Raw genomic sequence first — 57,671 nt, 5'->3', positions numbered from 1 at the left:
AAATAAGCATCGATCACCAAACCGGTTTTAGAGCGGATCAGGTCGGTGTAGCCATCCTGTTTTAACTTATCGCAAAAAGGAGCTGTGCGGCGATCTTGCCAAACAATGGCATTATAAACAGGCTCTCCGCTAACACGATCCCACACAATGGTTGTTTCGCGCTGATTGGTAATGCCTATAGCTTTCAGATTGGTTCCGTTTATACCCATCTTAACGGTTGCCTCTGCTGCCACGCTTGCCTGTGTAGACCAGATCTCATTAGGATCGTGCTCTACCCATCCCGATTGCGGAAAGATCTGCTTAAATTCCTTTTGAGCAACAGATTTGATTCGCCCTTTGTGATCAAATACAATGGCCCTGGAGCTGGTAGTACCTTGGTCTAAAGCTAAAATGTAATCTTCCATAATGTATGTTTTTCCTTGGTTTTGGTTATTTAATTGGTTGTATATTGTATTTATTTGGCCTGATAAGGTTCAAGCAGATAGCCATTGGCTAAGCGGGTAAAAACCTCCACCTGTTCTTTTTCCCAGGCAGCATCCTTATTAAGCTCTTTTGCTATTAAACCGGCAACAATTGGGGCCATAGCAATGGCGGCGCGCGCGTTAAGAAACAAGGCCCTTACCCGGCGTGCCAAAATATCTTCCACATTACGGGCCATTTCATGCCTTACCCCCCATATCACCTCGGCCTGAATGTAAGGCATGTCCGGATGCAGCTTTTTGCCCCATTCGGCATTTTCATTAATTAGGGCAAGTAAAGCATATTCATCGCTGCCATAAACATATAAATGATCGTTACGGTTTACATTGAGCTTACTACCATGAATTGGCAAATTCCGGGTAGTGCTTGGTTTCGCGGTTAAATTACCAATTTCAATGGCTTTATCAATGGTATCCTCCCCCATGCGGCGATAAGTTGTCCATTTGCCGCCGGTTATGGTGATCAGCCCCGATTCAGAAACAAGCAATTTATGACTGCGTGATATTTCTTTTGTTTTTGATGAGCCGCTTTCCGGAGCGGCTAATGGGCGAAGGCCTGCGAATACGCTGAGCACATCTTTACGGGTTGGCGCTTTGGTCAGGTATTTCTCGGTGGTACGGATGATAAAATCTATCTCTTCTTCTAACGCTCTTGGCTCCAGGCTATGCCCATCAAGCGGAGTATCGGTAGTACCAACTACCAGCTTATCATGCCAGGGAACAGCAAAAAGCACCCGACCATCTTCTGTTTTAGGGATCATCAGCGCATCTTCTCCGGGCATAAATGATCTGTCGAGTACCAAATGCACACCCTGGCTCGGCCTAACCAATGGCTTTTTACCCGGCTTATCCATCTGTAACAGATCGTCGACAAATACGCCGGTCGCGTTAATTACTGTTTTTCCTTTTAGCTTATATGTTTGCCCGGTTTCGACATCTGTGGCAATAACACCCGCGATTTTCTGCTGATCGTTTTTGATCAAACTCACTACACGAAAATAGTTAAGTATAGTAGCTCCCTGCTCCAAAGAAGTTTGGGCAAGGTTAATGGCAAGCCTGGAATCATCAAACTGTCCGTCATGATATACCACCCCGCCGTACAAACCTTTTTGGTTAATGGTAGGCAGTTTATTGATCACTTCTTTTTTGGAGATATGCTTTGCGCGGCCAAAACCCAATTTGCCGGCCAGCAGGTCATACAGGGTTAAACCGATGGTATAAAAAGCGCCGCCCCACCATTCATAATTAGGGATGATAAACGATTCGTTTTTTACCAGGTGCGGTGCATTTTTAAGCAGCAATCCCCGCTCATGTAAGGCCTCACGCACCAAACCGATATCGCCTTGTGCCAGGTAACGCACACCACCATGCACCAGTTTAGTACTGCGACTGGATGTTCCTTTAGCAAAATCGGCCTGCTCCAGTAATAAAGTCCGATAGCCCCGTGAAGCAGCATCAAGGGCAGCTCCTAAACCGGTGGCCCCGCCCCCTACTATAATGACATCCCAAATTTTTTCAGGATCGGATATAGGTTTTATAATATCATTTCGATTAGTTCCAATCATGTTTTTGTTTCAATTTCAGCACAGAAATACATTTCGATTTTCATATCAAATTTATGAAATAATAATAATTCGAAACAAAACAAAATATAAAAAAGCTTAACTTTTATCAAAAATGTGTAAATTAGTTTTATAAATAATGATATATTCATTTAAACAGGCTTCAGAATTAAACAATCGAAACGAAACGGAACATCATACTAATTCAGCAAATTAAATGATTTAGCAATTGACGTTGTATAACATAAAGATTACTTTATTCACAATGGTGACGTGTTTGGCTATATAATTGCTATTTTTGAGAACTACATTAATTAAACATGAAGAGTATAACAGAAAGGCACCAGTTGATTCTGAAGAAATTACAGGATACAGGGCATGTTAATGTACAGGAACTAAGTACTCAAATGAAAGTATCGGAGGTAACTATCCGAAAGGATTTGAAACTCCTGGAAGATAAGAACTTGCTTTTCAGGACCCATGGTGGTGCATCAAAAACAAACCCCTATACCAGTGATAAACCGGTATCTGAAAAAGAAAAACTAAACGCCGAAGAAAAAAACAAGATAGCCAAAGTTGCCGCAAGTATGATAGGCAATAACGATTCCATTATTATTGCTTCGGGCACAACCATGGTTGCCCTGGCCAGGTCAATTAATCCGCAGAAACATTTAACGGTAATTACTTCGGCCCTTAATGTGGCTATGGAATTGTCAAGTCATCAAAACGTAGATGTTTTACAACTGGGCGGACAACTGCGTCAAAATTCATCATCAGTAATGGGCCCTTATGCCGAACAAATTTTACAGGATGTATCATGCAGCATTTTATTTTTAGGTGTTGACGGTATTGATCTGGAGATGGGCCTGACCACTACAAGCCTGATGGAAGCCCGTCTGAATCAAAAAATGATTGAAGCGGCTCAGATCACCATTGTTTTGGCCGACAGTTCAAAGTTTGGGAAGCGTGGGCTGGGTAAAATTTGCGCCCTCGACCAAATTCAGCATATTATAACAGACAATGGCATAGCGCCAGCCCTGGTAAAGTTATTGGAAGACAGGGGCATTAATGTTACTATAGTTTGATAAAAGGGAAAGTTATATAACAGGTATCTTCGGTAATTATCCATGTTACCCGCATTTTTTTACGCTCCCCGGTTATATCCCCGTTTAAATAGCTGTTAAACATGTTTTAGCAAAATTCACAACGCTCGCTATAGCCTTTTAAACTACAATATCATATATTTTACTTTTTGATTAAAATATTCATTTATATTTAATAAAATAAAGTAACTTTTCAGTACATCTTTCGTAGAAATTAATAGCTGGCCGGCTAATCACTTAAAAAAGTGATTTATCAGTACTATTTTACAACAAAACAAACACTAAACCGACAAATGAAAAAAAACCTTTTAACAAAAATTGGAATATGCATGGTATGTGCAGCTTCAATATTCTCTGCATGTACCAAAAGCGAACAATCAGCAGCGAAAAAAACCGATCCGGCTGCAGAAGTTTCAGCAGATGTACTTAAAAATATTACCGCCCTGGGTTTTAGCACAGATGATGTGCGCAAACAGGGAGATAATTACCTGGTAGAAGGTGATATTTTACTAACCCCGGCAAATCTTTCAGAGGTGAGTACCAGCCCTAATTTAAAAATTGCCGAAGTTGAGCAATACCGGACAACCAACCTGGTAAAAAACCTTCCCAGAACAATTACGGTATCTGTTTCAAATTTACCAACAGTTTATGCAACAGCAACAGCTAATGCGGTTGCCCGCTACAACGCACTTGGCCTGACTATTCAGTTCCAGGTAGTTAGCAGCGGTGGCAATATCCAGATCATTGGCTTTAACGAAGGCCCAAGCGGCGGTTACATCACTTTAGGTTCTTCGGGTTTCCCAACTTCATCGGGCAATCCTTATAACCAGATCCAGATGAACACTAATACTGCAGCGTACGGAACCAATCCTGATTTAGGATACGTTACTTCGGTTATTCAGCATGAAATTGGGCATTGTATCGGTTTCCGTCATACAGATTACTTTAACCGCGCTTTCAGCTGTGGCGGTAGAAGATCAAATGAAGGCTCTGCGGGTATTGGAGCTATCAATATCCCGGGCACGCCTACAAAAGCTGATGCCGGATCATGGATGCTGGCCTGCTCAAGCGGAACCGACCGTACATTTAATGCAAACGATCAAATAGCACTAAACTATTTGTATTAAAAATTTATACCATATTGCTTCTTATTGATCAACTAAGTAGTTTTACAAATAAAGGGGAGCGTACTGACTCCCCTTTATTTTTTTGGGCCTATCATGATTAAAAAATTACTTTGTTTTATACTGATATTTTTATGTTTTAAGTGCTCATGGGCTCAAAAAATCATTAGCGATAAGGCTATCAGCGCACTATACAAGGCTACATCCCCTATCCAGGCAACAAAAAACAATACAATTAATTATTATTTGGTTAAGTTTAAAAAGCCCGAAACGGCAGATGCTAAAAAATTCCATTTTGTAAAAAGGATCTCCTATAACTTTTATGTGGTTGCATCGCCATCACCTATTTTGCCTGATGCAAACATACAGGATACCGCCCCTGTAAATTCATTATGGAAGGCTACGGATAATTTATTGCTGTTTTGGCAAAAGCACCCAAATAGCAAGCAATCTATTGAACTGGTAATCACGTCCAGCAGTGATTCAGTTATTGCTAATGTTAAAAAATATGGTGTAATAACAGCCCAATCAGCCAATGCAATTACCCTCAATACCTCTTTACAACAACTACCCGAATTATTACAACAACCCTATATTATTTTTGCAAATATCACGCGCAAACCCCACGAAGAACTGGCTATTAATGATATTGATCTGGGTGCAAACAATATCTCGGCAATAACAGCCAATTATGCCGATATTGATGGCAACGGCATTAACGTTGGCATAAAAGAAGACCGTTATGATGATGACCTGGACCTGCTTGGGCGGTCATTCAATTCATTTCAAACATCTAAAATCACCTCTGGCCACGCTACCATTATGGCCACATTGATAGGCGGTAATGGAAATTCATTTATCAAAGGGACTGGGGCAGCCCTAAAAGCAAGGTTCACCTCGTCAGACTTTGCACAATTAATGCCCGATAGCACAGCTATTTTTAAAGCATTTAATATCAGCGTTCAAAATCACTCCTATGGCACGGGGATCGAGAACTATTATGGCACCGAAGCTGCAGCTTATGATAAACAAGTGGCCGAAAATGATTCCATTGTCCATGTGTTTTCATCCGGCAATATCGGCACATCAGCCCCCCCAGCAGGTATATACAATGGTATTACGGGCGTTGCCAATCTTTCGGGCACCTTTAAACAGGCAAAAAATGTATTGGTAATAGGCGGCACGGGCCGCACCAATCAGCCGGAGGATCTGAGCTCTGCCGGCCCGGCATATGATGGCAGGATTAAACCCGAACTGGTAGCTAATGGCGAAGACGGCACATCGGGCGCAGCGGCGCTGGTTTCAGGCGCTGTGGTGTTGTTGCAGCAAGCATACAAAAAACAATTTCATCAATTACCATCAGCCGCGCTTATAAAAAGTGTGCTCATCAATTCGGCCGATGATATTGGCTTACCTGCGGTTGATCACAAAACAGGTTATGGGAAATTAAACGCGCTGGAAGCCTTACGCACCATTAACGAAAACCGTTTAAAAAAGAGTACAGTTGCCAACCAGCAACAGGTAGACTATCAGATATCCGTGCCGGCAGGTTGCAGAGAATTTAAAGTATCATTAGCATGGAACGACCCACCCGCGGCACTAAATGCCCCTACGACCCTTATTAACGACCTGGACCTGTATATAACAACACCCGCCAACCAAAATGTATTGCCATGGAGCCTGAGCTCATATCCCTCGGCAGATTCCTTATCAATGCCTGCAAAACGACAAAGAGATACATTAAACAACATGGAGCAGGTAACACTGCAAAACCCCGCTGCCGGTAGTTATATTATTCATGTAAAGGGCAATAAAGTACCACAGGGCTCACAGACTTTTTATATAGCATATCAGGCTATTATAGCTAATCAGTTTGAATGGATCTACCCATCGGGGCATGACCAGCTTTTTGCTGCGGATGAAAATTATCTTCGCTGGCAGAGTTCATTTAATACAGCATCGGGTAAGCTAAGTGTAAGCTACGATCATGGGGTTACCTGGAAAGCTATTAATAACATCACCCTAAAAAACAATTACTACGACTGGACCGCTCCTGATACTTTTACAACCGCCATACTTAAAATGGACATTAACGGCCAGGAACATATCAGTAAAGAATTTAACCTATCAAAACCACCCAACCTTGAAGTGGGCTATAACTGTGCTGATGGTACCCTGCTGCATTGGAAAGCTCAACCAGGCAGTAAGGGTTATAATATTTATACTGTAAAAGATAATTTATTACAAAAACTTACTTCTGCTACCGATACCACCATCATTGTACCTGCTCAACAGCAATCATCACCTTATTTCGCGGTAAGTGCACAGGGCGATGGCTTTGAGGGCTTAAAAAGCTATACTATTAATGTGGCTAACCAGGGCGTGGGGTGTTATATTAAAACGTTGCTGGCCAACGTAGCTGGTAATACCATATTACTTAATTTGCAGGTGGGTAGTGTGGTTAATTTAAAATCAATAACCTGGGAGAAACTAACAGGTTCAAATGTTTATACCAAGTTAGGTACAACTATAATTGGCCCTTCCCTTGCCTATCAATTCACCGATGTTAACCCTAAAAAAGGGATTCAATATTACAGAGCAAAACTGACCCGTGACGATGGTCAAATTACATACTCAGACCTGGCAAACGCTACATTTTTACAGAACGGCCAGTTTACCATTTATCCCAATCCCGTAAGCACACAATTAAACATACTAAGTGGCGACATTAACGATTATGAATTTAAACTATATGATGCCGGTGGCAGGTTAAGTTTGGATAAAAACATTAGTGAATTGCAGAACACCATTCAGATAAATCTTAATCCGGGAGTATATGTTTATGTAATTATGTTAAAAGGCAAGATTATTTATCAGGGCAAATTGATAAAGGTTTAAGGCAATTGTTAAAGCTAATGTTATATTTATCTGATAAATCCTCAAACCAATGGACCTGATCATCAAAATACTTATTGGCCTTATTGCCATTATTCATTGTTACATACTATGGCTGGAGATGTTTGCCTGGACAACCCGGGGGCCCAAAGCGTTTAATAAATCGCTTGAGGAGTTAAAAAACAGCAAAACGCTGGCAGCAAACCAGGGGCTATATAATGGCTTTTTAGCAGCAGGCTTATTCTGGACATTTTTTATTAGCGATAAGCTTTGGCACAATAACGTTGCTTTATTCTTTTTGATCTGCGTAGCTATAGCCGGACTGTATGGTTCATTTACCGTAACCAAAAAAATATTTTACATACAAGCTCTTCCTGCCCTGCTGGCCATTGCGCTTATTTTGGTTAACAGGCAAGGAGGGCATTAGTCTTAGACTACAAACCTGTTCATTTGAGCCCCCTTAATTTCGGTATTCAGATAAAACAAAGAACCACTAAGCGGATATTTTTGCAATTGCTCCTCATTTAACCCCTTGCGTGCAGTGGTGATAAACAATTGTTTCATGCCTGCTCCACCAAAAGCGCATGCAGTAACGTTTAACGCGGGTACTTCCACTTTTCCGATCAGGCTTCCACTAAGAGGATCGTACCTATTCACACAGGCTCCGCCCCACATGGCTACCCATAGCATCCCCTCTTCATCTATGGTCATCCCATCGGGACCATAGCCGGGTTCTTTTACGCTCACAGCTATTCGTTCATTAGAAATATTACCGGTAAGCACTTCAAAATCATAAGCTTTGATATTATAATCCAGGGTATCAATGTAATACATCACCGTATTGTCGGCCGACCAGCAAATACCGTTCGATATACTTATTCTATCTAATTTTCTTTGTAAAGAGTTATCAAGACAGTATAAAGCTCCTTTGTGAAGCTCTTCCTTCATATCCATGGTACCTATCCATAAACGGCCGGCAGCATCGCATTTACCATCATTGCACCTGTTACCTGGTTTATCTACTTCGATCTTTACGATTTCCTCCTTTATGCCCGTTTCAAAATCTAATGCTTCTATAGAGTTTTCCAAAGCAATAATGAGTTTGCCATGGGTGGTTGGCACTACTGTTCCTACTCTTTCTCCAACTGCTCTTTCTTCAATAATTTTCGTTACCGGATCAATGCGGCCAACCTTCTTTCCTTCAATATCTACATATAAAAACTTTTTCCATTCTGCATACCAATGTGCGCCTTCACCAAGTATCAGTTCGGTTTTATACAGTAACTCCGCATTCCAATTTTGAATGACAATTTGCTTATTCATGTATATAGATAAATTATGAATAACAAAGTAAGTGTTTTTTAGTACTTAGCAACATTTACATGATTATTCATATCCCTTTTTAAAACAAAAACAACTCCATATTTACCTGTTAAATTTACTGTATCAAAGCCAATTAATGTAGATAATTAACTGTATACCCACCAAAACCAACAGATCCAACTCGTAAAACACAACACATTCCGCCTTTTTATTCCTTTAATTTAAAAAATTGCCAAATACTGTAACAATTATTTGATAATCAGATTAAAAACACAATTAAATATAAATGATTATTAAGTTTACCATACACAAATTAAAAATACAACACACCTTACACGTAAAACCCAGGAAAAACACCCGTATGAAACCACTCTTATTACTTTTTTACATTGTTTTAGCTTCTTTATCAACTGCAAATGCGCAAAATCGGCAAGCTACAGGCGAAGGACGGACAAGTTCTAACCAGGTGCCAACTATTTCGTCCATGACGCAGAACCTAAAAAAGTTTGAAGGCTATTTTAATTTTTATTACGACGAGAAAAGTGGTAAGATATACCTGGAAATAGACAAATTCAATACCGAATTTTTGTATTTCAGTTCATTAATTGATGGCGTTGGCAATGGCGGGCCAGAACGTGGCCAGGCGTCATCTGTAATTACCAAATTCATTAAAGTTGCGGCAAAAGTATTTTTGGTTGAGCCCAATTATAATTATCGTGCTGTAAATGGCAATGCCGATGAAAAAAAAGATGTAGAAAATGCCTTTGCAAAGTCAGTGATCTTTGGCTTTACGCCGGCAGCTATTGAAGGTGATAAGATATTGATTGACTTTACTCCCTTTCTGATCCGCGACAGTCAGCATATTGGTGAGGCACTGGGTAGTGGCCGGGGCAATCCGGGCAGCGCACAGGCAGCATCAACAGCAGGTCGCAGCGGAACAGCAGGCGGTGGCTATCACATTGATGAAACACGCTCGGCTGTTTATTTAGAAAACACCAAAAATTTTCCGAAAAACAGCGAGTTTGAGGCCATGATCACCTTTACGGGAGGTAATTCAGGAGGCGGTGGTGGCCGGGGAAGTTGGGGCATAGCCCCTGATCCCTCCGCCGTTACCGTAAATCTGCACCAGGCTTTTATTGAACTGCCGGATAATAATTATGAGCCCCGTAAGTTTGATCCCCGTTCGGGCTTTTTTGCTTTCCAGTACATGGATTTTGCAGCTCCCATGTCAGAGCCTATTGTTAAAAAATTCATCGGGCGACACAGGCTCCGGAAGAAAAATCCATCTGCTGCTATCAGCGAACCTGTAGAACCTATTGTTTATTATATTGACCGCGGCGCGCAGCCTATTATAAAAAAGGCGCTGATTGAGGGTGGTTCATGGTGGAACCAGGCTTTTGAGGCTGCTGGTTATAAAAACGCATTTATTGTAAAAGAGCTGCCGGAAGGAGCCGATCCGATGGATATACGTTATAATATGGTTAACTGGGTAAATCGCTCGGGTAGTCCGCAACGTGCGTTTTCATACGGATCATCCTATATTGACCCACGCACTGGTGAGATCATTAAAGGAGTAGTAACCCTTGGTTCCGACCGTCATCGCGAGGATTACCTCATAGCCGAAGGTTTGTTGCAGCCGTATGAAGATGGCAAACCAGTATCCAAAAAAATGGAAGAAATGGCACTCGCCCGTATCAGACAGCTATCGGCACATGAAATAGGCCACACACTTGGATTAACACACAATTTTGCCGCCAGCCCCAATGACCGGGCATCAGTAATGGACTATCCTTTCCCCAGATTTACCATGAAATCGGATGGCACTATTGACCTTTCTGAAGCTTATGCCAAAGGAATAGGTACATGGGACAAACGTTCTATTATATGGGGTTATTCTGATTTCGCAAAGGGAACCGACGAGAATACTGCTCTTGACAAAATCATGAAAGAAACCTTGAAGGAGGGATTTAAGTATATACCAGATGTAGGCGGAGGCGCGCATCCGGCTTCTAATCAGTGGGATGATGGTGTAAACCCAATTGATCAGTTTAGTAAGCTTATGCTGGTCAGAAGACATGTACTGGATAATTTCTCTGAAAAAGCTATCCGCCAGGATGCGCCCATGGCCACTCTTGAAGAAGTGCTTGTACCGATGTACCTGTTACACCGCTATCAGCTGGAAGCAGTTGCCAAATCTATAGGCGGTTTGTACTTTACACATGCCCTGAAAAATGACGGACAAGAACCCACTAAAATGGTTGATCCGGCAGAACAATGGCGTGCTTTTGATGCCATGATGAGCTCTATCACTCCTGATGCACTGGCTTTGCCCGAAGCGCTAATAAAAAAAATACCGCCGCGCCCAACGGGCTACCCGGCAAGTGTTGAAACTTTTGGCGGACATACCGGGCCAACATTTGACCCAATAGCCGCAGCCGAAACGGCAGCCGGAACCACTCTTGGTTATTTGCTTGACGAAGAACGTGCTGCGCGCCTGATTGAATACCAGGCACGCGATAGCAGCCAACCTGGCCTGTTTGCTGTATTGGATAAGCTGATTGATAAAACCTGGAAAGCGCCTGTTGTAGCTGGCTATAAAGGCGAACTGCAAATACTGGTTAACAACCTAACACTTAAATATTTACTGCAACTGGCCGCAGACACACATACCGCCGAAAACGTTCGTGGTGAAACACTTTTAAAAATACACGAGCTGAAAGACTGGATGAATAATAAACTTGCCAGTGCAGATATCAGGCAAAAAGCCTCCCTTTATTTTGGATTATTAAAGATTGAAGAATTTGAAAAATCACCAGATAAGTTCCAATCAGAGCCTGCACTGGAGATGCCACCGGGAGCACCTATTGGCATGCCGGACAAAACCTTTGAAATCATTAATAATTTTTAGAAATCCCTTTCCTTAAACAGTATTCCCAATTCGTAAATGGGAGGCAAGTAAAAAGGGTTGCTCTACTTTGAGCAACCCTTTTTTTGCGAATCTTCTCCGCTATGTTTATAATCAAATGTGTTTAAACAGCGTCTGATAAGGAGCTAAAGGTAAAGTCCCTGATTTTCATGGGCGGTATCAGGTAACTACGATAGCTTTCAACACTGATACTGCGCTCCTGTTTACCGAGGGCTTCCAGGTTGTTCAGCATAATCACCGGACTTTCGTTAAAGCGGAAGTTTTTAACCGGGAATTTGATCTTACCGTTTTCTATATAAAACGTACCATCGCGGGTAAGGCCGGTAAGTAATAATGATTGCGGATCAACCATACGGATATACCAAAGACGTGATACCAGGATACCCCTTTCGGTACTTTTTATCAGGTCTTCAATGCTGGCATCGCCGCCTTCCATTATGATGTTACCGGGGATGGGCATTGGTTTTACACCCTTTTTATCGGCCCAGTAACGGCTGTAGCTTAAATTTTTCACCACACCCTTGTCTATCCACATGGTTTTTTCGCGCGGCAGTCCATCACCGCTCCAGGTTGATGAAGGCAGGTCTGGATTAAACGGATCTGAGTAAATGGTAACTTTAGGGTCCATTAATTGCTCGCCCAAACGGGTGCCTCCACCTTTTTTACTCAAAAAGCTGCGTCCCTCCTCCGCAGTGCGGGCATCAAAACGAAACATATTCTCCATCATATAGGTTGCCGCTACCGGCTCCAGTATTACGGTATACTTGCCGGGCTCAATGGCTTTAGCTCCTGACGAGCTAAGGCATTTACCTGCCGCTATTTTAGTTGCAGTAAAAGTATCCATCTTATTTACATCAGTAAAGCCTCTTGCGGCATAACCCGAAGCGGTACCGGCCTCGTTACGGGTGGTTACGGAAAAGGTAACATCATTACCCTTATTGTAGGCAAACAACCCTTTTGAATTCATCATGGCATTAAAGCTTGTTGAATTTTCAAGGAAACCGGCGGCGGTTAGTTTGGCTTCCTTGGTAACCGATAAGCTTTTAGCTATCATTTCGGCCCGGCTGTCGGGCGTCATACCGGCTGTATTCGCATTATAGGTAATCGAATCAGGAAAATTCTGCGGACCTAACATCGGCATGTATTCGGGATTGGCAGGTGCTAATTGAGCCAACTCTTCAGAACGGCGCACTACCCTTTCCAGGGCCGCATCATCAAATTCATCGATGGTGGCAGTCCCTGCTTTTTTACCAAAAACAGAGGTAACAGCCAAACTCATGATACTTATATCGCCTGCTGTTGATACCGCGTTTAAAGCAGTCCTGATGTTGCCACCCTCGCTGCCATTAACACTTACCTCGCACTCTTCGGCTTTTGAATAGGCAAGCACTTTCTTTAATAAAGCCTGTGCTCCTTCTTTATTTAATATAGGCATAATTCTGTTATCCGATCTTTCTTTTAGTGTTGATTACATTAACTCCCTTAAACAATGCTGTTGATGCACCATGCGACACCGCGCTCGATTGGCTTGGCTGACCCTTACCATCATTAAAGGCCCCGCCTAAACGATAATCACGTTCATCACAAACCTGCGCGCATGAGTTCCAAAACTCCTGTGTATTGGCCTGGTACGCCACATCATTGAGCATGCCCACAATTTTCCCTTCTTTTATCTCATAAAAAAGCTGACCGCCAAACTGGAAATTATAACGCTGCTGATCAATAGAGAAAGAACCATCGCCAATAATGTAAACGCCTTTTTCAACATTTTTTATCATATCGTCAACGGCTAATGGCGTTTTACCCGGTTGCAGGGAAACATTTGGCATACGCTGAAACTGTACATCCTGCCAGCTCTGCGAGTAGCAGCAGCCCTGTGATTCATTTAGGCCGATGATGTGCGCCTGATCACGAATGGCCTGGTAATTAACCAGGATGCCATCTTTAATGATATCCCATTTTTTACATTGCACACCTTCATCATCATAACCCACAGCGCCCAATGAGCCAACTTGAGTTTTATCGCCCACAATATTTACAGCCTTACTGCCAAAGTTAAACTTGCCCGATTTCCATTTATCTAAAGTGAGGAAGCTGGTACCGGCAAAATTTGCCTCATAGCCCAACACACGATCCAACTCAGTAGGGTGACCAACAGATTCATGGATAGTTAACCATAAATGCGAAGGATCAAGAACAAGATCATACTTACCCGGCTCTACCGATTTTGCTTTTAATTTATCGCCTGCCTGCTGGGTGGCATATTTAATATCCTCCAGCATATCATAGCGTTTTTTGTAGCGGGTAGTTACACCCAAAACTTTTTCAATTGCCAATGGGTCAAGGTATTCATAACCCATACCAACCGGCGAGCTTAACGAGCGACGGGTTTCAAATGAACCAGCCGTTGGATCAATTTTAGTAACCGTAAAACTTGGGTAAATACGATGAACATCCTGATCTATATAAGATCCATCTGTCGATGCAAAATACTTTTGCTCGTTAACCGCAAACATCATGGAGTTTACAAAATTTGCGCCGCCTGTCATGGCTATACCATTGGCATTCAGCAAAAGATCTACCTTTTCTTTTATAGGCACCTCAAATGCGTTTTTAGTCAAAGGTGTTTTCCAGCTTACTTCGCCATATCCTTTTTGTGGAGCAAGCTCTACCGGCGCGCCGCCAATTTTAGCATTGGCCTTTGCTACCGCCACCGCTTTTAAGGCGGTTTTGGCCATACCTTCTTGAGTTACATCATTGGTAGCTGCAAATCCCCAGCAACCATTGGCAATAACCCTGATCCCAATGCCGTACGATTCGGTATTGGCTACGTTTATCACCTTGTTTTCGCGGGTTATTACAAACTGGTTAAGGTAACGGCCAATCCTTACATCGGCATAAGTAGCGCCGTTTGATTTGGCGGTGTTCAAAGCCACATCTGCCAGTTCTTTTTTAATTTTTACATCAACGCCTTCAAGCGCCTGTAAGGGGTCAATCGTTTTACCAAGTGCACTCAAATCGGGCAGCATTAATGCCCCGGCACCGATACCGGTCAAATAAATAAAGTCTCGTCTTCTCAAAGTTTGTTCCTCCTTTTTTATGCTGTTATATTTCTCTGCTATTTGCAGAAGTTGTGAAAATGCATTCTATAAAAACTTAGCCTCGACCCACAGAAACACACACGCCATTAGTAGCAAAACATAAAAATATATTTTAGGTACAGCAATTGTGCTTTTTTCATGTATCTGTTTCGTTACATTATTCACAATTACATTTTTCGCAATATAAGCTTTGGTATCAGTTTGCTTTTTTTGAGTGCGGATACCACTCCACTCATCATCTTTATACACATACCACCAGTTTAGTATGCCATTGTTTTGCTTTACCATTTGCCAGCCTGTGCTTTGAGGCAGATAGCCGACTTTCCATTCAAAGGGGATCAAACTATTTTGTTGTGGAGGTATAATAATGTCGTTTGCTTTGATTGCTGACGGGGCAGCGGCACTTTCAAGTTGCAATTGAACCGGGTTTGATACAGATGGCACTGCTGATAGTACGTTCCAGTTTTCTGCTACCTGTACTTTGCGGGATGCCTTGCTAATCAATAAAGACCACAGGTTGGAATAATCCTGCTTATTACCGCTCAGCATCCAGCTAAAGGTATTATTTAGGTGGGTAAATATGATCTTGCCTGCACCAGCCAATGTACTGCCGGCTAATAGGTGCCCACGTTCATCACTCACTAATGGTTGGGTGCCGTTTTGACTATCAATGTACGCCAATCCGGCATTTAATTTGGCCGTCCTTCCTGTTTTGCCCTGCAGCAGGAGCGATACCGGGGCGGGCTCTTTTACAGCTATGCTATTTGACGAAAAATCACGTTGTAACCAGGAGGTTGATCTTAATGTGCTATCGGCCCGAACAATTATCCCTAATCCTTTTTGGGTTACTTCCTGCTGCAACGCGGCTGCCTCTGCCCCTCTTAATGACTTCAACACAACCAGATCGCCAATTAATACATCAAATTTACCCAATACAGGAGCAGTAAGATGATCAAGCGGGAATTGTTCCAGGTTTATAAACTCTTTACTGTATTTCTCTTTACTAATGGCTGAGCGTATAGCAACGGCATACCCATTAGCCGAAAGCCAGTTTTTCAAAAACCTGCCCTCAAAATCGGGAGATGCAGTAAGCATCAACACTTTCAAAGGTTTTACAGGATCTATTTGTACAGGGAGGCTTTCCTTTTCAAGAGTATCGGACTCAACCATCGCCACTAAGCTGTAAACAATTTTACCTGAGCTTTTAGGGGTAGTAGCTAACTGAAAGTCTGTAGTACTTGCAGAACCGATAACAACAGAATCCAAAACTGTACTTAACCCCTTAAGCAAAAGCTTTACCTTTTTTGCGGATGAATTTTTAAACCTGCCCTGAATAGTTAATTCATCCCCGGTATTAATTTTTTCATTCCAACTGATTGCAGTAATACCATTTTTTGGTGCCTGGGGATAAAATATCACCGGTAAATGGTTTAACTCGCGTAGATTTTCTTGATCAAGGCCATCACCCAAAATACGCAATTGCGTAATGGTGGAATCAGCAGCAAGTTCATCCAGGTTATGTAGAGCAACGGCTTTAGGGACAATGTTTTTTATTTTCCTGTCTAACGTAAATAGCTTTTTGGCAGCATAATGATTCAAACTATCTTTATTAAAACCGCTGGTTATTAGTACAGCTTCATTTTTATCCTGTTTTGTAATATCGGCATGGTAAGATAACGGTAAAGCAATACAAGCCAGCGCAATTACTACTGCTATAACCGCGATGATGCGCAAACCTAAGCGCGACTTGTTGCTACGGCTATACTCCTTCCACACGGCAAATGCTGCGACTAAGATGCAAATGATGATAACAATGCTATTCCAGTTCATCTGCAGTTATCTGTTTAAATGGTTAAGGTTTTTGTAATAATCGTTCGACAAACCCATATCTGCCGGGGCTTGTGTGGCCGTTGGTATTTTTTTAACCGGCACCAGTGTTTTTTGGATGGCCTTTTCAACCAGGGCTATATCATTCAGTTTGATATTGTTTTGGTTTGACAAGATCCTGCGCATGGCGCTTAAAGCCGGTAAGTAAATACCCGGCTGAACCGATGCTTGCAGACTGAGTTGCTGGTTAGCTAGTGAAAGTACATGCAGATCAGCATTGTTTGCTTGAGGCTTAACCTTTAATTGCTCTAAAACACCTGCCGCTTTTTTAAGATTTTCAAACTGATCCGTACCCGGTTTTATATCCTGTTTATTCACCGGCTGGCTGATCTTTGACAGGTCTCCGCTCAACCGTTTATCTAATTTTAAAGGCGGTGGATTATAGGAGGTTTTAGCCACATACATCCTTGATTTTTGCTGTAGATCTTTTAATAGTCGCAACGCCTTATATTCAAATGGTAAAGCATCCTGTGGTTTATATAGCCTCAATTGCAGCTCAGCTTTCCACATTTCGGTCAGCGTAGCTTTAAGCTGTGCCTTTAAAGCCGGATCAAAAAATTCTGCATCTTCGGCATTATCGTGTTTGTCGGTGTATTTATCCAGGATCACGTTCGCGTTGCCATAGTTTTTAATATCACCAACCGGATCGTCCTGTCCATCGGCCGGGTTAATATCTGATTCGGATTCCTCGCCTAAAAACTTACCATAACGCAAACGCAGCAGTTTTTGATCAACCCCAAGGTCGTTACTTCTGCTTTTAAATTTATCTGTACTAATGCTATCCTTTTCTTTTAACAATTTTTCGGTATCCAGGATGATCTGCCGCTCGCTCCTGAAAAATTCAGGTTTTTGATTTACCCCGCTGAGCATACCGTCCATACTTAACAGTTGGGCAGTATCCTGTATAGAAACAGTATAAACATCGGTACGGCTTTGCTGCTCGTGGGTATCCGTAGCCTGTATATAAAAGTAAAGCTCATCGCCCGGCTCCATATTTAAAGCGGGCAGACTAATCATTTTTTGTAAATTGTATTGAGCTTGATGCCCGCTGAATGACGCAGAAAAATCAAGTTTGTACTCCTTAAACTTAACCGCTTCGCCACTACCCTTGGCTACAGTTGCAAAAATAAGGGCATTACTAACGCCATAATCATCATTGGCAGTTGCACTGATATTTACCTTTTGTGCCTCGCCGGCATCAATATAGGTGTATTGCCTGGGCGTTTTAATATGGATCACAGGCGGCTGATCTTTGATAACCTGCACCTGGTACAAGTCCGAAAGTTTGCCATCCACACTCACCTGATAAAAGCCGGTTTGAGTAATTGCCTTTTGGGTTTGCCATCTGGTTTTATCAACGTTCAAACTCTTTAATGCCACAGATGCTTTATCATTGAACAACAGGGATACCCGGTTAACAGCAATATTGGTTGATATTTTCCAGGTTACAGTGGATCCATCTTCCACATTCAAGGTAAATTTATCTTGCTCTCTCTTCGCTTTGCCCGTATAGCCAGGCGGACTGATCGTGATATCAACAGCGGCTATTTGTGGTAATACCTTTTCAGGTATTGTGGTTTTAATGATTGATGCACCCGTAGTTTTATCGGCATGACTTTGTAAAACATACTTGCCGGCTGCCCAATTTATGCCTAAAGCAATGATCAATAATAGTAAAGCCAGTTTTATACGCCTAAAAAAAGAACTGTGCCAAAGCGGTATCTGATGCAACTGTTCTTCTACTTTTGCTACCTGCAGTGTTTCAAGCAGGTTCAGTTCACCGGCTGATTTTAACACTAATCCGCTGCTTTCTTCCAGTTGGGGATAGTGCTGGTCGAGGAAACCTGAAATGGATAGATAACTAACTGTCCATACCTTGCGAATAAGCAATAAAACCAACAAGTTTATCACAAATACAAGCACCATCCAAAGCTTTGAAAACGAAAACAGGTAAAACAACACACCTCCTGCCGCAATAGAAATCGCTGCAGCAAAAAGTACATCTGCAGCTAACTGGCAACCAATATACCATTGGTGTATAGCGCTTATTTTACATACCCCTCCCTGCTTAGCCATGTTTTGGAACCAGTTTATTTTTATGGGCCAGCCATCGTTCTACAAAAAATACAAAAATCAATGCCAGCCAGAAATAATGTGTCAGATCTGTTTGAATAGTGATTTTATGACCATCTGTGTTTTTTACAGCCGGAATAATATAAGGCATCAATTGTTGCTGATCCATTACCCGGCGATCATGCCGTGCCATTTGGTCATTATTATTTTCACCGGCCATCAGCTTTAACAACAGCTTCGGAAACCCATCACTCCAAACCAGCTCATTCCAGGCGGGGTTAAAGCGGGAATAAAAATGATAGCTGGTGGTATGCTGGTTTTGCTGTATATCTAAAACAGTATTGCCATAACCATCAAGCCAAACGGGTTGCGAGCTGATGGCTTCTGTCTTAACCAGTTTATACAGCGCCGGAAAACGTTGTTGCCCTGCTACCGAAAACGCGCCATTTGTTTTTATCCATGATGCCGTATTGTTTACCTGACCCGGCTCATAGTTCAGGATATTTATAGTCTTTTTTAAACTGTTAACATCAACCGGTTTTTCTGACAACCAAAAGATCCAGTTTTGCCCGGCAGGTATCTGACCGGCATCACTGTATTGTTTAATAACTGTTTTATGTCCGGTAAAATTACTGACTGCCACCAGGGCTGCTTTCAGATAAGCAGCATCAACGCTGTGCTTATCGGTAAAAATAGCAATGCGCTGGCTGTTGGTATCAATAAGTATAGCTTTCTGATCGCCGTTCTTTAAACTTATTTCGGGCTTGCCGTTGTTTATATTTACGGTAAAAACGGCATTAGCCCCGCCCCCCGACTGGATATTATAATTGGCAAAATAAGTTCCAGACGGTTTGCTGTTACCTTCAACAACCTTGATGGCATTAGTATTGGTGAACCGCGCGCTTTCAATCCAGGTATTTACAGAATCAGCAGGTGTATAGGTTTGCCAATTTAGATTGGATGCGATAGATGGCCTATTACCGGTAAAATATTTTGTTTGATTTGATGTAAATAAATATACAGGCACAGCAGCCGGAAGCTGGTCGTTTAACTGTACTATTAAGCTCCAGTAATTTGCGGGTTCGGGTTGGGTTTGCGCGGTAGAATCGGTCAATACCTGTTTTAAATCGGCCTTGGTAAAACCCTTATTAAAATAATGAAATTCATAACCAACCTTGGTGAGGGAGTCAATGGTGGGTTTAAATTTATTATAACCCTCCTTAATGCTTTCTTTGGGAATGAGCAGCCAGCCTTTTGTTTTGGCTGCCGAAAGATATTGCCGCCATACCGGCATGGCCAATAAAAATGCCAGCAAAGTAAGCAGCAGGCAGCGCAGCAGGAACAAAGGCACATCATTCAACTTAAAACTACGACTGCTTTTTTGAGCCGCCGATGTCATGAGTGAAATGCTGCCTACTTTTAAAGTTTTACCCGGTTTTATATTCCACAGGTGTATAATTACCGGGATGCTTAACGCGGCAATTGCAAACAACCATATGGGATTTAAAAACTGCATTCTTTGAGTTATGGTTAAAACTTACCTTTATTTCTCTGTACCAAAAAATCGCGTAAGGCCTCGTCCAGTGGCTGGGATGTGCTTATCATCCGATAAAAAACATGCTTCCCTAATAGCTGCATTCTGATGTTCTCCAGGTGATCCTTTAGTTTTTGGTTATATGTGGCAGCCTCATTGGTATTAACTTCCATAGTTTCGCCGGTTTCAAGATCTTCCAGTGTTGAATAGTCACCAAAATCAAAATCAAGTTCGTTTTTACCCATCAGATGAAAAACTACTACTTCATGTTTTAAGGCTGATAATGAATCAAGCAACCTGTTGATCTCCCCTTCGGCCTGATACATATCTGTTATAAATACCAAAAGCTCCTTGCGGCCAGTACCTGCAAACAATTCTTTATAGTGCACAGGTTTAGTAAAAGTACCTGCCGGATTTATCTGCTGTAAATGGTATAAGAGTCGTTGTAAATGCTGCGGATCGGGTTTGGATGCCAGCGAAAATAAACCACCATCCTGAAAAACATATAATCCCACAGAATCGCCCTGCAAATTGGATAGCCAGGCCAGTGACGCGGCAAGAAAACGGGCATAATCTATCTTTTTAATACCGTTATCATCATGATTCATGGAAGCGCTTGCATCAACCAGAAACCTTACTGAAATACTCGTCTCAATTTCTGATTCACGGATATAATACCTGTCAGATCGGGCAAACATGCGCCAATCCAACCACCTGAGATCATCGCCAGGCTGATAACTTCGGTACTGACTAAATTCAAGACCCGGTCCTTTTACCTTACTTTTATTAAAACCATTCATAAAACCATCAATCACCGTTTTGGCGAGTAAAGGCAAATCTTTAATGGTCATTAATACTTTAGGGTCAAGCATATTTTTGATGTCGGATTTGGGAATTGGGATTTCGGATTTATTTATTTGTCTGAACCGGGATTTATGGGATTACCTTGACTTTTTAAAGTTGCAGATAAAAGAAATCCTATTAATCCCTTAATCCCATAAATCCCGGTTCAGACATTATTCAGACAAGAGCTTTCGTTCGCTCTACTACCTTTATTAATTCGGCGGTCACCTTGTCCGATGTTATGCCTTCTGCCTCGGCCTTAAAGTTCATCAGTATGCGGTGCCTTAAAACCGCGGGGGCCATAGCATGTATATCTTCTGTTAAAACCGAATACCTGCCTTTCAGTAAAGCACGGGCCTTGGCTGTTAATATCAGGGCCTGCCCTGCCCGCGGTCCTGCGCCCCAGCGTACCCATTCTTTAATATAACTCACCGAAGTAGTATCCGGACGGGTGGCTCTGATCAGCTGGCTTACATATTTTACCAGATCCTCGCTTATAGTTACCTGCCGAACCAGTGCCTGGGCTTGTATAATTTCATCGGCGGTAATTACAGGCTTAACATCAGCTTTTTTTATGCCGGTTGTACGGTTTAACACTTCAAATTCTTCCTGCTCGGTTGGGTACCCTATTTTTATCAGCAGTAAAAACCTGTCTAACTGGGCCTCAGGCAAGGGATATGTACCGGCCTGTTCAATGGGATTTTGTGTTGCCAGGATAAAAAACGGCTTATCCAAAGGATATGTTTGTCCACCGTAGGTTACCTCAAACTCCTGCATGGCTTCCAGTAAGGCAGCCTGGGTTTTTGGAGGTGTACGGTTAATTTCATCGGCCAGTATAATATTGGCAAACAAGGGCCCTTTATTAAATTTAAAGAAACGCTTTCCTGTAGCATGGTCTTCCTCCAGTATTTCGGTGCCTATAATATCAGTTGGCATCAGGTCGGGGGTAAACTGTATGCGCCTGAACGATAAATGCAGGGCTTGCGACATTGTTTTAACGATCAGTGTTTTGGCCAATCCCGGCACCCCCTCCAGTAAACAGTGCCCACCAGCCAAAAAAGCAACCAGCAATTCGTCCAAAATGGCATCCTGACCTACAATTACTTTTTGTATCTCGCTTTTTAACTGCGGTAATTTGCCCAGCAAGGCTTTTACGTTATTTTCGGTAAGTTCCAATTTTTAATAATTTAATTTGACCATAACATTCAAGCAACAAAGAGTAAACTTATTACTTAATTATGTACACTCACAATATATTACCCTTTTAACTAAATACCATAGTTTTTTATTAAAAATTAAATAAAGTATCCAAAAAATTACAAGCTGCGCAAACAAAAGTGATTTCAGCATAAAATATTGTACTACTTTTAAGGTTTTTAAACAAGGATGGCTTTTAACGGAAAATTTACATTTACCAGGTTAAGTTACCACTCAGGCGATTGGGATACCGATCAGCGTATGCCATCAAATCTGCTTAACTCCCTGCTTGAATATACAACCATCCCCATTGAGCAGCAGGAAAAAGTTATCCCCTTAAGCAGTGATGATATATTTTCGGCGCCTTTTTGTTATATGAGCGGGCATAAACTGGTTCAGTTTGATACTAAGGAAAGAGCCAACTTTAAAAAATATATAGAAAACGGGGGCTTTGTTTTTGCCGATGACTGCAACCACGATATTGACGGGCTGTTTGCCAAATCGTTCGAAGCGCAGATGGCTTCGCTTTTTGGACCAACCGCACTAAAAAAGATCCCTAATAACCACAAAATATACCACTCTTTTTTTTCCTTTGACAAGGGGCCGCCCACAACCAGCTTTGAACTAAACGGCTGGGGCGATGATCTTGTACATGATTACCTTAAAGCCATTGAAATTAATGGCCGCATTGGCGTTTTATACAGCAGCAAAGATTATGGCTGCGAATGGGATTACGATTTCAGGAATAAGCGCTTCCTGGCCGAAGATAATACCAAGTTTGGTGTTAATATTATTATATACGCCCTTAATTCCTGATGGAGTCACCCTTTTAGGGTGATTTTTAGCAAACAATCAACTATATTTTTGCCCTTACTATAAATTGAAAGCTGTACTTATTATATTTAGGAAATAATACTTAACAGCTTGAAAAGAAAAGACTTCCTCTACCTCACCGGAATGGGCATCAGTGCATCCATGCTAAGCAGGATACCAGTTTTTGGCTCACCCATTACACCGGGCACAAACCTGCAACCGGTTGACGTTGCCTTAAAAAAGAAAATGGCCGATGTGGTATTAAATGCTGCCCGTTCAAAGGGAGCTACTTATACCGATGTGCGCATAGGCCGTTACTTAAATCAGTTTGTAGTAACCCGCGAAAACAAAGTACAAAACATTGTTGATACCCAATCATACGGTATGGGTATCCGCGTTATTGCTAATGGTTGCTGGGGTTTTGCCGCAACTGATAAATTAGATAACGATAGTATTGCCAAAGCAGCCGAACTTGCCGTAGCTATTGCTAAAGAGAATGCACGGATCCAAACAGATCCGGTTCAGCTGGTGGCACAAAAGGGCTTCGGTGAAGTAAGCTGGAAAACACCGATTGAAAAAAACGCGTTCGAAGTTCCGATAAAAGATAAAACAGATCTATTACTCTCAGTAAATGATGCCGCGATGAAAGGCGGGGCTAATTATGTAAATTCTATTCTGTTTTTAGTAAACGAGCAAAAGTATTTTGCATCAACAGATGGTTCATACATTGACCAGGATATACACCGCATATGGCCATTGTTCGAGGTAACTAAAATTGATTCAAAAACTGGAAAGTTTGAAACAAGGCAATCCCTGAGCGCACCACGCGGCATGGGGTACGAATACCTTATACCACGCGAAAGTGATAAAATAAAAGGGGTTGCAACGCTTTATCGTGATCGGTATGATATGCTGGAAGATGCCCGGGCCGCTGCCACCCAGGCAGAGCAAAAGCTTAAGGCAAAATCAGTTGAAGCAGGCAAGTATGATCTTGTTCTTGATCCTTCACATTTATGGTTAACTATACATGAATCTGTTGGTCACCCAACAGAGCTTGACCGCGTTTTGGGCTATGAGGCTAACTTTGCCGGTACCAGTTTCCTCACATTGGATAAATGGAAATCAGGCAAGTTTAATTTCGGCAGTAAAAATGTAAACATTGTAGCCGATAAAACCCAACCGGGATCATTAGGTGCGGTGGGCTATGATGATGAAGGCGTAGAGGCCAAAAAATGGGATATTATTAAGGATGGTACATTGGTTAATTACCAAACCATTCGTGATCAGGCCCATATTATCGGCTTAAAAGAATCGCAGGGATGTTGCTATGCTCAAAGCTGGCAGGATGTACAATTTCAGCGGATGCCTAATATTTCTCTTCAACCAGGCAAAAGTCCATTATCGCCTGCAGATATGATCAAAAATGTAGAAAAAGGCATTTATATTATTGGTGATAGCTCATTCTCTATTGATCAGCAGCGTTATAACTTTCAGTTTAGCGGACAACTTTATTACGAGATAAAGAATGGCAAAATTGTGGGTATGCTTAATGATGTGGCCTACCAATCAAATACACAGGAGTTTTGGAACTCCTGCGCCGCGGTATGCGATCAAAGTGATTACCGTTTAGGCGGATCATTTTTTGATGGCAAAGGGCAACCAGCGCAGTCAAGCGCTGTGTCTCATGGTTCGTCAACCGCGCATTTTAAAGGAGTTAATGTAATTAATACAGCAAGAAAAATTTAAAAATATTATGGCCATATTAAGCGAAGATGATTGCCGGGCAATTTTAAAAAAGGCGCTCAGCTATTCAAAAGCCGACGAATGTGAAATTAATTTTACCGGGTCAGATTCCGGAAATATACGTTATGCCCGTAATACGGTTTCAACCAGCGGGGTTTTAAGCCAAACCAGCCTGGTTATTTCTTCGGCATTTGGTAAAAAACTGGGCGTTACCACCACTAATGAATACGATGATGCATCAATAGAAAAAGCCGTACGCCTTTCAGAGGAACTGGCACAGCTTGCACCCGAAAACCCGGAATTTGTTCCGTTTTTAGGCCCGCAAACTTATGCCCCGCCGTCAAAAACATTTGTACCTGAAACTGCCGCGATAACTCCCAACCAGCGTACAACTATGGTTGAGCAAAGTTTAAAAATAGCTAAAGACAATAAACTTACCGCAGCAGGCTTTTTGCAAAATAGCGCCAGGTTTTCATCTATGATGAACTCGCACGGACTTTTTGCCTATAATACCTCAACAGATGTGAATTTTTCGGTAACGCTGCGCACCGATGACGGGCTGGGTTCTGGTTATTCTACCAAAGGTTTTAATGACGTAAGCAAACTGGATACGCTTGCATTTACCAAAATAGCAGCTCAAAAAGCAGCTGGATCAAAAGGCGCTAAAGCCATTGAGCCCGGCAAGTATACCGTAATTTTAGAGCCTGCCGCGGGTATAGTACTGCTTGAACAGTTGTACGGCGGCCTTGATGCGCGCAGCGCTGATGAAGGCCGCAGCTTTTTAAGCAAACCCGATGGGAAAACCAAGCTGGGCGAAAAAATGGTTGATGAAAGGGTTAATATTTATTCTGACCCATCCCACCCCGATCTGCCAACCAGTAGCTGGACAAGCGACGGCAGTCCGCAGGAAAAAAGAAGCTGGATTGAAAAAGGTGTGATCAAAAACTTTACCTATTCGCGTTATTGGGCCCAAAAAAAGGGTGTAAAACAAATACCAAGCCCTGATAGTATTATTATGGATGGTGGCAATGCTACCCTTGAAGAGCTCATCAAAGAAACTGAAAAAGGGATATTGGTTACCCGACTTTGGTACATCCGTTCTGTTGACCCACAAACGCTGCTGTTTACAGGGCTTACCCGCGATGGTACTTTTTACATTGAAAACGGACAAATTAAATTCCCGATAAAAAACTTCAGGTTTAATGAGAGCCCGGTAATTATGCTAAACAACCTGGATGCATTAGGAAAGCCAGAGCGCACAGTTAGCGGCGAATCATTTCAAAATGCATTAATACCGCCTATGAGGATACGTGATTTTACATTTACTTCACTATCAGATGCGGTGTAGAACATCAATCACATGGTGTAAAATTTATATTTAAAAAGGGCCGTGCTATTTGTTTGCACGGCCCTAACAGTATTAACTGAAATTATAAAGAACGAAACAAATCAATTGGGGTTTTTGATTGGAGCGCTTCCTGCTGCAGGAGGATTGATAACAAACTCATCTGCCGGCACATCCCAGTAGTCAAGGAAATTGTAATTAATAGTTGCGTGAGTACTTAAAACTCCGTCGGCTCCAAGAACCACGGCATTTGTACGTCCACCGCCTTTAGATATGTCATCGGTAATCCCTAATCGCCTTGCATCATAGAAGGCAACACCTCTAAACACTAAGGCAACCCGCCGCTCTCTTCTTAATTCTTCTTTGGCAGCTGTTAAGCTTAATGATCCACTTAAAGCAGGCAATCCGGCCCCCTGGTAAGTTCTAACATTGTTAATACTCAATAAACCTGCTGCTATATTACCTGTGTTTATTAAAGCTTCAGCTTTCATGAGCTCATTTTCTTCGTAACTGCCAGCTATAAATAACTCATAATTACCCGGAATTTTATCACTAAGAACCGCTACTCCACCTTTATCAACACCATTAGCATCTAATAATTGCCACCTGGTGCTAAAAGTAAATCCCCCAACCTGGTTAATGTACTTGTTTGTAGAAAAATTAACAGCAAGCCTTTTATCGCCTGGTTCATATTCCTGAATTAACCTTTCGCTAACTTTAAAAGTGCTTGATTTAGGCAAGCCGGTTGTCATGGCCGCAACTGATCCGCCACCCGCAGAGAAAAATCCGTTTGTACCTGTTGTACGACCTGTGAATACAAAATCACTTGATTTAATACCGGCATTAGCCAATGTTAAAACCGCATTCCAGTCGGTAGCGGTCATTACGCTTACTCTTTTGTTGGCCAATAAATTGCGGGCTTTCATCGTATTAATATTACGGATCCACATATCCGGGGTAAGTATACCACCCTTGCCTGTTTGTACAAAATCGGGCAATAATTTACCTAAAACTGTACTGTAGTCCGAAGTATTTGTAATACCACTTAATAATGTGCTTGCCTCATCAAAGTTTCTATTTGCCTCCGTTATCATGGCCGCGCTTGTAACATAAGTTGATACCAGGGCGGAACTATTACCTATCCCTACAGTATTATCAATGATACCGGCGTAATAAATTGATCCGATTTTTGAATAGGCAAAGCCTTTCCACCAATAGGCCCATGCTTTTATGGTGTTCTTTTTGGTTGCCGCATCACCAGTAAATTTTACAGCCTCAACCAATGATAATACCTGGTTACAGGCATTGTTCAAGGAATACATATAGGCCCACTCGTAATAAAACATATTGGCGGGCTTTTTATCACGGGCATTACTTATCCTTATTACACTTTTGGAGGGTGATGTATTGGTAATTTTTGTGCCGTCATCTAATACTACATAATCAGGCAGATTAACCACATTGATGTTTTGGTTAGATGCCTCGGCCGATATATTATCACCTAATAACTCATGGAAACCAATACCTAATGAAAAGTAACTATCGCCAAGCCAATTTTGGTTAGCAATAATGGTAGGATTATTTCCATTAAAACCACTGAGATAAACAGCTGCGGTTGATAACGAAATTATCCCCGGTTCGTCCTTGGCTTGTTCCAATGTTGGAGAGTTAGGATTTTTCACATCCAGCTCTTTCTTGCAGGATGATGCACCTATCAGGATGATCGCTGCAAAACAAATTGATAAATATTTATATTTTTTCATGTTTTTTAATTTAAGGGTCAATTAAAATCCAAGGCTTAATCCTAATTGATATGATTTACTGTTAGGTGTTGAACTGTTGTCAACTCCCCGGTCATATGCAGAGTTTGATGTACCTGAACTAACTTCAGGATCAAATCCGGTGTATTTGGTGAAGGTTAAAATATTACGGGCGGCAAATGTTAACAATACCCTTTTAAAGACTTTGTTAGCTATTAACGACGTAAAATCATATCCTACAGAAAGGTTTCTCAATCTGACGAAAGATGCATCTTCATAAAAATAGTCCTTAGTTCCATTTCTTGCCGGACCATTCCTTGCTCCAAAATAATCTGCATATATGCTTCGGTAATAGGCTGTATAGGCCGCTGTTTGGCCGTCGATAGTTACCGGTTTATCATAATCGCTGCTTATGCCATCACGGTACATCCACTCTTTGGTTTGGTTGTATAAATGACTGCCATGAACCCAGTCAAACTGGAAACCAAATGAAAGGTGTTTGTAATTAAAGCTATTAATAAATGACATGTTGAATTTAGGGTTTGGATCACCTAATGAATATACTTCATTGGTAAACTGTACCCCTTTGGTAGTTTTATCTACTACCCTGCCATCAACTATTTCATATTTTCCATAATCTGCCGGTTGGATATATGGAACGCCTTCCAGGTTTTTCTGGTCAAGACTTGTCAGTGCTTTATAACCATAAATCTGACCAATTTTTGATCCTGCAATCAAAACCTCCTGTGTGCTTCCGGCTGCCGACGTTAAAATGATCCCTGGCCCGTCTACTTTATCAATTTTTGATGTTTGGTGACTAAAGTTGGTAGTTACATTCCAGTTAAAATCTTTTGCTTTCAACACGCTGATATTTAGCGATGCCTGGATACCATTTGACGACAGATCAATAGCATTTGTTTTTAACGTTAGCGGACCTGTAGATGGCGCTATACTAACATCAAAAATGGAGTTGGTACCTTTACGGTTCCAGTAAGTTACGCTTAAATTAATATCGCTTAACCAGTTGCCGTTAAATCCCTTGATCCCAATATCTGTACCTATCTCCAACTCCCTTGATACTTCCACATTCAGGTTCGGATTTTTTTGGGCATTTAGCAAGGCAAATGTTAATGAGCTGCCCACATTTTTAGGGTCTAAAGTGAGGTATCTGTCAAAAGGTTTAGGCTGTATCCCTGCTTTACCAAAAGCCGCCCTTAATTTAAATTCAGGTATCCTGTTGCCCAGGCTGCCGTTTTTCCAGAAATCAAACGATGACGGCCTGATATAGGCGTTGGCATTGGGAAATGTGAATGGTTTTGAACCCTGACCAAAGGCAGATGAATAATCGCTCCTGAAACCACCGCCAATACCACCATATTCACCAATATCAATTTTTTGGTTAACTACATAACCGTAGGTTACAAAGGGCTCAGTATAATCCTGCAGCACCTGTTGCGTTTTGGTTTGAATAAAGTTGTAAATTGGGTAGCTGGGCAGGCTATATCCGTAAGTTTGGAACTGATTAAGATTGTTTTTCCTATAATCATACTGTAATAATGTACTGGTTGTTATAGGAACATTTAAGTCAAAATCTTTTTCAAAGTCAGTTCTGATCGTTGCCGATCCATTAAAATTCTGAAAAGTTGTATTGTTACTTTGTTTATCAACCTCACCGGTATTATCACTGTTGTTATTTAAAGAAACCCATGATTCCAGGTCATTAGAGTTTGCGTTACCCGATTGATTTTGATAAATGTAATTGATATCCTGATGGGTATAGTTTATCCCATATTTCGCGCTCAGCTCAATAAACTTATTGATCTTGTAATCGGCTTGTATGTTCTCAATGATGTCTACCCGATTATCTTTTTTACTTGCATATTGTAAATTATAAAACGGGTTATTACCATTAACGCTCACCGTACCTGAATTTAAGGAGTAAGGATAATTTCCATCGGGTAATTTTTGATTGAAATCATAAAAAGGTGAAGCATTTAACGCGTTGAATATAGCATTACCGCCTGTGCCGAAAGATGGGTTTAGCGTATTTTTGGTGTATATCAACTGCGTTATTGACCTTAATGTAAAGCCTTTAAATAATTCTGTGCCAATGTTTGCGGTTAAATTGGTTCGGTCATTATACCCATTTCTAACAATATTACTTTGCTGGTGATTGTTAGAAATATTTAAAGCATAATCACTTTTATCCGATCCGCCAGACACTGAGATACTATTACTCCGGGTATAGGCAGTTTGGAATAATTGTTTAAGGTGATCATAATATTTAAGGTTGGTGCCATATTGCTGACGCGCAACGTTTAATGGATTTGACATTGCAGTTGGGTTTCCATTACCAGAAGGAAATGCCCATGTAATACCGGGATAGGTACCATCTTCGTCAAGTTTAATGATGTTGCCGCTGTCGTCTATAAAATTGCCCGCTGCATCCGTCTTAAAACTGCTGAGCTTTGCCTGGTGTACATTGCCGTTGTTGATGTAATTACTTGCCGAAACACTGCTGGAAACGTCTATTTTAACTTTCCCTTGCCCCTTTTTAGTAAATATCTGGATTACACCATTAGCTCCCTGGGCACCATAAATGGTAGATGCCGCCGCACCCTGTACAACCTCAATATGATCAATACTTGACTGATCAAGCAAGCTGATATCAGTCGACCTGGATTCAACCCCATCTAACAGAATCATTGGAGATGTGCTTCCCTGTACCGTATTGATACCACGAAGAATGATGTTGGTACGGGCGCCAGGTGTTCCATCTGTAGAGGAAATTTGCGCGCCGGCAATTTTCCCAACCAACGCCTGATCAATAGAGGCTTGCGGGGTTGATGCCAGGTTTTTACCAGCTATAGACTCTACCGCTATGGCCAATTTGGCCTTACTGGTTGCCACACCCGAACCTGTTACCACCACTTCATTTAATTGCTTAAAATCAGAACCCATTGAAACATTAATTACACTTTTGTTTTCAATAGGAACTTCGACTTTAGAAAAACCAATAAACGAGAATACCAGCGTGGTTCCCTTTGCTGGTACACTTAAAGAATACTTACCTGAACCTGAGGTTTGGGTACCTATTTGTAAACCCTTTACGCTGACGCTTACCCCGGGAATAGGTAAGCCATCATCTTTTGCGATTACAGTACCAGTAATGGTTCGATTTTGGGCGTAAGTATATTGGCAAAATAAGGCCAATAGAATCCCAATCAAGTTTTTGAGGAAACTTTTTTTCATACTTAAGATCAGCTATTAGTTAATAATTAAACACCCACAATATAATTTGTAGCATTTACCTTACAAACAATTACTATCTTTTTAGTATTTTATTAAAAAGTCGCACTTATTTTCAGTCAATTATTCATTTTTTTCAATTACACTCATGTATTTTTATTAATTAATCAATATAAATTATAAAATATCTTTACGCAAGAAGAAAAAAAGTCTATTTATGACAAAAAAAATGCAATAAATTTCACATATTACTATAAAATTTAAGTTTTGGCTTTTATTTTTTTAACAAATCAGATAAATCGATAAATCACATTTAAAAATATCTATTTTATTTACTTAAAACTTAAATTAAAGTTTAAACAGGAGTAAATAAAAGAAAGTAAGAATAAAAAATTGCTCGATAAATTGATTTTATCCAATTATTTTTAAATTAAATAGATTAATAGCTCTCAAAAACTTTCAATTAATGTCTTCCAGCAGAAAATTTTTATTTTTAATAGAAGATAGGTTGTAAATTTGCTTGTTAGCGCTATTTGCCTTCAACCTTCTTCGAAAATTGATTTTGCAAATCGTTAATTTCCGCGTCATATCCTTTTCTATCTATAAAGGCAGCCGGGTTATAAGCATCACCTGGCTTGTGTTTGGTATGAAGCCCAAACTGGCTGGCATGTGAAGAAAGCCAGATATCGAATGTTAGTTTTTTCATAGCATCTAACGTGTATGCATAATCTTTGGCGATATCAGGGTATGCAGGTATGGCTGAAAAACTTTTTTCTGTAACTATGGTAGGCATGTTAGCTATGAGTACCCTATATGACCTGTGTTCATCTTTTACATCAAACAGAAAGCTGCAGGAACCTTTGGTATGGCCGGGATGGTGAAGCATAACAAGGCGCATGTTGCCTAACTTTATCGTATCGCCATTGTGCAATAAGCGATCAGCCTTAACCGCTTTATATGTGCTGCCGTTACCCCCTAAGGCGTAATCCGAACTGCCGCCATCGGCCATTATACCTGCATCTTTTTCATCCACCATCATTTTGGCACCCGTTAATTTTTTTATGGTTGCCATTGCACCCATATGGTCAAAATGAGCTTGCGTTGTTAACAGAATTTTGGTATCAGTAAGTTTAAAACCTAAGGCTTCTATATTGGCTTTGATCTTGGGCGCCGATGCAGCAAGCCCGGTATTGATGAGTATGTTTCCCTGCGGTGTAACTATGAGGTAGCAGGCCAGGTCATAGGTGCCTACATAGTATAGGTTACCTGCAATTTGAAATGACTGATAAGGTTTAGACCATTCGGGAGATGTGTTTTGAGGCTCGGCTACTTTTTGAGCAGATGCCAGAAAACTAACGAATGACAGGCTAATCAACAGCGCTGTCTTTTTAAGTGCGTATTTAAGCATATAGGTAAATAATAGCTAATATATGCTTTAATTAAATTATTGGCTATCTTATTATTTTGAATACTTTGTTACCTCAACCAACCACTTTTTGGTAAAAGCTCAAACATTTACTATAACTTTTTCGAGATCATAACGGTGATAATAGGAGCCATTTAACTCCAAGCCACTAATCCGTTTTTCTGAAATAGTGGTATCCAGAGATACACGTCGGCTAAAAGTATTGATGCAGACACTTTACAAAGTGATGCGGTAGTAGTTATAGCATCGTAAAGGTTATCTTCTGTTTGGCATACCGTGAGCAAAATGTATTGCGTTTCGGTGAGTTCGGTCATGGTTACCTTATAATTTTTGCGACTTACGGCCAAAAAAGTTTTCTGCGGCGATGGCAATTCATAATCCTCACCCCGGTAAACGGCTGTAAAAAAACGGATCATCGAAAACTCCAGCTCCAGCAATTGCAAACAAGCGGGAACAGATACTTTAACGATATTGAAAAGAATATCCTGGATATTTATTCCTTGATCACGTTGAGTATCATCTTCTGTTCCTGGCGCACGTATGGCTTCCTGCCGGGCTCTTTCCAATTTGGTTAAGGCTACCGGGAGATCCATAAAATCCTGAAGTTGCTGGTCATCACCAACCATACCCTGCGGCTTTGTTTTAGCTAAAAACAAAGGAAAAGCCTTGCCCAGATCATATAACGTGAACGATGTGGACGGATGATAAAGCAGGTAAGCTTTGGCAAAACTGTCAAACACTTCATCACCCATAAATTTTTTGCTGATGGGATAATCAGCATACATGCAATCCAACAGGCGCATTAAATACCCCGAGCTGTACACATTTAAACGGGTATAAACGGACGCTTTCCCCTCGTTGGCTACCACATCCATCTCACTCAGCGCATACAAATGCCTTGCCTGCCCCAGTTTTTGAGGCAGGTGGCCCGGCGTCATCACTACGGTTTTGAGCCAGTTTTGCAATAATGCCAGTTTTTGATCCTTAGCCATTTGCTGCCTGTAATTGAAAATCAACCGGATTTGATACGGGCTGATGTTCGGATTTATTAACGCCCTGAACGGGGATATTACCTTTTAAAGCTTCGCGGGCTTTATACAGTTCAAGCAACAAATCGGGGTAATCGGGTATTTTGGCATCCCACTCCAACAGCGTGCTTACACCACCGGTTAATTGCTGTGCCTGCGTATACAATTTCCAAACTTCAGTCGGTACGGGCTGGTCATGGGTATCTATCAGCAGATCGCCGCAATCTGTTGGGCCGGCAATGTGCATTTGTACAATATGCTGATGCGGCAAATTATTGATATAATGAGGGGCATCAAAGTCATGGTTTGTTGCTGATACAAACACATTGTTTACATCAAGCAATAAACCACAGCCGGTTGTAGTGGCCAATGACGACAAAAAGTCCCACTCAGGAATGGTTGATGCCTTAAATTGCAGGTAAGTTGATGGATTTTCCAATACCAGCGGCCTTTTTAAATAATCCTGTATCCGCATCACCCGTTCGCAAACATGCGCAAGGCTTTCCTGGGTCATAGGCATGGGCAGCAAATCGTGCGTATTGGTATAAGCAACACCGGTCCAGCATAAATGGTCCGAGATCCATTCCGGCTCTATGGCTTCGGCCAGCGCCTTCAGCTTTTCAAGGTATATAAAGTTGATAGGATCGGTACTGCCAACAGATAACGAAACCCCGTGCATTACCACAGGCACCTGTTTGCGTACGTGCATCAGCACATGGCGGGCAAAGCCAAAATCATCCATAAAGTTTTCGCTGATGATCTCGAACCAATCCACCTGGGCCGGGTTATGCAGCAGGTAATTAAAATGCTTGTTACGTAAACCCACGCCAAGGCCCAAATTTGGAAGGCCAAGGCGTGGTAAAGTATAGGTATCCATGGGTTATGGTTTTTTTAGGTTGATGGCGGAAATGCTAAACGCAAATCGCTTGGTTTTGGTTTTTCGGGCACTGGCAACCCTCTTTTCTCTAAAACCGCGCGATATGCTTTCCAGGCCACATCATAAACCAGTTCGCCTTTTTCGTAATCAAGTACGTCGAACGATTTTGGGCTAAAGCCGGGCTTGTCGCCAAAATCATATAACTGCATGCGATATTCATCGCCCTCTTTCAATTCGGGATACATTTGTGATGCCGATATTGGAACCGCGCAACCACCTAAGGCCTTACAGGCATTGTCAGCCGGCGGACTGAAAAGCAGGTTATTAGCATCGGGCCAGCCTGGCTGCGTTTTGTAAAAGGCAGCAAGTGATACTCCACAAATTCCGCCGCCCTTTGTTGTCTGCACAAAACCGCAACCACCTTCTGTCTTGCAGTCATTTGATCCTTTGCAGGTATGATATACCCCGGTCGTAGCGCATTTTCCAGGATCGTCTTTCAGCGTATCATCCAGGCTCATGCCCTGGCAGGCATGATATAAATGTTCAGTACGATCTATAGGCGGATCGAGCGGCGGGGATATACCTAAGCCAATATTGGGTGCCTTGCCAAAAATAGCCCAGCAGATTGACATCCTGTCGCCCGAACCACCCATAGATGGGTAAGGGAATTTGGTTTTTGGATTCTTAAAATAATCATTCAGCACCTTGGTTACACCGGCAATAGCGCCTGTTGACGCGCGACTGAATAAATCAAAATTGGCTCCCTCTGCGGTATCATTTAGTTTCAGCCTGTTTAAAGCTCCTGCTATATCGGCAGAGGCAGGTAACTGTGGGTTATGCGCAGGATCATAAACCGCTGTTTGTAATGACTCAGCCGTCCAGGAGTTGCCCTGTGCATGCCATTGATCCCAGGTAACTATGCCACCCTCTTTTATCAGCCCAAGCACAAAGGCAAAAGTTTCAAAATGGTCCATCTTTCCAAATTGATCACGGGCATCGGCCTTGGCAGATGGCGCATCGGCACCTGAGGCCGTGTACGATGGATATTTGTTGCGTAAAACCGGGCAGCTTGGCCTAAACTGGTCTTGTACAATATCAAGGTTTATATGCTCATTGGCGCTTTTGCTTTTATTCATCCTATCCAGGATCTCTTTAATAACACCACCGCCTTCCCCCTGGTCGGTAATGCCGTTTATCATGTTCATGGTATCCAGCAGGGCTGCCTCCGATGCGGTATTCTGAATACTTGTGGCTATACCCGGGTATTCGTCAGCTCCGGGATCAAGCGGGTCGGGATGTGGTTTCGGCTCCATCCTTTCGGGGTTAAATATCTCTTTTTGTACAGCGGGGTCACTACCAACTTTTCCTTTTTCAAAAACAATATCCCAAAGGGTTGTGCCATCTGTATAGGTTATAGAAAGATAGTTCCACAATTGCAGGTACATGTTCCCTATTGATCCAAACCAGGGCAAATCAGTACCGGGTTTCCAGTTGTCAAAAGGTGCTTTTTCGCTGTATTTTGATATTTTTTCAGGGTCAAGAACTTTTTCGGCATCGTTCTCGGTTTGCTCAATAGCCAAAAATAAGTGCAACTGCTCCACGTTCATAGCTCCCGTTTTAACTTTTATCTGGTTATATGGCGCAATGCAATCCTCAAAATCAAGAATATGTGGCAATATGGTTTTATCATCGCCATAACATTTCCAGGCATACGTTTCTTCGTCCTGCAAGGGCTCGCAGGTAAATTTAGGATCGTAACCAATTACTTTGGCCAGGTTTGATATAATTTGCAGGTGCAGCATTTCGGCTACAAAAACACTAAAAACAGCATTAAACGCTTTCTCGTTAGCCGTTTGAGGTTTGGCGGTTGCCGCCATGCCCGGCCAGATACGGCCTTCGTAAAAATTGTTTCCTTTACTGTTTATCTCATGCATTCCCTGTAAGGAGTAAAGTGAGGTCATGTACAAAGGAATAGTAAACAGTTCAACGTTTACAGCGGCTTGCACTATGGCATGCAGCGCCTGTTCATCTATCTCCTTAAAGGAAACAGGCCGGTCTTTCAGCCGGTTATCATGTGTAAATAATAAGGTACTTTTCATGGTTAAGGTATTTAGATTTATAATTTGGATTGAGGATGGATGGGTATTACACCGTTCGACAGATCTTCGAGCGCTTTTATTCCCGGCAAAAACAAGAGTAAGCTGCCATCTGTACGGATAAAACGCTCAAGGCCTTTCATTTCTACATAGGAATCACCAGGATTGACAGGCAAGTAATCAAATTCATTATAGTCTGATATACTTTTATTAGGCGGACCAAATAGCGGATCGAAACCACTGGCATTGGGGCTGCCATCCTCTGACCTGAAACCGCCCTGCCGTATCCACGAATCCATAATAAACACAAACTGCTCACTTAAATTGGAACAAATAAACAGGCCAACTAATCCTCTTTGAATCCCTTCTGGTTCGTTTTCAACATAATCGGGACCATAAGGCCCTGCCCTGCGCATAATCCGTCGCGACTCCGCGTAAGATGGAGTGCCATCAGCTTTTTTATTCCCGGTTACCTTTGTATCATCTCTTGGGTTGGTGCGCCTGATATGAGCAGCGTACGGGCATAGCCGCCCCAGGTCGTCATTATGGCCTTTACCCTGCTGGTTAGGTGTATGGTTAATGTAGTTGAAATTTGTATAATCAAAATCCTTCAGGTCGGGGTTTGGTTTATCTGGCGAAACCACCAGCGGCGTTCCGTCAAACCATCGACCACACATTTTTGCGGCCACCAACTCAGGGCTTGCACCTTCCGGAGGATTATTTATAAACTTATTAAAAGCCTTTACATCCTGATATAATAACCTAAATGCGGCAAAGCTCCCATTCTCCAACAACGGATTAGGGGCATATGCAGGAGCAAGGGGATCATCAGAGAAATTTTTTATACCGATAACAAAGTTATCAAGTGGCACAATTTTCCTATCGTCAATAAGGCTTTTGCCCGATAATAAACGCCCCTGCACCGTATTCCATGGTACATTGGCTAATCTCGGTTGCGAAAAGCTATCCTTATACCCAAAATGAATATAATCGTTGCCTTTAGGTAACGGTTCTGAATCTTTAAAAAACACCGCGGTCATTGACGCTCCATTAGCACCTGCGGGAATCATCCCTAACAGGGTTTGATAATAGCTTTTGAGGCAATCACTGTCATGAGCAAAAAGGCTTACCTGTACGTGCAGGTCTGATCCATCGGCAACCGGATCCTGGGGCGCCAGCCATCCGCCAGACCTTTTCCACCATAAAGTTGGTGCACTATCGTCGGTATCACCAATTTTTCCAGCAGTTTTGACAGCCCCGGATTTAAACCATTTAAAAAATTCCAGACTATCGTTATTCACAGTTTCAAACTGATCCTGATCTATTAGTTTTTTAAGGCCGAAAACAGTTAAACCAACATTTAAACAATAATCCGGCTTTTGGCCATTTTTCCAGGGGGCGGCTGTTGTAACCTTAAGTAATTCGGCACTGCCTGGCAATATTTTTTTACAAAACAGCCGTGCGCCTTCCGCATCATTTATTTTAAACACAATGTAGCGAACGTAGGGTAAATTATAACCCCGTAGTATTAAACCTTGTATATCGCCAAGTTTAGGCTCGGCGACGGTATTAATAGCATTCAGATTTAGGTTCATCATGGAGAATAGATTTTAAATAAGGCCCTGCATATTTCAGCAGGGCCTGGCAATTATTTAACACTCTTCGGGTGGTACTGATGGATCAAAATGAATAGGCACTGCCGGTGAAGGCCACAGATCCTGTGCATCGGGATAGTTCTTTAATATTTTGCCTATGGTTAAGCCCGGGAAGGTAAAACCAAGGATGAATTTTTGCCCCGGTGCAGATGTTGTGGCCGCCGGTATGGTTGGATCAGAAAAATTATACCGCATTAATAAACAATTAAATGCGGCTTTATTATCCTTCACCCCACCTCTTTCAAGGATGCGGACTGCCGAAGTTCCGTCTGTAGGTTTCACAATACCTGTTTCATCCATTGCACTTAATACAAGGTTGAGCCCAAATTCTATTTTGGGGTTATCAACAAAGGAGCTGATATAAGGCACAAAATCAGCATCATAAATTGCCTGTACAACAAATAAGCCCCTGTCATCCATAGCCTCGAAGCTTGGTATAGGAAGCCCGGCCGATTTACCTGCCGGCAAGTAATAAAACATAAAAAAGTGTACCCCTGTTAAAGCGCGGATATCATCGCCGGGTATTACTGCGTTTTTAAGTGTTGTTAATGCTTCATTAACACTTTCTGATGATTCCTTTTTTACAGGAAGGAACAGGAAAAGCATGTGCTGCTGTTCGGTCTGGGTTAATTGTGTGATGGGAGATGCCACTGTATTTTTTGTTTAGGTTTATTTTTACCTACTCTTTTAAGGCTTTTCGGTATCCGCCGGTTACATAAAATTCTTATATATTAAAGCATAGTTTACACGTTTAGCGGTTTTTACTTGCTATTAATTCGCTTTAGTTATATCTACTTTGGTTATATTTCTTTACAATAGTTTATTTTCAGTCACATTGCCAAACCTGTAACTTATACTTACCTCATGCGTGTTAATATTTATACCACCCAGGTTATTTGACGATGTGCCAAACTGATAACTATACCCTACCCTGAATGCTTTGCCAATCACCGATAGCATAGCCGCAGCTTTTTTATCGGTACGATAATTTAGCCCTACGCCCAGTTGCTCTTTCAGGTATAATGTACCTGATACATTTGCCAGAACCGGCGATCCGTTTAAATAGGACACCAGTGTTGCCGGTTTAAATTTTACATCATCACTCACATCGGCCAGGTACGCACCTGTAAAGTAATAGTGCGTGCGCAGGTAATTGGCCTGCTGTTCAGATGCTGTACCCAAACTACGGATAGTAAACTCAGGCACCGAGAGGCCGAGGTAGTAGCGGGCGCTATATAACATCACTCCAAAACCTATATTGGGTTTTGTTTCGCGCACATCATTCATAAACTGTGGATCTGATGCATCCAACTGAGAGTAATTACCTACATAGTTGCGAATACCCGCATTTAAAGCAACGGCAAGGTAGCTGGTTTGGGTTAACTGTATCCCTTTAGCAAAAAACGCATTAAACTCTATCTGGTGCTCAACAGCGGCCTGATCATTGAGTACATAAATCCCTGCTGCGCTATTAATTGATTCAACAGGGAAATTGGCATTAAACATCAAGCTGCTTGGCGCCCCGTCTATTCCTATAAACTGCTTGCGTCCCAGCACGCTCACCGAACCGGCTTTATCAAGCATTGAATAAGCCGAATTTACCGACGTAAGGTTATCGGCGTATTGGCTGTAATTATAAATCTGTTGCTGGGCAAAAACCCTACTACCGGTTATTAATACCAGCAGCAGACTTAGACTTAAAATTGTTGTTATTTTGAACATAAATACCCGTTTCTATCCCTTTATTTTTAATGTTTATATTGAAAATTGATACTATTTTAAGAGCTAAAAAACTAAAGTAATTATAGGTGTACTTATTGGTTTGGCAATAGTGTATATCAACCTAAATACCCATGTTTACCAGGCTGATTTCACCCTTTTTAGTTTAATTGCCCATCAAAACAGAAAAACCTGCTACCGGTAATTGATACCGGTAGCAGGTTTATTAATATTTAAGTATGATATACCCGGTTTTGCGTTTGGTTTCATTACCATCCTTATATTCAAGCGAATAATAATAGGTACCTGATTTTTGCAGGTTACCGCCCTTGTTGGAATGACCATCAAACACTTTACCGTTAACACCATAACTCCGGACATCGTAAACCAGCCCACCGCCCGAGTTCATGATTGATAAATGGTTATCGGTATAATTTTCAATACCATCAATAGTAAGATAATCATTAATACCATCACCGTTTGGCGATAATGCCTGATGAACGATGATCGCATCGCTATGGTTTAAGTCATTTGATTTTGGGGCAATAGCGGTACTATTATAACCAGCATCAAAAGTGTGCAAAGCCAGCGTATTTAATGACGCAGCTTTGCTTACAGCTATAGTATATGTTCTTGTGGTTACTCCATCTTCGGCTGTTACTACAGTTGTAATAACGGTAGTACCTGTCGTGTTAAGCGCAACTGTTGTAGGTGTGCCAGATGTTGCAGCTATATCGTTTACTGTAAAAGAGGCATGGCTGTCGCTCAATGTTGCTTTTTGCTGTACACTAATTGCAGATGAACTTACAGATGCGGTGTAATTACCTGAGTTACCTATCCTGCTCAATACCACGCCGCTTAATGATAGCGATGCAAGGTTCGCGTTTGATGCTCCACTCTTACTCACGGCTATGGTGTAAGTACGGGTGGTAATACCATCTTCGGCTGTTACTACAGTTGTAATAACGGTGGTACCTGTCGCATTAAGCGCCACTGTTGCAGGTGTTTTTGATGCTGTAGTTACACCATTAACTTTAACAGTTGCATGGCTGTCACTCAACGTTGCGGTTTGCTGTACGCTAACTGCCGAAAAACTTACAGCTGCGGTGTAATTACCTGTGTTACCTATCCTGCTCAACACCAAGCCGCTTAAAGATAGCGATGCAAGGTTCGCATTTGATGACGGAACCCTGTTTACAACTATAGTGTATGTTCTTGTAGCTACTCCATCTTCGGCTGTCACTACAGTTGTAATAGTTGTAGCACCTGTAGCATTAAGTGCCACCGTTGTAGGTGTTCCTGAGGTTTCAGTTACACCATTAACTTTAAAAGTTGCATTACTGTCACTCAATGTTGCTTTTTGCTGTACACTGATTGCAGATGAACTTACAGATGCGGTATAATTACTTGTGTTACCTACCCTGCTCAATACCACGCCGCTTAAAGATAGCGATGCAAGGTTTGCATTTGATGTTCCATTCTTACTCACGGCTATGGTGTAAGTACGGGTGGTAATACCATCTGCGGCTGTTACTACAGTTGTAATAGTTGTAACACCTGTCGCGTTAAGTGCCACTGTTACAGGTGTCCCTGATATTGCGGTTACACCATTAACTTTAACAGTTGCATGGCTGTCACTCAACGTTACTTTTTGCTGTACACTAATTGCAGAAAAACTTACAGACGCGGTATAGTTACTTGTTTTACCTATCCTCACTATTGGTGCCGATATTAGACTTATTGCCGATATATTGGCATTATTAGAAAGTGAAGCTGCCCTGGTTACTGTTAACGTATAAGTTTTACTGGTAGTGCCATCTTGCGCGGTAACCACCGTTGTTATCACATTACTACCCTCATTTAGCGGGATATTAAACGTACCGCTTGCCACATCGGGTTGGTTACCATTTACCAAAATAATAGCATCGGGATTATTGGAAACAGGAGAAAGTGTAATAGAACTTACACCATTATCTACCGTAGCTGTATAGCTGGTTGTACTTGTATCAAATACCGGGCTAATTGTGCCGGCGTCTGTACTTAAACCGGCCAAAGTTGCATCGGCAGATGGAGCGGCCCTGTTAACTGTTACGGTATACGTTTCGGTTGTAGTGCCATCTGCGGCTGTTACGGTAATACTAATTAAATTATCGCCCAGGTTTAAAGGGATGCTCAAACCAGAACCAGAAGCAACTGTTGTACCGCCAATATCTATTATTGCAGCAGCATTTGCAGCCGAAGGAGTTATAGTTATATTACTTACCGCATTAGTTACACTTGCCAGGTAAGTATTATTACCACTGCTAAATACAGGACTAAGGGAGCCGTTACTTAACCCAAGGCCAGCCAAAGTAGCATCAGCAGATGCAACTGCCCTGGTTATAGTTACTGTATATGTTTTAGTAGTACTACCGTCCTGCGAGGTTATTGTTGTAGTTACCACGTTAGCACCGGTATTTAGCGGAATCAAAGCAGATGGTGTACCCGAATTAATTACCGTGGTATTACCTGCATTGGTCACCGTGATGGTAGCGTTTGCCTCGGCGGTTGCCGGGGTAAAGTTGACGGACGATACATTACCTGCAACCGTTGCTGTATAATTTACGGTGTTTCGGGAAAACGCAGGCGATATTGTCCCGGAGCTCAATACAATATTACCCAGGAAAGCCTGGTTAACAGATGGACGGAGCACGTTTAATGCGTAACTTGTAAAGTTCACACCATCGGGCGCGGTTACCCTAACGGTGATTCGCTGATTACCTGCAAAAAGCCCACTGTTGGTGTACGAAGGATTTGAAGCATTAATGGTTTGTCCGCCTGCTGTTACGCTTGCGTCTGCTGCCGAAGCCACCGGTGTAACCGTAATAGCATCATCACTGCTGGCTACAACTACAGTATAACTTGTGGTGCCCGGCGCAAAAGCGGGTGCAAGAGCGCCTTTATCTACCGTTAACGAACTGAGCGTAACATCGGTAAATGGCAGCCTTATAGCATGTACGGTATAATATTGTGTATTAGAGTTATCTGCCGCGGTAATACCTACCGTAAATATGTTATCACCTACGGCAAGCGGCAAGCTGCCAGATGCACCACCAGATATAGCATAACCGTTTACCGTGATAACCGTACCGCCAGGGTCAGATGCGTTAGGGATAAGACTGATAGCCGTTACATTATTAGGAATATTGGCAGTAAGGTTGTTATCGACCTGGTTAATAATAGCAGAATACTGCGCGTTACCTGACAGGATAACGTTGATCAAACCTGCATTTGATGAATATGCCCGATTGATGGTAATATTATAGGTATTGTTACCACCACCTAATGAGAAAACATTTACAGGTATAACATTCACGCCACCCTGTAAGGCTACAAACCTTGATGCTCCTGTGTTTACAGGCGCTCCGCCTACCCTTAGTTCGGCACGACTATCCTGTGCCACAGGTGCAATTATAATACCGGTTACAGTAGGATCGCTAATGACCATCGTATAATCATTCGTTGCCGGATCAAATACAGGGATCAGCGGTGTTATTGTCCCGTTGATGTTCATCGTTAAGCTTTGCAGCAAATTATTTGTCGAGAAATTCCTGGTTACATTTACGGTGTAGGTTTTTTGAGTCGTTCCATCGCCCGCAGTAACTACTATCTCCATAGGTTCAGCTACCGAAAAGTATTGGAGCGTGATGGCGTTACCGTTAGCAGTATTTAAAGCCGTCCCGTTAATGGTTATCGTCGAGCCATCGTTTGTAGCAACAGGGTTCAGGTGGAAGGCGGTTACATCGCTGGTTACCGTGGTGTTATAAGTATAAGTACCACTGTCAAAAGGCACATCAAGCCCCGAAATGGTGGTCATGATACCCAAATTGGCTAATGTGGCATCGGTCGATGTTGCCCTGGTTACGGTTATATTGTAGGCTCTTGGTGTTCCGTTTTGTGCCGTTACAGTTACAGGTATCTGGTTATCGCCTATAGCAAGTGTGCTTGTAAAAGGCGACCCTGATGGTGCAGGCAAGCCATCATGGGATCCGTAAGCTGTGGCATCAAAGGTGGGTGTAATATCGATGGATTTGGTTGCATTGCTCACCTGCACTGTATAGTTAAGCGTAGCGTTGTCAAAAGCCGGACTAAGCGAACCTTCACTCACAGCCAGGCTGTTCAGCAGGTTATTTGATGAGAAGGCTCGGTTAATAATCAGGCCATAGTAATTTTGCGTGGTGCCGTCCTGCGCGGTGATCACGACACTGTAGGTGTTATCACCTAAGCTGAGCGGCAGGGTAACCGGCGTGCCTGACGTAAATGGTGTACCGTTAACCATTAATGTAGCATTGGCTTCATGAACTACGGCTGTAAGGTCAAAGCTGGTTACCGTATTACCTACGTTAGTCCTATACACATTGTACGCATCCGGTGCCGGCAACACCCCGGTGCTGATACTGAAACTGCTTAACGTAGCATCTGCAGATGGCAAACGGGTTACTATAATATTATAAGGGTTACTGGTGGTGCCATCCTGTGCGGTTACATTTACAGGAATGGTATTGGATCCAACATTTAAGGAGATACTGCCCGATGCCGTGCCAGATGTTACCTGGTTACCGGCAACGGTCACCCTTGCATTAACATCAGACAAAGCTGGTGTAACTGTCAAAGAAGTAATGCCTGTAGCAACCGTAGCCGTGTAATTATTGGTACCCGATGCAAACGATGGCGACAAAGCACCCTCGCTGATAGATAAACTGCTCAGATTACCATTGGTTGATAAGAATATCGAAAACGCCGAAGCATTTGAAGCATCCTGCCCAATAGTATAATTGTCTGAGCTTAGTCCCGAGCCATTGATGGCATAGGTACCTACCGGTGTGCTTAATGTAGCGGCTGTGCTAAAACTAAGTGTACCGGTTGTTGCTGATGCCTGGGTATCGCCGTTTAAAAAGCCTGTTACGGTACCTGTTACCGATGGGTTGGCCGTATTAAATGCACGGCTTGCCGGCGTGGCTACATAGCTCAGTGTATTTTTGGTGATGGTTAAAGCTGTATTGTTAGCAGCAGCGGCTGTTATGTTATAATTGGCTGCAGTTACCCCGCTTAGTGTTATGGGGTAACTGCCAACGCTACTGGTTGCGCTGGCTGTGGTGTTATAAACCGGCGCACCTGTCAAGGCAGTAGCAGCGGTTTCATTGTTGACATAACCCGTTATGACGCCGCTTAATGCAGGATTAGCCTCGCCATAATGTTTGGTGGCTGCCTGCGCAGTAAACGTTAAATCGGACTTGGTTATGGTAAATATGGTAGCGTTTGCGGCTGCTGGCGTAAAGGTATAGTTGAGCGCATCTAAGCCGTTTACGGTTACCGGGTAGCTGCCAACAGGGCTGCTGACTGTAGCGGTGGTAGCGTACGAAAAAGAAGAGAGTACCTGGTCAATAGTCTGGCCGTTGGCTAAGCCGGTAAACACTGCGTTAAATGCCGGATTTGCAGCGCCATAAACCTTGGTAGCTGGTTGAGCAGTATAAGTAATAACAATCTTATTAAGCGTTAAGGTAGTATTATTTGCAGTAGCCTGTACAAAGCTATAGTTGGCAGCACTTAATCCACTCCCGGTTATTTCATATTGTATAATTTTAGTATTATTTGTTGTAACCGGTGATGTAGCATTGGCTGTTGAAGTAAAAAGCAGTATACCGGTAGTGGCAGTTGTCTGGGTATCGCCATTCACAAAGCCGGATACAGAGCCCGTAAAGGTTGGGTTGGCTGCGCCGTAATCGCGCGATGTGGCATCGGCAGTATAGGTTAATACTGCTTTGTTTACAGTTAGCTGCCGGCTAACATTTGATGCTGCAAGGTACGTAGTATTGCCCCCCTGCGCTGCCGTAATATTTACAGTACCGGCGCCCACAATATGCACAAGACCGGCACTGGTTACCGTGGCTACATTGTCATTATCGCTGGTATAAGTTACCGGCAATGTGCTACTTGCTACCGCTCCTAAAGTAAAATCTGCCGCCCCATAGGTTGCCGCGGGGATACTATTGAAAGTGATGGTTTGAGGGGTTTTGTCCTTGGTAATAGTGGTAGTGTAAGTTTTTGTGCTGAAACCATCCTGCGCGGTTACGATAGTTGTGATGGTATTACTACCCGGATTTAAACTGAGCGCCCCGGATGCAGAACCTGAAGCAATAGTTGTGTTATTAATCTTCACTGTGGCATTCACCTGCTTAATCACCGGGGTAACAGTTATTGAAGTTACATTGTAAGTTACATTTGCAGTGTAAGCGGTTGTATCCGGTGCAAATACCGGACTTAAAGTACCGGAACTGAGTGCAAAACTTGTAAGATTGGCATCATTGGATAAAGTTATAAAGCTTTTTACAGCGCCGTACGAAGTACCGGCGCTACTGGTTGCGTATGCCCGGGCATAATAAGTTGCTACAGGGTTGAGGCCGGTAATACTTGCCGAAAAAGTGCCTGTACCACTACCCATTACCTGCTTGGCATCGGTACCTATAACCGGCAATGCGTTTACAGAACTATAAACTACTCCCCTTTCTGTAACCGCTACGTCGCTCCGGGTTATATTGCCCCCAATTGTTACCGAGCCCGACGATATAATGGTTGCTGCTGTTGTTGTAAGCAATGCACGTTTAGGAACCCAAAGCCCCGGGGCAACGCCAGTTGCTGGCAAGGATTGAACAGAGAGTACTTCTGTTGTATTGCCGGTGGTAAGATCAACTGAGAATATTGCCCTGTGGGTTGAAAGGTTGTCATAAATATACGCTTTGTTGTTACCTGCATCAAGCGCCATCTGGTATAGGGGAATACTGGCAATTGACGACTTTATAGCAACCTGGCCGGTACCGTCAGAACGCATCTTATAAAGCGCATCATTGGCAGTTATCGCACCTGTATTATTAGATGTTAAAAAATAAATATAATCTGTAGCAGGGTCATAATCACAATCGATGCCTAACATAGATCCCGATGCAGCGGTTGTTGGCGATACCCTGGCTACCGAGGCTGTATAATCTGATAAACTGAGTGTTATAAATGAATGGTCGGCGAATAAGTTTTCATAAACAAATACCCTGTTGTTGGCAATATCGAGTGCAAGGAAAGATGGGTTTTTACAAAAGCCGGTTATTAGTGTTGTCGAGGCACTGCCATCGGGCCTTACCCTTACAAGCGCGTCATTTGCAGTTGCTGTTGATGGTAAGCCATCCTGCACCACATAATAAATATAATTGCCAACAGGATCATATTTTATTGATTGTATCCTGCCCGTTAATGTAACCGGGATGGTTGTTGTTACAGCACCCGTATTTAAATTAATTACCTTTATGCTTAATCCGGTGGGCGGGGTTAACGAATATGTTTCATACACAAATGCTCTGTTGTTAGGCAGGTCCATCTCCAGTATCGTGGGCGAATAGGCAAATCCTGAAAACAGGCTGATTGCCTCAGAGCCATCCGCCTTAACCCTGTATAGCGCGTCATCGGCCGATTTGGTATCCTTATTGGCGTCATTGGTTAAATAATATACCTGTGCATGGCTTTGCGCGGCAATGCCAACTAAAAACAAAAGCAATAAGACCGTTAAAAGATTGCGAAGATTAACTTTAAACAGGTTAGTTAAAAGGGGTAAAGGTTTTTTCATTTTGGGGGATTTAAGCAAGTGACGGTTGTAGATAGGCTTGGTTATTATATTTTAACTTTATGCAATTGTCCTTAAACTGTTAAAGGGATATTTCAAACTGGCTGCTTGTTTCTTTCGTAAGCTAAAGTGCTATGATATAGTGTTACCCCTGCCTTATTTATGGTTAAATAAATAAGAAACAGGGGTAACATTTTTACTTTATCCGGTGCAGATTGCTATATCCGCGCCGGGGGCAAGATTAATGGTTATGGTCTTGGCGGATATACACCTTCAAGAGCAATAATGAAGTTTACAGCTAAAACAGGCTGAACTAATTTTACCGCGGTTGTACCTCCAACTGTTGATACTGTGCCTGCATTTAAAGTAACATCAGGCGTAACATCTGAATACAGGCTTGTACTTTCACCCGAAACAGAATCAATAAGGGCCGACGGGTAAAAACTGGTTGGTAAAACCTGGTTAGCGCCGGTTGAATTGGCGTTAATAAGGTGTGAGTGGGCAGGCATCTGGTCCTTTGAAAGAACAACAGACTCTGAACCTGTCATTTGACCGAGATAGTACGGAGATAAGTTGTTACCCTGTCCCTGCTGAATTGGTGCACGGCTACGCAGATCTGGCACAGCGAAATTTGATACGCCATCGCCGCCATAATAAGTTTGGATCAATGAAAATAATGCCTGCCACTGTCCAATTTGTAATAATCTTCCGTCGCAAAGCGCCCATCCACGCGGGGCAAAATCGCCCGCAAACATTTTGATCTCACCAATGTAAGGTTCCATAGTAATAAAGTTTAGGTTTGGTTAATAAGTTAAATAGTGGGTTTAAAACTGGTTGGTAAATATATATGATATTATAGCTTATTTCAACAAATATCAGCCTAATTATCAATATTTTATGAAATTTACCATCTGGTTAATTTAATTACGAATTAAGAGCACCACCCCCATTACAAAGCATAATTAATTATTACGCAAAGGTTATGTTTAACTGGAGGTTAAAATTTGTAAAAAGAACTACTGTAATGCTACCTGCTTTAATATTACATCACAAATGTCTGTTTTAGTTAAAAGGCAGCATAGGGTGTAATCCGCTTTTTTAAAGGTGCTTTTAAGGGTAAAAAAGGTTTATTTTAAATTGTGCTTTCTATAAAAGGAAATCTTTGGTGCACTTTAAGCTTGTTTAATGATAATTTGACGTACCTGTTGTAACCGTTGATTGTATGATTGATTTTAACATAGCCGGCACAATGAATTTGTGCAATGGTTTGATGAGTAAAAAATAAAGTCGGCCAAATAAATTCTTAAATACAACAATTGTTGAAATTGTTAGTTGCTTTTCATTTTCGTTCTCTCTGAATTTGTCTAAAAAAAATGAAATCCTAAAATTCAAATGCTTGTCGTCCTCACCTAAAATAACTTCATTGTCCGTCTTCTCAAATACTTTGAAAAGTCCAATTCGGTCACCCTGATCGCATTTAAAGTTTTCTAACATTTGTTTTGGATCAACATTGCCGGAAGTCTTAAGTCCGAACATACCAACGATCACATTTCTCAATCCAAGCAATTTTTTAATCCACTTTGGGGTTGATAAAAAAAAAGCTTTGCAAATACCAGCAGGTTGTAATTTATTTTCTTTGTCGGGAATTATGCCTTGGAAACTGTCTGCATAATCATATCTCCTGCCGGTCTGGTTAAGCAGCGAAGTTGCAGGAAGTGTTGTTTTAATAATCGTCATTGTCTGGATTGTAATGTTCAAAAACAGCAGGCGTTGCATTGTTAACAACTGCCGTTTTCGTCAATTTGTTAGGTATACCCTACCATAAACAATAAACACACATATTAGAAACAGAACGCAGTTGGTAAAAACATTTTTGGGTTCGTGCCTTTTGTAATGAATTATTGCGGCAGGAATCATAATGACAGCAAAACAGATGGCGGAAATTGTTGTCAGGACAGGAAGAATATGAAGCAACAAAGGAAGAATAATCCCTATTGTTCCTAAAATTTCTGATATGCCGATGAAACGAATTAGACCAGCGGACAAACCTTCAACGCCCGTCTGTCCTCTTGTGACCAATTTTTGTTCGGAGTAAATTGATTTTTGTACGCCCGAATACAAAAATATAGCGGCAATCAATGATTGAAGAATCCAAAGAGTAGTGTTCATATTATTGTTATTTGCTTCCACAAATAACAGAACACTGTAAGTAATTTCCTTTGATAATTGTCAAAAAATTAAGCCTGCGAACGAATTCTGCTCAAAGTTTCCTGAGTGATGCCAAGATAAGAAGCAATCATTCCAAGCGGAACACGCTGAATAAATGTAGGATGAGTTGCCATTAAAGTTTGATAGCGTTGCAAGGCACTTGAAAAATGTAAGTCGTCAAATTTTTGTTGCAATTGTACTAAGCCAAAACTTACAAGATTTCGGAAAAGATTTTCAATGTCATGATGTTTGCTGCAAAGGTTTTCCAAATCGTTGTAGTGAAGTGAAAAAAGAACGGAAGGTTCCAACAATTCAATTGTCCGCCTGTCGGGTTTTCGGGTAATGAAACTAATAATGGAAGAAGCAAAAGAATTTTCGTCACTAATCCAGTCGGTAACATCTTTTCCATCTTTCAAATAGTAAGTTCGTGTTAAACCGCTGTCAATAAAATAAACGAAATTACAAACCGTGTCTTGCTTTACAAGAATATGTCCTTTGGGAAACTCTAATTTTTTTAGGCACGATGAAAGTTCTTCTTTGCTGTCAGCAGATAAGTTTGTGAATTGTGAAACTGTTGAAAAAAAATTGTCCATTCCTTTTTTGCCGGTTAAAAGGTTATGTATGGTTTCTACCATTTAGCAGAGCAATTAAAGTTTTTAAACGAATTACAAACCACTTAATTTTTTCAAAGCGACTTTATAGAATATTTCCATCGTATATAAATGGATATACTACAATCATTCCGTTCTCAAACTCTTTATAGGATTAGCCAGTGCTGCTTTAATAGATTGAAAACTGATAGTTACAAATGCTATTACCAGCGCTATAATGCCGGCTGCCGCAAATATCCACCAGCTCATATCAGTATGGAAAGCAAAATCAGCCAACCATTCATGCATCGACCATCGGGCTACCGGGATAGCTATTACAGCTGATATCAAAACTAACAGCAGGAAATCCTTTGATAACTCAAGTACAATTTGCCGCACACTTGCTCCCAGTACCTTTCGTACGCCAATTTCCTTAACCCGCTGGGTAATAGTAAACGCCGACAATCCGAATAGCCCCAAACAAGCGATAAATATAGCGACGCATGAGAATATGGTAAACAAGCTGCCCTGTTGTTGTTCGCTGTTGTATAGTTGACGGAATTTATCATCCAGAAAGTTAAAATCAAAAGGAGTTTCGGGCAGATATTTATGCCAGGTGGCTTGCAGCGAACTCACTGCGGTTTGGACATTGCGACTATTTACCTTTACCGACATTACATGATAACCGTTGTTCGATGGCAATCGAAATATCAGCGGAGTAATTGCCTGGTGCAACGACTCGAAGTGAAAATCCTTAACGATGCCGATAACTTTACCGCTGACATCTCCATACGTAATATCCTTACCGATAGCATTTTGCGGGGTTTTCCAGCCCAGCGACCGTACCGCCGCCTCGTTTACAATAAAGTTATTGGTATCGGTTGAAAACTCTTTCGAGAAATTGCGTCCGGCGGCCATTTTCATGCCATAAGTGGGTATAAAGCCATAATCGGCGCTGATGTATTTCAGGTCGCCTTTAATGGGTTTCATTACGCCATCTACCAAAACTGTCGCGTCTTGGTAGTCGAGCAGGCGGCCTGATGGAATACGCGATGAGCGGCCAACCTCTTTTATCGCCGCGTTTTTAAGTAAATCTGCTTTAAATGCATCATATTGAGGATGTAGCTGTCCAACATACCCCATTGTTAAAACGGCGTCCTTATTGAAACCTAAATCGGCTTTTTGAATGTATTGCAGTTGGCGGTACACCACGGTAGTAGCTACTATCAGGATAATCGAAATAGAAAACTGCACAACAACCAGCACCTTGCGGAACGACACGCCGCCTGAGCCGGTTTTTATAATACCTTTCAAAACCTTCACCGGTAAAAACGACGACATAAAAATGGCTGGGTAAATACCGCTGATGAGGCCTATGATAAACGGCAGCAACAAAACGGGCACTAAAATTTGCCATTGCAGCAGGCTGTTAAACGCGAGATGGGTGTTTGCCAAATGGTTTATCATGGGCAGCAGAAATGCCGCCAGAGCCATGGCCAATGCAAGTGCAAAGCAGGTAATCATTACCGATTCGCTTAAAAATTGGCTAATGATCTCCTTTCGCTGAGCGCCGATAACCTTGCGGATACCAATTTCCTTTGCCCTCAATACCGAACGCGCGGTGGATAGATTCATGTAGTTGATGCAGGCTATCAGCAAAATAAACAGCGCGATAGCCGAAAATATGTATACCCTTTTGATATCGCCGTTTTCTTCAAACTCATCATCCAGATGTGAGTGCAGGTGTATGTCGGCGAGCTTTTGAAACGTAAGTTTGGTGCCATCATGTGTTTTAGCGTTTCCGGCCATACCGCCAAGGTGTACGTATTTATCCAGGAAATCAGGCAATTGGCTTTCAATCCTGTCGGTATTATAGTCCTTGGGGAAAAGCAGGTAGGTAAAAAAGGCATTACCACCAAAATCGTTATCTAAGCTGTTCGCGCCAAAAATTGCCGGATCTTTTAAGGTGCTGAACGACATCAGTATGTCGGGGTGCATGTGTGAGTTGGCAGGAAAAGCTTTAAATACACCGGTAACTTTAAAGTCGTGTTTAATCTTACCCAGGAAAACGTTATCCAGCAATATGCCTTTGCCGATCGGGTCGGTATCGCCGAAATATTTATGCGCCATGGCTTCGCTCAGCATAATGCTGTAAGGCTCTTTCAGCGCATTATTTGGGTCGCCTTTAACCACAGGTACAGTGAAAAAGTCGAAGAAATTATCTTCGGCAAAGACGCTATTCTGCTCGTTAAACAGCTTGTCTTTATAGTGAAAGGCCGTAGTGTGGATAGGCAAAACCCGCGTTATTTTTTTAATATCCGGAAATGCACTTTGCAGTAAAGGCCCAAAGGGCGGCGCAATCGCGCTTAAATGCAGGCTCTCCACATTTTTACTGGCATAAAAAATACGCGTTACCCTGCGGATATCCTTCGCATTGGCGTTAAATTTATCATAGCTGCGCTCATTAATAATATAGCTTAAAATAAGCAGGCAGCAGGTTAACCCTACGGTTAAACCAAATATGTTGATGAATGAAATAAACGGATGCCTTTTGATATTCCGAAATGCACTCCTTAGATAGTTTTTTATCATGGTCATTCCATTTTCAAGGTACGTAATTAATTTTCTTTTGGGTTGCCTTTTATAGTTTGACGCAGCAGTCTGCGGAATTTGATGTGATTCAACAGCTTTGATCCGCCCCATTAATTTTGCAAAATTGCGATCAGTATCCTCTTTAGACATTTGTTCGTTGGTTGTCCATTTCGCCAGCAATAAACGTAATACTGCCGATGCATCAGGATCTTTGTTCAGGAGATCATCCAGTTCCCTTAATTCTTCAACAGTGGCTTCCCGGGCTAATTTTTTAACCGCCAGCTCCAATATCCGACCTTTAAGTTTCATCTGAATAAACCGGGCTAATGCATATTTTTAAACGATACGGTAAATGTTGTCATAACATTTAAACTTCGTGCCAAATGTATAATTCATTGAAAATAAATAGTTTACAAATAACAACTTGCTGATTGCCGTACGAAAACGTTACAATGGGTGTGCGGTTTTGCCGTGACTTGTCCAAAATGACAATCCCAGACTGGGTGTTTTACGAACCAGTTGTTAGATCAAATGTATGTTTTAAGCGAATTTAAGTAGCGGGTAAACCTTTAATTATCCCGCACAAACCTCACCGATTTTGGCGTGTCGGTATTATGCTCCCTGTCTAAAAAGCAACTGGAACACCTGGTGTAATCATCACTGGAAAAGTTTGGATACAGCCGAGTTATAATAAACGAATAATAAGTGGCGTGAACGGTAACTTTTGCCGGCGGCAGCGGCGTGGCGGTTAAAAACACTGCAAAGTTTCCCGGTGTTTCGTTATATGGGTAGGCATAATACCCCGCCGGGTAAGCATTAAACCCCGAAGTGTTTGTTCCCTGCTTATCGGAAGGGTAGCTAATTTCCCATTCCGACGTTGACTTTAGCGCGAGCGTTTTATCATAATCCACTACGAAGTTGCCGTCGGTATCTTTTTGGGTGGTAAAATTGCTCATCAGTTTATTAAAATCTGCAACGGTAGGTATACGCCAGCCCGCGGGCAGCTTTAAGCCCGCTAAATCAGCCTGGGTATAAAAATAATTTGGGTTGGGTGCGTAAAAATGGCCCGCCACGCCGCCCGGCCCGTCGTAATTAACCGCCGTCCACTCCTGCTGCCCTATTTTAATGGTCGGGTACACGGTACCGGATATAGTAATTTCTGAAGTTACCGGTTCTTTTTTGCCATCCTTTTTACAGGCAGCAACAAGCAGCAGACAAGATAAAAGTAACAGCAGGTTAGGCTTCATTGGCAAAGGCTTTATTAAAATTACAATAAAAAGGCGGATTATTCGAAGTAATCTGGTTTTGCTCCCCAGACAGAGCCCGAACCAGCGAATATTCGATTAGAAAGGTTATTATAAAATATCCATCAACACAGAATGTCTTTGTTTTTTTGAAGGTCGGTATAAAAATAAATGAAAAGCGTTTACAGGTGTTTCGGTACTTGCCTATGCTGGCGCACGCGTGTCGCGTGTGATCTTAATGTATATGAACAACTTGTTGATGAAAGCACACGCGACACGCGTTCGCCAGCAGAAGGGACTTTCATTAAAAGGGTAAATCATCCTCATCGCCATTTGTAGGAGTTTTGGCCGGCGGCTTATCTGGCAATAGGAACTGGTATAAAGATTTCAGTTTTTCCAGCAACTCATCGAAAGTAATGATCTGCACATTCTTGGAATTAGCTCTGAAATATTCAAAGGATTTCTGCTCATCAGTACCCTGCGGAGTTAATCCAGCAATCAATATTCCATGAACATGATAAGTTTCTATGTTGTAGGTTTTTGAGTTTACTTTTATGTTGTTGATTTCTTTTTGTAGTAAATAAACCTGATCAAGCACCTGACTAACTGCGGCACTGAGTTCTTGAGACGGGCCGTGGACGCTGCTTCGGTAAGCCTTTGCATAGACCAGATTAGTTGCAGGAGTTTTGATTTCCACTATTGCAGTATTGTTGCTCAGGGAATTTTTGACCAAAAAGTCCGCGATTTTTTCGCCCCCTCCAGACAATCGGCGGCCACCAACTGAAGCCTGGCCCTGGACGTTCACTACCGGGATTCCGAATGCCATGCTGATGATAAAAGGATTTTGCTGGAAAAGGTTCTGCCATTGAGCTTCACCAACTCCTTTCTCGATCATCACTTCAAACTTTTCAATCAATTGTTCCAGATTGACAAGTTCAAGGTCATTTTTCAATTTGATCAATTCCTGAGGCTGTTGCTCAAAAATTTTGTTGGCATTTTTACGTATGACAGTAAGTGCCTCTTTCTGTTCAGCCGGGGTTGCGCCATTTTCAACAAAACGATTCGTTTTCCCGACTAAGGCTACAAATTCCTCTTTAGATAGTTTTCCGGGAGCTTTTGAAACCATACCGGTACTGTCAAGCGCAGCAAATAACTCAACATTCAACGCATCCCGCTTTAAATTCGCAGTTAGACTCTGAGAACGCCTAATGATCGTATCCACCGTTCTTCTGAATCTTTCCAAATCACTTTCATGAATGGTAGCCGTGTGTTTAGCAGTTTCAACACTGGTTTTCTCTTTTGCAGTAATGACAAGTTTTTTAATACCTAACTCTTCCAAAATGGAAGCGATTTGCGTATAGTGCTTTTTAAAGCCAAACCCATAATTAATATCTTGTGTGAAGATTTCTGGAATTGTCATGGAAAGTAAACTTTCAAGATCCCAGTCTTCTTCAAGGTAACGTTCCGCATACCCGGAAAGCTCAAAAACTATTTCCCCTAGTTTTGAATAACGGTTGCTCATAGGGATTACTGACCATACTCTAAATGGCACTATCGTTATGGTTTTTGCTGTTTTATCAACCTCTAATACACACCTTTTATATCCCGAAGGATCTTTTTCATAAGAAGTAATGGCTGCGAGAGGAGGAGTAAAATATCCACGATACAGGTTATCAGAAATTTGCTCTACTTCCAAAGATCCTTCAGGTTGCAAGGAGTCAGACGGATACGGGATTGCCATAAGTAAGTTTGTTTGCAGTGAAGTTACATATGTTTCACAAATCAATCAAAGGATTAAATCGTTCAGCCCATGGTCGCTGTTATCACCGCACCATTGAAACAAAGAAGCCTGCAAATCAAAATTTGCAGGCTTTTGGCGTTCTAATAGAATCTGGCGGAGAGAGAGGGATTCGAACCCTCGGTACCGTTTCCAGTACGTCAGTTTAGCAAACTGATCCTTTCGGCCTCTCAGGCATCTCTCCTTTTTTAAACTTGTCCCCTTTTTTCGGGATTGCAAATATAGTAATTCAGGCTTCCTGTCAAAAAAAAAGTTCTATTTTTAATAATCTATTCGCACATGATAGATGCTCATCAGCATCCGCTTAAAAATTGTTTTAATAGTTTCAATATCTTTCAGGGTTATATTACTGTCTTTCAGCTGGTTTTGATCAAGCTTGTATTTTACTATCCTGTCAACCAAAATACTTATTGATTCTTCATCAGGCTCTTTTAATGAGCGCGAGGCTGCTTCTACCGAGTCGGCAAGCATCAAAACACCCGCTTCTTTCGAAAAAGGGATAGGTCCGGGATACCTGAAAATGTTTTCGTTGATGAATTTTTCAGGGAAATTCTTTAAAGACGACTGGTAAAAATAGTCGACCCTGGTATTACCGTGATGGGTACGTATAAAGTCGATCACAATTTCGGGCAGGTTGGCTTTACGGGCCATCTCAATACCTTTACTTACGTGCCTGATGATGATCTGGGCACTCTCTTCGTAAGGCAGCTTATCATGCGGGTTAAAGCCCGAACTTTGATTCTCGATAAAAAACAAAGGGTTTTCCATTTTACCAATATCATGGTACAACGCCCCTGCCCTTACCAGCAAGGCATTACCACCAATGGTATATATGGCATTTTCGGCAAGGTTAGCTACCTGCAGAGAGTGCTGAAAGGTACCCGGGGCGTTAAAGGCCAGTTCGCGCAATAAAGGCGCATTGGTGTTGGTAAGCTCAATAAGCGTAATATCAGATGTAATGGCAAATATCTTCTCAAAAATATAAATAAGCGGATAAGCCAGCAGGGTTAGCAGTACGCTCACTACAAATGGCAGAAAATCCATCCAGTCAATATCCAGGAATGTACCTTCGCGTATAAATGTAATACCCAAAAAAGCCACGAAATAGGTAAAGGTGATAATAACTGCCGATATCAGGAACTGCTCGCGCCTGATCAGGTTTTTAATACTGTAGATTGATACCATACCTGCAGTGATCTCATAATAGGCAAACTCAAAGCTGTTCGGCACAAAAAATCCCGCGATTAATACCACCAGCAGGTGAATGTTTAGTGCAAGCCTGGTATCAAACAAAATACGGATGATAATAGGTACTATACAATAAGGTATATAATATAAATTGGGTAACTGCAGTTTTATGGCCAGCGAGAGGCTTGCCAGCATAGCCGTAACTACCAGCAATATTAAACTTACTAACCGGTTATCCTCATAAATATCCTTACGGAAAAGGTACAGGAATATCATGAGCAGTGATATTGCTATGGATACCAGGAAAAACTGGCCCAGCAATACCAGTGTGCGGTTACCGTTTGTACGGGCATTATCCTCAAATGCCTGTTTGTATGATTCAAGCTTTTGATAAACATCATCATTTATAACCGATCCTTTATAAACTATCACCTCGCCTTTTTGAACCATGCCCCGGGTTATGGACAGCCCATCAATTACCTCGTTCACCAGCCTTGAGGTTAAGTTATTATCATAACTCAAATTGGTTTGCAGCCTGTTCTGTAACAGGTCAAGCAAAAATGCCTTATCTACATCGGTACGTTTACTTAGTACTTTATCACAATAAGCCAGGGCTTTTTCTCTGGTAAACAGCTCATTGGTATT

36 protein-coding genes and 1 tRNA gene (2 of these 37 cut by a window edge) are annotated in these 57,671 nt (G+C 42.0%); 8 read left to right on the top strand and 29 right to left on the bottom strand.

Translation table 11 applies throughout. The features are described from left to right. On the bottom strand, positions 1-404 hold the 5' portion of the coding sequence (glpK, locus tag M2273_RS18890) for a glycerol kinase GlpK (protein WP_429399318.1). The gene continues 1,111 nt to the left of window position 1, outside the view; only the first 404 of its 1,515 coding nucleotides appear in the window; its start codon is at positions 402-404; its stop codon lies off the left edge, out of view. Positions 405-454: 50 nt separating this feature from the next. Next, complete coding sequence (locus M2273_RS18885) at positions 455-2,044, bottom strand: glycerol-3-phosphate dehydrogenase/oxidase (RefSeq protein ID WP_429399317.1); 1,590 nt, start codon at positions 2,042-2,044, stop codon at positions 455-457. Positions 2,045-2,361: 317 nt separating this feature from the next. Here M2273_RS18885 and M2273_RS18880 point away from each other — a divergent pair, with 317 nt between their 5' ends. The 4 genes from M2273_RS18880 to M2273_RS18865 all read left to right on the top strand — a co-directional run bounded on the left by M2273_RS18880 (position 2,362) and on the right by M2273_RS18865 (position 7,590). Beyond that, positions 2,362-3,126: a DeoR/GlpR family DNA-binding transcription regulator gene (locus M2273_RS18880; protein WP_429399316.1), complete on the top strand. Its 765-nt coding sequence runs from the start codon at positions 2,362-2,364 to the stop codon at positions 3,124-3,126. Positions 3,127-3,437: 311 nt separating this feature from the next. Next, positions 3,438-4,271: a M57 family metalloprotease gene (locus M2273_RS18875; protein ID WP_429399315.1), complete on the top strand. Its 834-nt coding sequence runs from the start codon at positions 3,438-3,440 to the stop codon at positions 4,269-4,271. A gap of 93 nt (positions 4,272-4,364) precedes the next feature. Further along, the gene (locus tag M2273_RS18870) at positions 4,365-7,166 is read left to right on the top strand and encodes a S8 family peptidase (RefSeq protein ID WP_429399314.1); all 2,802 of its coding nucleotides are present in this window, start codon (positions 4,365-4,367) and stop codon (positions 7,164-7,166) included. A 49-nt stretch (positions 7,167-7,215) separates the two neighbouring features. Further along, on the top strand, positions 7,216-7,590 hold the full coding sequence (locus M2273_RS18865; RefSeq protein ID WP_429399313.1) for a DUF1304 domain-containing protein: 375 nt from the start codon (positions 7,216-7,218) through the stop codon (positions 7,588-7,590). Positions 7,591-7,592: 2 nt separating this feature from the next. Here M2273_RS18865 and M2273_RS18860 read toward each other — a convergent pair whose 3' ends face one another. Then, positions 7,593-8,486, bottom strand: coding sequence for an SMP-30/gluconolactonase/LRE family protein (locus tag M2273_RS18860; protein WP_429399312.1), 894 nt, complete (start codon positions 8,484-8,486; stop codon positions 7,593-7,595). 361 nt (positions 8,487-8,847) lie between these two features. Here M2273_RS18860 and M2273_RS18855 point away from each other — a divergent pair, with 361 nt between their 5' ends. Next, positions 8,848-11,394, top strand: coding sequence for a zinc-dependent metalloprotease (locus M2273_RS18855; RefSeq protein WP_429399311.1), 2,547 nt, complete (start codon positions 8,848-8,850; stop codon positions 11,392-11,394). Between the two features lie 121 nt (positions 11,395-11,515). Here M2273_RS18855 and M2273_RS18850 read toward each other — a convergent pair whose 3' ends face one another. The 7 genes from M2273_RS18850 to M2273_RS18820 all read right to left on the bottom strand — a co-directional run bounded on the left by M2273_RS18850 (position 11,516) and on the right by M2273_RS18820 (position 22,026). Beyond that, entirely contained in the window at positions 11,516-12,847 is a 1,332-nt protein-coding gene (locus M2273_RS18850; RefSeq protein ID WP_429399310.1) for a TldD/PmbA family protein, read from the bottom strand. Positions 12,848-12,854: 7 nt separating this feature from the next. After that, entirely contained in the window at positions 12,855-14,492 is a 1,638-nt protein-coding gene (locus M2273_RS18845; protein ID WP_429399309.1) for a TldD/PmbA family protein, read from the bottom strand. 66 nt (positions 14,493-14,558) lie between these two features. Beyond that, a complete protein-coding gene (locus tag M2273_RS18840) occupies positions 14,559-16,343 on the bottom strand; it encodes a hypothetical protein (protein ID WP_429399308.1) in 1,785 nt (594 codons plus the stop codon). A 6-nt stretch (positions 16,344-16,349) separates the two neighbouring features. Beyond that, a complete protein-coding gene (locus M2273_RS18835; RefSeq protein ID WP_429399307.1) occupies positions 16,350-18,476 on the bottom strand; it encodes a DUF4175 family protein in 2,127 nt (708 codons plus the stop codon). Then, a complete protein-coding gene (locus M2273_RS18830; protein WP_429399306.1) occupies positions 18,469-19,989 on the bottom strand; it encodes a BatA domain-containing protein in 1,521 nt (506 codons plus the stop codon). Before M2273_RS18830 ends, M2273_RS18835 begins: the two co-directional genes overlap by 8 nt. Before the next feature lie 14 nt (positions 19,990-20,003). Then, positions 20,004-20,879, bottom strand: a complete 876-nt coding sequence (locus M2273_RS18825) for a DUF58 domain-containing protein (RefSeq protein WP_429399305.1) — start codon at positions 20,877-20,879, stop codon at positions 20,004-20,006. A gap of 148 nt (positions 20,880-21,027) precedes the next feature. After that, positions 21,028-22,026, bottom strand: a complete 999-nt coding sequence (locus tag M2273_RS18820; protein ID WP_429399304.1) for an AAA family ATPase — start codon at positions 22,024-22,026, stop codon at positions 21,028-21,030. 210 nt (positions 22,027-22,236) lie between these two features. Here M2273_RS18820 and M2273_RS18815 point away from each other — a divergent pair, with 210 nt between their 5' ends. From M2273_RS18815 to M2273_RS18805, 3 genes are all read left to right on the top strand, one after another. Beyond that, the gene (locus tag M2273_RS18815; protein ID WP_429399303.1) at positions 22,237-22,863 is read left to right on the top strand and encodes a DUF4159 domain-containing protein; all 627 of its coding nucleotides are present in this window, start codon (positions 22,237-22,239) and stop codon (positions 22,861-22,863) included. A gap of 108 nt (positions 22,864-22,971) precedes the next feature. Further along, a complete protein-coding gene (locus M2273_RS18810; protein WP_429399302.1) occupies positions 22,972-24,606 on the top strand; it encodes a TldD/PmbA family protein in 1,635 nt (544 codons plus the stop codon). 7 nt (positions 24,607-24,613) lie between these two features. Further along, positions 24,614-25,951 (top strand): TldD/PmbA family protein, encoded by a 1,338-nt coding sequence (locus M2273_RS18805; protein WP_429399301.1) that lies wholly within the window; start codon positions 24,614-24,616, stop codon positions 25,949-25,951. Positions 25,952-26,052: 101 nt separating this feature from the next. On the opposite strand, the gene M2273_RS18800 is transcribed toward M2273_RS18805, so the two are convergent. The 19 genes from M2273_RS18800 to M2273_RS18710 all read right to left on the bottom strand — a co-directional run. Continuing rightward, entirely contained in the window at positions 26,053-27,711 is a 1,659-nt protein-coding gene (locus M2273_RS18800) for a hypothetical protein (RefSeq protein WP_429399300.1), read from the bottom strand. 21 nt (positions 27,712-27,732) lie between these two features. Beyond that, positions 27,733-30,960 (bottom strand): SusC/RagA family TonB-linked outer membrane protein, encoded by a 3,228-nt coding sequence (locus tag M2273_RS18795; protein ID WP_429399299.1) that lies wholly within the window; start codon positions 30,958-30,960, stop codon positions 27,733-27,735. A 526-nt stretch (positions 30,961-31,486) separates the two neighbouring features. Continuing rightward, on the bottom strand, positions 31,487-32,365 hold the full coding sequence (gene bla / locus M2273_RS18790; protein WP_429399298.1) for a subclass B3 metallo-beta-lactamase: 879 nt from the start codon (positions 32,363-32,365) through the stop codon (positions 31,487-31,489). Positions 32,366-32,517: 152 nt separating this feature from the next. Further along, positions 32,518-33,375, bottom strand: coding sequence for a DNA-binding domain-containing protein (locus M2273_RS18785; RefSeq protein WP_429399297.1), 858 nt, complete (start codon positions 33,373-33,375; stop codon positions 32,518-32,520). Next, positions 33,368-34,288, bottom strand: coding sequence for an MNIO family bufferin maturase (gene bufB / locus M2273_RS18780; protein ID WP_429399296.1), 921 nt, complete (start codon positions 34,286-34,288; stop codon positions 33,368-33,370). The genes M2273_RS18785 and bufB overlap by 8 nt, the downstream gene beginning before the upstream one ends. Before the next feature lie 14 nt (positions 34,289-34,302). Next, positions 34,303-36,387: a ferritin-like domain-containing protein gene (locus tag M2273_RS18775; RefSeq protein WP_429399295.1), complete on the bottom strand. Its 2,085-nt coding sequence runs from the start codon at positions 36,385-36,387 to the stop codon at positions 34,303-34,305. Between the two features lie 17 nt (positions 36,388-36,404). Further along, entirely contained in the window at positions 36,405-37,982 is a 1,578-nt protein-coding gene (locus M2273_RS18770; RefSeq protein WP_429399294.1) for a hypothetical protein, read from the bottom strand. A gap of 54 nt (positions 37,983-38,036) precedes the next feature. Beyond that, positions 38,037-38,690: a hypothetical protein gene (locus M2273_RS18765; protein WP_429399293.1), complete on the bottom strand. Its 654-nt coding sequence runs from the start codon at positions 38,688-38,690 to the stop codon at positions 38,037-38,039. A gap of 159 nt (positions 38,691-38,849) precedes the next feature. After that, positions 38,850-39,761, bottom strand: coding sequence for a PorP/SprF family type IX secretion system membrane protein (locus M2273_RS18760; protein WP_429399292.1), 912 nt, complete (start codon positions 39,759-39,761; stop codon positions 38,850-38,852). A gap of 223 nt (positions 39,762-39,984) precedes the next feature. Further along, on the bottom strand, positions 39,985-47,409 hold the full coding sequence (locus M2273_RS18755; RefSeq protein ID WP_429399291.1) for a cadherin-like beta sandwich domain-containing protein: 7,425 nt from the start codon (positions 47,407-47,409) through the stop codon (positions 39,985-39,987). A 245-nt stretch (positions 47,410-47,654) separates the two neighbouring features. Then, positions 47,655-48,188: a phage tail protein gene (locus tag M2273_RS18750; RefSeq protein ID WP_429399290.1), complete on the bottom strand. Its 534-nt coding sequence runs from the start codon at positions 48,186-48,188 to the stop codon at positions 47,655-47,657. 400 nt (positions 48,189-48,588) lie between these two features. Continuing rightward, complete coding sequence (locus M2273_RS18745) at positions 48,589-49,182, bottom strand: DUF2867 domain-containing protein (RefSeq protein ID WP_429399289.1); 594 nt, start codon at positions 49,180-49,182, stop codon at positions 48,589-48,591. 21 nt (positions 49,183-49,203) lie between these two features. Further along, positions 49,204-49,575 (bottom strand): DoxX family protein, encoded by a 372-nt coding sequence (locus M2273_RS18740; protein ID WP_429399288.1) that lies wholly within the window; start codon positions 49,573-49,575, stop codon positions 49,204-49,206. Positions 49,576-49,643: 68 nt separating this feature from the next. Beyond that, positions 49,644-50,249, bottom strand: a complete 606-nt coding sequence (locus M2273_RS18735; protein WP_429399287.1) for a Crp/Fnr family transcriptional regulator — start codon at positions 50,247-50,249, stop codon at positions 49,644-49,646. 102 nt (positions 50,250-50,351) lie between these two features. Continuing rightward, positions 50,352-53,105: an ABC transporter permease gene (locus tag M2273_RS18730; RefSeq protein ID WP_429399286.1), complete on the bottom strand. Its 2,754-nt coding sequence runs from the start codon at positions 53,103-53,105 to the stop codon at positions 50,352-50,354. Positions 53,106-53,365: 260 nt separating this feature from the next. After that, positions 53,366-54,043, bottom strand: a complete 678-nt coding sequence (locus M2273_RS18725; protein WP_429399285.1) for an FISUMP domain-containing protein — start codon at positions 54,041-54,043, stop codon at positions 53,366-53,368. Between the two features lie 301 nt (positions 54,044-54,344). Beyond that, positions 54,345-55,781: a Shedu immune nuclease family protein gene (locus M2273_RS18720; protein WP_429399284.1), complete on the bottom strand. Its 1,437-nt coding sequence runs from the start codon at positions 55,779-55,781 to the stop codon at positions 54,345-54,347. A 151-nt stretch (positions 55,782-55,932) separates the two neighbouring features. After that, positions 55,933-56,022, bottom strand: a tRNA-Ser gene (locus M2273_RS18715). 77 nt (positions 56,023-56,099) lie between these two features. Continuing rightward, positions 56,100-57,671, bottom strand: partial view of an HD family phosphohydrolase gene (locus tag M2273_RS18710; protein ID WP_429399283.1) — the 3' portion only. Its footprint extends 495 nt past the window's final position; the window shows 1,572 of its 2,067 coding nt (coding positions 496-2,067); its start codon lies off the right edge, out of view; it ends in the stop codon at positions 56,100-56,102.

This window comes from Mucilaginibacter lappiensis (assembly GCF_050433765.1).
Taxonomy (GTDB): domain Bacteria; phylum Bacteroidota; class Bacteroidia; order Sphingobacteriales; family Sphingobacteriaceae; genus Mucilaginibacter; species Mucilaginibacter lappiensis_A.
The sequence above is the reverse complement of the archived record's forward strand: the minus strand, read 5'-3'. Positions and strand labels throughout refer to the sequence as shown.

Excerpts from the sequence above, each read along its gene's own strand:
- M2273_RS18815 (WP_429399303.1), top strand. The coding sequence starts at position 22,237 with ATGGCTTTTAACGGAAAATTTACATTTACCAGGTTAAGTTACCACTCA.
- M2273_RS18870 (WP_429399314.1), top strand. The coding sequence starts at position 4,365 with ATGATTAAAAAATTACTTTGTTTTATACTGATATTTTTATGTTTTAAG.
- M2273_RS18750 (WP_429399290.1), bottom strand. The coding sequence starts at position 48,188 with ATGGAACCTTACATTGGTGAGATCAAAATGTTTGCGGGCGATTTTGCC.
- bla (WP_429399298.1), bottom strand. The coding sequence starts at position 32,365 with ATGCTTAAATACGCACTTAAAAAGACAGCGCTGTTGATTAGCCTGTCA.
- M2273_RS18860 (WP_429399312.1), bottom strand. The coding sequence starts at position 8,486 with ATGAATAAGCAAATTGTCATTCAAAATTGGAATGCGGAGTTACTGTAT.
- M2273_RS18755 (WP_429399291.1), bottom strand. The coding sequence starts at position 47,409 with ATGAAAAAACCTTTACCCCTTTTAACTAACCTGTTTAAAGTTAATCTT.
- M2273_RS18855 (WP_429399311.1), top strand. The coding sequence starts at position 8,848 with ATGAAACCACTCTTATTACTTTTTTACATTGTTTTAGCTTCTTTATCA.
- M2273_RS18735 (WP_429399287.1), bottom strand. The coding sequence starts at position 50,249 with ATGGTAGAAACCATACATAACCTTTTAACCGGCAAAAAAGGAATGGAC.
- M2273_RS18805 (WP_429399301.1), top strand. The coding sequence starts at position 24,614 with ATGGCCATATTAAGCGAAGATGATTGCCGGGCAATTTTAAAAAAGGCG.
- M2273_RS18850 (WP_429399310.1), bottom strand. The coding sequence starts at position 12,847 with ATGCCTATATTAAATAAAGAAGGAGCACAGGCTTTATTAAAGAAAGTG.
- M2273_RS18880 (WP_429399316.1), top strand. The coding sequence starts at position 2,362 with ATGAAGAGTATAACAGAAAGGCACCAGTTGATTCTGAAGAAATTACAG.
- M2273_RS18835 (WP_429399307.1), bottom strand. The coding sequence starts at position 18,476 with ATGGCTAAGCAGGGAGGGGTATGTAAAATAAGCGCTATACACCAATGG.
- M2273_RS18745 (WP_429399289.1), bottom strand. The coding sequence starts at position 49,182 with ATGCAACGCCTGCTGTTTTTGAACATTACAATCCAGACAATGACGATT.
- M2273_RS18885 (WP_429399317.1), bottom strand. The coding sequence starts at position 2,044 with ATGATTGGAACTAATCGAAATGATATTATAAAACCTATATCCGATCCT.
- M2273_RS18760 (WP_429399292.1), bottom strand. The coding sequence starts at position 39,761 with ATGTTCAAAATAACAACAATTTTAAGTCTAAGTCTGCTGCTGGTATTA.
- M2273_RS18830 (WP_429399306.1), bottom strand. The coding sequence starts at position 19,989 with ATGCAGTTTTTAAATCCCATATGGTTGTTTGCAATTGCCGCGTTAAGC.
- M2273_RS18730 (WP_429399286.1), bottom strand. The coding sequence starts at position 53,105 with ATGAAACTTAAAGGTCGGATATTGGAGCTGGCGGTTAAAAAATTAGCC.
- M2273_RS18865 (WP_429399313.1), top strand. The coding sequence starts at position 7,216 with ATGGACCTGATCATCAAAATACTTATTGGCCTTATTGCCATTATTCAT.
- M2273_RS18720 (WP_429399284.1), bottom strand. The coding sequence starts at position 55,781 with ATGGCAATCCCGTATCCGTCTGACTCCTTGCAACCTGAAGGATCTTTG.
- M2273_RS18770 (WP_429399294.1), bottom strand. The coding sequence starts at position 37,982 with ATGATGAACCTAAATCTGAATGCTATTAATACCGTCGCCGAGCCTAAA.
- M2273_RS18840 (WP_429399308.1), bottom strand. The coding sequence starts at position 16,343 with ATGAACTGGAATAGCATTGTTATCATCATTTGCATCTTAGTCGCAGCA.
- M2273_RS18800 (WP_429399300.1), bottom strand. The coding sequence starts at position 27,711 with ATGAAAAAATATAAATATTTATCAATTTGTTTTGCAGCGATCATCCTG.
- M2273_RS18785 (WP_429399297.1), bottom strand. The coding sequence starts at position 33,375 with ATGGCTAAGGATCAAAAACTGGCATTATTGCAAAACTGGCTCAAAACC.
- M2273_RS18725 (WP_429399285.1), bottom strand. The coding sequence starts at position 54,043 with ATGAAGCCTAACCTGCTGTTACTTTTATCTTGTCTGCTGCTTGTTGCT.
- M2273_RS18795 (WP_429399299.1), bottom strand. The coding sequence starts at position 30,960 with ATGAAAAAAAGTTTCCTCAAAAACTTGATTGGGATTCTATTGGCCTTA.
- M2273_RS18740 (WP_429399288.1), bottom strand. The coding sequence starts at position 49,575 with ATGAACACTACTCTTTGGATTCTTCAATCATTGATTGCCGCTATATTT.
- bufB (WP_429399296.1), bottom strand. The coding sequence starts at position 34,288 with ATGGATACCTATACTTTACCACGCCTTGGCCTTCCAAATTTGGGCCTT.
- M2273_RS18775 (WP_429399295.1), bottom strand. The coding sequence starts at position 36,387 with ATGAAAAGTACCTTATTATTTACACATGATAACCGGCTGAAAGACCGG.
- M2273_RS18825 (WP_429399305.1), bottom strand. The coding sequence starts at position 20,879 with ATGCTTGACCCTAAAGTATTAATGACCATTAAAGATTTGCCTTTACTC.
- M2273_RS18875 (WP_429399315.1), top strand. The coding sequence starts at position 3,438 with ATGAAAAAAAACCTTTTAACAAAAATTGGAATATGCATGGTATGTGCA.